This window comes from Porcincola intestinalis, from assembly GCF_009696445.1.
Lineage (GTDB): Bacteria > Bacillota > Clostridia > Lachnospirales > Lachnospiraceae > Porcincola > Porcincola intestinalis.
Genome location: NZ_VULZ01000006.1, coordinates 115,344 through 173,014, shown reverse-complemented (window position 1 = coordinate 173,014; position 57,671 = coordinate 115,344). Strand labels below are relative to the sequence as shown.

The window sequence follows — 57,671 nt, the reverse complement described above, 5'->3', positions numbered from 1 at the left end:
CACATTGTCCATGATGGACATCGTGCTGACGCAGCCGACCGTCATGCGGTCTTCGGGGATGTGGCTCATGCCGCTTCTCCGGATGTCGCTGATCCTTCTGCCGGAGATGCTCTTTCCATTCAGCAGAACATCGCCGCCGTCATATTTCTGCATGCCGGAGATGCAGTCGGAGAGATAGTTTTGTCCGTTGCCCTCAACGCCGGCGATTCCGAGGACTTCACCTTCTCTGATGGTGAAGGAGATATGGTCAAGCACAACCTTTCCTTCATCGGAGAGCTTCTCAAGATTTTTCACCTCGAGGACCGGCTTTCCGGGCTTCGGATCCGGTTTCTCAATTTTCAGAATGACATCTCTGCCAACCATCAGGCGGGAAAGCTTGCGTTCATCAAGCTCAGAGATGGGATAGGAGCCATTGCAGTAGCCGTGACGCAGGATCGTGACGTTGTCGCACAGCTCCATGACTTCCTCCAGCTTATGGGATATGAAGATGACAGAATGCCCGCTCTTTTTCAGAAGCTTCAGCTGCTCGAACAGCTCCTTCGTCTCCTGCGGAGTCAGGACCGCCGTCGGCTCATCGAGTATCAGGACCTTCGCGCCTCTTGCAAGCGCCTTGAGAATCTCAACCTTCTGCATCAGGCCGACGGAGAGCTCGCTGACAGTTGCGGTGGCATCGAGGCCAAACTGATACTTGTCTGAAAGCTGCTGCGTCATCTTCACGCAGGCTTCGTTATCCACAAGCCCGTGCTTTCTGGGCTCGATTCCGAGCGTCACATTCTGGGCGACCGTCATCGACGGCACGAGCATAAAGTGCTGGTGCACCATACCGACGCCCTTTGCGATTGCATCAAGGGGAGAGGTGATTTTAACCTGCTTTCCCTCAACATAAATTCTGCCCTCCTGCGGCTGCTCCATACCGAACAGCACTTTCATGAGGGTTGTCTTGCCGGCACCATTCTCACCGACAAGCGCGTGGATCTCTCCCTCCTGGACAGAGAAAGTGATTCCTTTATTTGCCACGAAGCCATTGGGATAGATCTTCGTGATATTTTCCATTTTCAGGGCTTCCATGCAAATCTCCTCATCTGAGACAGCCTCAAAAGACGGCTTGCCTGAGCCTACCTGATCTGATGTGAAATGGGCGGGAGATGGAGCGCCATCGTCCCGCCCTGATACGCTTGATCTGTTGTTTATCTACTGTGTTCTGACTGCGACTGCTGTGTTATGGATTGACAGAGTCGATCAGAGACTGATACTCGTCATCGGAAGCAAAGTCGAAGTAGGACTTCGGTGTGATGCTGCCGTCCGCGATGCCTGCCTCAGCCTTCTTGACTGCGTCCTTGATATCCTGCGGAACAACCTTCTCATAGTAGTCATTGTCCGCGATGCCGACAGCGCCTTCCTTGACGCCCATCGCCTCAAGTGTCCCCCACTTCGCGTCGTCGATGTTCTTGAATACATTGACCAGCATGGTGCCGACTTCCTTTGTGACAGATGTCGCGATGACATTCGCGTAGTCCGGGTTATCCTTCTCAAATGCCTTGTACTGGTCGGAGTCTACACCGAGGGTCCAGATGTCGCCGACTTCATTTGCCGCCTCGAAGGCACCGGTTCCTGCGCCGCCTGCGATCGGGAAGAAGACATCAACACCCTTTGCAGAGTTCTGGGTTTCGCACAGCTCCTTCATCTTTGCGGAGTTGGACCAGTCGCCGACCCATGCGGTCGAGACCTTGATATCCGGGTTCTGCGCCTGTGCGCCATCGATGTATCCGGTGATGAAATCCTTGATGACCGGGTTCTCGACACCGCCGACAGCACCGATCGCACCCGTCTTGGAGAGGCCGGCTGCAACGATTCCGCCCAGGTAGGAGGACTCATTCTGCTTGAAGTAGATGTAAAGCATATTGTCCGCCGCAACCTCGGAATCGGAGTTGATATCGAAGAGGATGAACTTGGTATCCGGGTACTGATCCGCGATCGCCTCGACATTGTCCTGATAGGTGGAGGAGACAACCATGTAGTCGCATCCGTCTTCCAGAGCATTCTGGATCAGCTGGTCGTAGGTGGAGGCATCCTCACCGGTCTCGATGGTATTGACATCGTAGCCCGCTGCACGGAGGACATTCATGCCGACCTCGCCGGAGTCATTGAAGGACATGTCGCCGAGCCCTGTGCAGACATATGCGACTTTTCCGGAACCTGTAAAGTCAGCCGTTGCCTCTGTCGAAGATTCTGTGGATGCCTCGGTCTCGCCGGCGAAGGCAGCCGCTGCGGAAGTGACCGCAAGCGTTCCTCCGAGAACCGCTGCTAACCATACTTTGTTTGCTTTTCTCATATCCGTTCCTCCTTTATATATGAGACGAAACTGTGTGCGCCGCCTGTCAGGCGGGACAGTACATGATGGGACGCCGCCTCTTCTTAGAAAGAAGCGGTACAGCTTGTATAAGTCACAGCCGGCAGGAGCGTCCATGCGGAATGTTCACGCCGGCACGGCTTATCAGTGGGACCGGGGCTCATACAGATACGGCTGTTCTCAGCGCGACCTTCATCATATCCCGGAAGCTTGTCTGTCTGTCCTGGGCGGACATCGATTCACCGGTCACCATGGAGTCGGAAACGGTGAACATCGCCAGGGCATTCGCATGTCCCTCTGCAGCATTGCAGTAGAGGGCATAGCTTTCCATCTCGCTGGCCAGAACACCCATCTCCGCCATCGCCTTCCACGGATCATTCTTCCGATAAAAGACATCGGTGGAATTGACCAGACCGACCTGATACCGGATCTTTTCCTTATCCGCAACCTCGACGGCCCGCCTCAGAAGCGGGAAAGATGCCACCGCGCAGAACTGAGTCGGCAGGTTGAAATGCGCGCCATAGTTGCTGTCCGTGCAGGCCCCCTCCGCCATCACGATGTCGCCGAGCTTCAGGTCCGGCTGCATCGCGCCGCAGGAGCCGATCCGGATGAGGTTCTTCACACCGTAGAAATGAATCAGCTCGTAGGTGTAGATTCCGATCGACGGGATGCCCATCCCGGTTGCCATGACGGAAACCTTTTTCCCTTCGAATGTGCCGGTATAGCCCAGAATATTGCGCACAGCGTTGAACTGAACCGGGCTCTCCAGAAAATGATCTGCGATGTACTTTGCTCGAAGCGGATCACCCGGGAGCAGAATCGACTCGGCGATATCACCTGGTGCAGCACTATTGTGGGGAGTAGACATACGATCATGCCTCCTTTGTGAATGTTATTGGTAAAGTTGTTTAAATTATAGCATACTTATAAACAGAATCAACCATACAGAAAGGATGCACGAATAAAAATATGTCAGAATCACACAAATTACATGTAAAAGAGAAGTCTGATCAGGACAGCAGGACGTAGACAAGTAGAACGGCAGCGGTGTAGACCGCGCAGGGCAGAAGGTTTTTCCGGATGATCGCTCCTTCTTTCCCGGTCACGCCAGCTGTGGAGGAGACAGCCACAACATTGTGGATGCAGATCATATTCCCAATCGCTCCGCCGGCCATCTGAAGACCAAGGATCGAGGATGCTGAAAGCTTCAGGGCCAGCGCTGTTTCATACTGAAGCGGTCCGAACAGAATGCCGGAAACTGTGCAGGAGCCGGAAACGAATGCTCCGAAAACGCCAAGCGCCGGAGAAAGCACCGGGAATGCCGTTCCGAACAGATGTACAAGAGCGAGTGAGATCAGCGTCAGCATTCCGGGAAGCCCTGCCGCGTTGTCCGAGGATCCGGTCATAATCTGAACCATCGACATCCCGCAGACAAGCGGCACCGCAATTTTCAAAAGCTGTCTTCCGGTACCCGAGAAGATGCGGTCAGTGGCAGACCTTCTCAGTTTTCTCCGACAGGCGAAGATTGTCCCCAGGGCTGTTGCAAGGAACGGAAGGATGCCAGGGTTATAGAGAGGTGCGAACCGATAGTCCAGATCTGCGTTTCCGCCAACATGGCGTATTGTAAAAGCGAAGGAGGAAAGCAGCTTCCGAAGACCGAAGGTCGGAATCCGCGTCAGGAGGAGGACAGCGCCAATCACCATGTACGGCAGCCAGGCGAGAAAGGCCTTCCGGATGGTCAGGCGCTCTGTTCTCTGAAGGCCTGGCTGGCCGGTCAGGTGCCCTGCTCTCTGCAGGCCTTGCTGGCTGGAACGTGTACTGCGAAAACTTGAGGCCGGTTTTGAGGCAGGCTCGCTTTCTTCGAACGTCCACACATACAGAGGCGTCAGAAACTGTCTGCGGGCAGCCAGGGCTGCGGCTGCCATTCCGAACGCCCCGGCTGCAATCGAGCAGAATTCAGGTCCGGCAAACCAGCCGAGTAGCATGTAGGGAATGATAAACACAAGTCCGGAAAAGACGCAGAACGGAAGCATTTCCAGAATGGAGGCCAGCCTTCTGTGCATGGAGCAGGACAGCACAAGAACGACGACAACCATCACCGGGACCAGAATGCCGGCTATGCCGAGATAGAGCACGGTCTTCATCGTCGTCTGGCGTGTCATGAGCGCGACTGTGCCGCCACTTTGGCGCAGCTGCGTTTCCAGATTCGCCATCACACTGTTCATAGGGGTTCCCGCAGCGGCGAATGGGACAGGGGTGCTGTTGGATATGAGCGCGACCGAGCAGGCTGCAACAGGAGGAAACCCCAGGCCGACGAGAAGAGGCGCGGCAATTGCAGCCGGTGTGCCATAGCCGGCCGCTCCCTCGATGAAAGCGCCGAACAGATACCCGATGATCAGCGCCTGCACCCGTCTGTCCGGGCTGATCCGCTGAAAGACACTGGAGATGACGGTCATCAGGCCGGTTTCCCTGAGCACATTGAGCAGGAGGATTGCTCCGCCGATGATCAGCAGAAGATCAAGGGCCTTCAGTCCACCGTACAGGCTTGCGGAGGCGATACTGTCAATGTCCATCCTCCATAGAAAAAGAGCCGAAAAGACAGCCATCAGATAAGAAATCACAAGTGCCTTCCCGGATGAGAAATTGAAAAAGGCCATCAGGATCAGCGCGGTCAGAAACGGCGCTGACGCGGCCAGAATGTAGACGATCTGAGCTGTCTTCATATACTTCACCCTCCCCTGATCATATCAGAATGGATTACTGTGCAAATATCCACACATGTGGTATTATTCACGCGTAAGAGTGCTCTTTCAATGGCCAGAAATTCCGAAGGCGGGATTTATTCTACAGATTCAGGCAAACTGGGGAGAAGTGGACAGCATGATTCAGACGGACAGAAGAGTCAGAAAGACAAAGAAAGCCATCCAGGAGGCGTACTTCAAGCTTCTGGAGAAAAAGAGAACCGAGAAGATCACAGTCGCGGAGATCACGCGCGAGGCGGATATTGACCGGAAAACCTTTTACCTCCACTATACATCTGTCCAGGATCTGATTCGCGAGTTTACGGAGGCAAAGACGAAGGATATTCTGAAACGCCTGACGCTCAGGAGCTTTTTCTCGCTGAGATTTGACAGGCAGATATTCACGAGGGAAGCCGTCTCGCTCGTCTCCGAGAATCTTGATTTTCTGAAGATGGTGACCTGCAGCCCGGACCTTGATTTTTTCTGGAATACGGCGCAGGACACCGCGGTCGATGTCCTGACAGAAATCTATGCAAGACATTCCTCCCTTCCGGTGAGCGATCTCCGCATTCAGGTGCGGTTCTTTGTCGGCGGGGCGGGCGCCGCTTACCGAGACTGGATGCAGGGGAAGATTCCCTGCTCCCTGGAGGAGCTTTCAAACAGCGTGTCGAAGATCGCATTTACAGGCGTTCAGCATATTCTGCAGAATCCGCAGCCCGATCTCCCGTGTTGACCGTGGAAGGGCATCTGCGTTAAGATGGGCGGGATACAATGCATTCGGCGCCCCCTGCGCCGCTGCTGATTTCTTGTGCATCATGAAAGCCAGGTTCTGATATTATGAAACATCTGACTCCGAAAAATCTGATGCTTTGTCTGATGGGCTCACTCATCTACTGCATCGCGTTCAATACATTCATCGTCCCGGCTCATATGTATTCCAGTGGGTTTGTCGGGATCTCCCAGCTGGTGGCCGGCGGGCTTGCGTCTGTCTTCCATATCCGGATGAATCTGCAGCCGATTGTGTATTTCTGCCTGGATGTTCCGCTCTTTCTGATCGGGCTGAAGATCCTCGGGAAAGCCTCGATTGCGTTCACATTCCTGATTGTCCTTGTGGAAACGCTGTTCATGAATTTTATTCCGATTCCGGATCATATGGTACTTGACAACGTCTTTGCGATGGCGGTGGTCGGAGGGTGCCTGGAGGGGATCGGCACCTCGATCACCTTCCGGGGGTTCGGGTCCTCCGGCGGAACGGACCTGCTTGGGATGATGCTCACGGAAAAATACCGGAAGCTGTCGGTGGGCCGCGTCAATCTGGCTGTCAATGCCTGCGTCTATCTGTTTGCGGGTCTGCGGTATTCGCTTCAGACAGCCGTCTACAGCCTGGTGGCGGAGGCATTTGCCTCCATCATGATTGACCGGTATCACATGCAGAACAACCTTGTGACGGTCAACGTCATCTCGGAACACAATGAGGCCTTCATACAGTTCATCAATGTGAAGCTGGACCGCGGCGCTACGGTGATCGACGCGAAGGGCGCCTGGTCGGGGAAGCCCTGCAAGGTTGTCGTGGCGGTTCTCTCCGAATACGAGTTGGGGCTTCTTGAAAAGGAAGCGGAGACAATCGACCCGGCTGCGTTTATCTTCAGCAACCCCAGGACAAGTGTGTTTGGCGAGTTTGAAAAGCGCCTGTCCGCCTGAGACCAATGCAGTTCTTCCCTGTGAAGGACAAGGCAGCTCTATGAACAAAAAGATGTCACAGCATGTTTGCAGGCCTTCCCTGTGCAGGGCAGAAGGCCGGGGACTGTGAAAAAGAATTTGGGAGAAATGGATATGAGGATTGCAGTCAGAAAACTCAGGGAGGACGCTGTTCTTCCGGCGCGCGGTTCCGCGGAGGCTGCGGGGGCGGATCTTCGCGCCTGCATGGATGAGGAACGCATTGAGCTGGCGCCGGGCGAGACAAAGCTGATCGGGACAGGTCTTTCGATGGCCGTTCCGTCCGGTTATTTCGGCGGAATCTTTGCACGCTCCGGGCTCTCGGTGAAGGAAGGGCTGCGGCCGTCGAACTGTGTCGGCGTCGTTGATTCCGACTACAGGGGTGAGGTCAAGGTAGCCCTCTACAACGACTCGTCCCAGAGCCGGGTCATCGAGCGGGGAGAGCGCATCGCGCAGCTTCTGATTCTTCCGTATCTTGCGCCTGAATTTGAGGAAGCCGAGACGCTCGATGAGACAGGCCGCGGAGACGGCGGATTCGGCCACACCGGGAAGGCTTGAGAGATGAACCGGATCAATTACCAGAAGCAGCTGGACGCCCTGCTGAAGCACATTGAAGCAGACAATGAGGCCGGGAGAAAGCCGCCAAGGCTCTTTCTTCACAGCTGCTGCGCTCCGTGTTCAAGCTATGTCCTTGAATACCTGAGCGATTATTTTCAGATTACGGACTTCTTCTACAATCCGAATATCGAGCCGAAGGAAGAGTACCGCTTCCGGGAAGAAGAGCTGATGCGTCTCATTTCCGAGATGAAGCCGCGCTATCCGATTGATTTTCTTCCGGGCTGGTATGACCCCTCCATCTTTCACCGTGCGGTGAAGGGACTGGAGTCTCTCCCGGAGGGCGGAGAGCGGTGCTTCATCTGCTACAGACTCCGGATGGAGGAGGCAGCGAAGCTGGCGGCTGCGGGCGGCTACGATTATTTCACGACAACTCTTTCCATCTCTCCGCTGAAAAACGCGGAAAAGATCAACGAGATCGGGCAGGAACTGGAGGCTGAATACGGTGTCCGGCACCTGCCGTCCGACTTTAAAAAGAAAAATGGCTATCTGCGGTCTGTACAGCTGTCGCAGGAGCACCAGCTGTACAGGCAGGATTTCTGCGGCTGTGTGTATTCAAAAGCTCAGCGCGAGCGGGAAAAAAGACAGGCAGGCGTCTGAGAAAGGAGCATCTCAATGGCACAGCTTTGGGGCGGAAGATTCACAAAACAGCAGGATGATCTGGTAAAGAAGTTCAATGATTCCCTTCCATATGACAGAAGACTCTACCGGCAGGATATCCGGGGCAGCATCGTTCACGCCACGATGCTCGGAAAGCAGGGCATCCTGACAGACGACGAGATGAGGCAGATTGTGGACGGGCTCTCCGGCATTCTGGAGGACATCGAAAACGGAAGGCTCGCGTTCTCGGATGCTTATGAGGATATCCACAGCTTTGTGGAGGCAAACCTGATTGACCGGATCGGCGACGCCGGAAAGAAGCTGCACACAGGGCGTTCCCGGAACGACCAGGTCGCCCTGGATATGAAGATGTACATCCGGGACGAAATCGGGGAAATCAGCGGACTGCTCAGACATTTTCTGCAGACGCTGCTCTCCGTGATGGAGGCCAACAAGGAGACCTTCATGCCGGGATTCACGCATCTTCAGAAGGCGCAGCCGGTCACGCTTGCCCATCACATGGCCGCCTACTTTGAGATGTTCCGCCGTGACCGCGAGCGGCTTTCGGACATTCGGGAGCGGATGGATCTGTGTCCGCTTGGTTCCGGCGCACTGGCCGGAACAACCTACCCGCTTGACCGGAACTTCACGGCCAGAGAGCTTGGCTTTGACGGGCCCTGCCGGAACTCGATGGATGGCGTGTCTGACAGAGATTACCTGATCGAGTTCCTGGATGCGCTGGCGATCTGCCAGATGCACCTGTCCCGGTTCTCTGAGGAGATCATCATCTGGAACAGCAACGAGTACCGATTCGTGGAGCTGGATGACGCCTATTCCACGGGCTCGTCGATCATGCCGCAGAAAAAGAATCCGGATATCGCGGAGCTCGTCCGCGGAAAGACGGGCCGCGTATATGCAGCCCTCGTCTCTCTCCTGACAACTATGAAAGGCATCCCGCTGGCATATGACAAGGACATGCAGGAGGACAAGGAGCTGACCTTCGACGCGATTGATACGCTGAAGATCGAGATCCCGCTGTTCGACGACATGATCCGCACCTGTCAGTTCCGCCCGGATGTGATGGAAGCTTCCGCAAAGCATGGATTTACAAATGCAACGGATGCGGCAGACTATCTGGTGGAGAAGGGCGTGCCGTTCCGCGATGCGCACGGGATCATCGGCCGGATGGTCCTGTACTGCATCGATCATAAAAAGGCGCTGGACGACCTGTCACTGGAGGAATTCAGACAGTTCTCTGACCGGTTTGATACAGATATCTACGAGGCCATCAGTCTGAGAACCTGCGTGGAAAAACGCCTGACGGAGGGTGCGCCGTCTGCCCGCTCGATGGACAGGGAGATCGCTGCTTGCCGCGCGTATCTTTCGGGAGATGCGGACGACAGCCTGGAGGACTGACGGGCGGCCGCTGATTCCTTCGGCAGGCACGCTGCGGGGAGCATCCGCTCCTCAGCCTTGACAGCATGAACAATTCGGTTTAGAGTTTTAAAAACCGTTTGGAAGCAAAGATGATGCTGCCCGGAGGGCGGCGGAATGGAGATGAAGATGGAAAAACTCAGGGTTGGAATTCTCGGAGCGACCGGCATGGTCGGACAGCGCTTTGTAACGCTTCTTTCGGATCATCCGTATTTCCAGATCGAAGTCCTCGCGGCTTCTGCCAGAAGTGCAGGCAGGACATATGAGGAGGCAGTCGGCGGAAGATGGAAGATGGATACGCCGATGCCGGAGACTGTCCGGAACATGAAGGTCATGAATGTTTCGGATGTCGAGTCTGTCGCAGGACAGGTCGATATGGTCTTTTCGGCCGTCGATATGACGAAGGATGAGATCCGGAAGATCGAGGAGGCGTATGCGAAGACGGAAACACCTGTCGTCTCCAACAACAGCGCGCATCGCTGGACGCCGGATGTCCCGATGGTCATCCCGGAGATCAATCTCAGCCATTTTGATGTGATCCCCTTCCAGAGAAAACGGCTCGGAACCACGAGAGGCTTCATCGCCGTCAAGCCGAACTGTTCGATTCAGGCCTATGCGCCGGCTCTGGCTGCATGGAAGGAATATGAGCCCTATGAGGCTGTCATCACGACTTATCAGGCAATCTCCGGTGTCGGAAAAACCTTTAAAGACTGGCCGGAGATGGTCGGGAATATCATCCCTTACATCGGCGGCGAGGAGGAGAAGAGCGAGCGGGAGCCGCTGCGGATCCTCGGCAGGCTTGAGGATGGCGTCATCGTCCCGGCAAAGGAACCGGTTATCACCTGCCAGTGTGTCCGCGTGCCGGTTCTGAACGGTCACACGGCGGCTGTTTTCCTGAAGATGCGCAAGCATCCGTCGAAAGAGGAGCTGATCGATCGGCTCGTTCATTTTTCCGGCTATCCGCAGGAGCATCATCTTCCGTCTGCACCGAAGCAGTTTATCCAGTATCTGGAGGAGGACAACCGGCCGCAGGTAGCGCTGGATGTCGATTATGAGAAAGGGATGGGTGTCTCGATCGGCAGGCTGAGAGAGGATACCGTCTATGACTGGAAGTTCATCGGCCTGGCGCACAATACCCTGAGGGGAGCTGCCGGCGGCGCTGTGCTTTGTGCAGAGACGCTTGTCTCGCTCGGCTACATCGCCCGCAAGTAATAGATCAGAGAAGATCAGACAAAGCATATTTCAGAACCAACGCAGAAAGCCGGGGAACCTGAGGTCTTGCCCGGCGCCGCTCCCGCGGCAGGAGCCGGTGGGAGGAGTGCGGTCATTCTATGGGAAAATATCTGTTTATCGCTGAAAAGCCAAGCGTCGCGCAGCAGTTTGCCGCGACGCTTGGGGAATCTATGTCCAAAGGCGATGGCTACCAGGAATCCGAGCATCTTGTCGTGACCTGGTGCCTCGGCCATCTGGTCACAATGAGTTATCCGGAGGTCTACGACCAGAAGTATAAGAAGTGGAGCCTGGATACCCTTCCTTTTATTCCGAGCACATACAAATACGAAGTCATCGGCTCTGCCAGAAAGCAGTTTGCTGTCGTCAAAAAGCTGCTCAACCGTCCGGATGTGGAGCGGATCTATGTCTGCACCGACTCCGGACGTGAGGGAGAGTATATTTACCGCCTTGTCCGCCAGATGGCAGACGTGAAGGGCAAGGATGAGCGCCGTGTCTGGATCGACTCGCAGACGGAGGAGGAGATTCGGCGCGGAATCCATGAGGCAAAGCCGCTCAGCGCCTATGACAATCTGGCGTCCTCCGCCTACCTGCGCGCACAGGAAGATTATCTGATGGGAATTAATTTTTCGCGCGCGCTGACGCTTCGGTACGGGCGCTCAATGGCCTCCTACCTCGGTGAAAAATACTGCGTGGTTTCTGTCGGGCGGGTGATGACCTGTGTCCTCGGCATGGTAGTGAAGCGGGAGCGGGAGATCCGCTCCTTTCAGGAAACGCCCTTCTACCGCATATTCCTGCTGACTGAAAAAAACGGATGTTCATTCTCCGCCGAGTGGCGGGCCGTCAAGGGATCCAGGTACGAGAACTCCCCGCTTTTGTACGCACAGAATGGCTTCAAAAAACGGGAGGATGCGGAAGCTTTTGTCCGGGATCTTTCAAAAAACCTGCCCCTTCAGGCAGCAGTGGACAAGTGCGAGAAGAAAACGGAGAAGAAAAACCCGCCCCTTCTGTATAATCTGGCCGAGCTTCAGAATGACTGCAGCCGGATGTTCCACATCAGCCCGGATCAGACCCTGAATTATGTTCAGGATTTGTATGAGAAAAAGCTCGTCACCTATCCCAGAACCGATGCGCGCGTCCTCTCCACCGCGATCTCAAAGGAAATTGACCGCAACATCAAGGGACTTCTGAATTTTCAGCCGGCGGCTGCATACGCAAAGAAGGCCCTGGATGACGGAAAGTGGAGGACGATCGCCAAGACAAAATATGTCGACGACAAGCAGATTACCGATCACTATGCCCTGATTCCGACCGGACAGGGACTCGGGGCGCTGAAGAGCCTGAAGGGAACAGAATACGGTGTCTACTGCGCGATTGTCCGGCGCTTTCTCTCGATCTTCTATCCGCCGGCCATATACCGGAAGATCTCCCTGACGCTGGATGCGGAGGGTGAAAAGTTCTTCTCCTCTTATCGTGTACTGGAGGATGAAGGATATCTGGCCGTCATGAAGAAACAGAAAGATGCTCAGGGAGATCAGCCCGCCTCAGGGAACGAAGACGCAGCGGACAGGGAGGCTACCGTCCAGGAAGCTTCGGACAAGGAAGCTGCGGACCGGGCCCTTGGCGAAGTTCTTGAGAAGCTCCGGAAGGGAGAGAAGCTTCCGGTCAGAGAATATGAGATCCGGGAAGGAAAGACCTCGCCGCCAAAGCGGTACAATTCGGGATCGATGATCCTCGCGATGGAGAATGCCGGTCAGCTGATCGAGGATGAGGAGCTCCGCGAGCAGATCCGCTCAACCGGCATCGGGACAAGCGCGACGCGGGCTGAGATTCTGAAAAAGCTCGTGAACAACCGCTACATCGCGCTCAGCAGCAAAACACAGATTCTGACGCCGACGCTCCTCGGCGAGATGATCTACGATGTGGTTCGCTGTTCGATCCGGTCATTGCTTGATCCGGCGCTGACAGCCAGCTGGGAAAAGGGGCTGGGCTATGTAGCCGACGGGAAGGTTACCCCCGAGCAGTACACAGAGACGATGGATGGGTATGTGTCTAAGTGGACAAACTTTGTCAAAAGTGTTCACAATGAAACACAGATGGTTCCGATGTATAATGAGGCGGCCGCTTTCTACAAGGCAAGGACGGTCACAGGTCATGCAGGCGGCTCCGGGAAACGCAGGCCTTCCGGAAAAACAAAGGCAAAGGCTGCCGGAAGTCCGCCCGGCAAAGCTTCCGGGAGGGCTGCCGGGCAGTCAAACAGGAAATCTGATCAGGATGGAGGATAACAAGTATGGAACCGTGCAGGATTGAAGAACTCTATGATCTCAATGAGACCATTGCAAAGGACCTTTTTGAGGGGGCAGCTTATCCGTGGGAGGTTCTCCCGAAGATCAAGGATTTTATTCTCGAGCTTGGGAAAACGCTTGACCCGGAGGAGTATACACACAGGCAGTACGGAGAGGATGTCTGGATCCACAAGAGCGCCGTTGTCTTTGACAGCGCCTATATTCACGGACCTGCGATCATCTGCAGAGATGCGGAGATCCGCCAGTGTGCCTTCATCCGCGGCTGCGCGATCGTCGGCGAGAACGCGACGGTCGGCAATTCGACTGAGCTGAAGAATGTTGTACTGTTCAACCATGTGGAGGTTCCGCATTATAACTATGTAGGGGACTCCGTCCTCGGCTTCTATGCGCACATGGGAGCCGGCGCAATCACCTCCAATATCAAGGCAGACCGCAAAAATATCGTGATCCGGGACGGAGAGCATGAGTATGTGACGGGACTTCGCAAAATCGGAGCCCTTCTGGGGGATCATGTCGAGGTGGGCTGCAACACCGTCCTGAATCCGGGTACCGTGGTCGGCAGATATACGAACATCTATCCGGTGAACAATGTCAGAGGAGTGGTTCCGGCACACAGCATATACAAGGCAGCCGGAAATATCGTCAGGAAGATTGAAGCATGACAGAAAATTACGACGCAAGTTCCATACAGGTCATCGAAGGGCTGGAGGCAGTCCGCAGGAGGCCTGGCATGTATATCGGCAGTACCTCCCGCCGCGGACTGAATCATCTGGTCTACGAGATTGTCGACAACTCTGTCGATGAGCATCTGGCCGGGTACTGCACCCGAATCGATGTGACGCTGAACGCTGATGGCAGCTGCACGGTCGGCGATAACGGACGCGGGATTCCGGTCGGCATGCATCAGAAGGGAGTCTCGGCGGAGCGTGTTGTCTTTACGACGCTCCATGCCGGCGGCAAGTTCGACAGCGATGCCTACAAGACATCCGGCGGCCTTCATGGGGTCGGTTCCTCTGTTGTCAATGCTCTCTCGGAGTGGATGGATGTCCAGGTGAAGAGAGAAGGGAAGATTTTCCATGACCGGTACCGGAAGGGCAAGCCGGACCTTGAGCTTGAAAAAGGGCTTCTCCCGGTCATCGGGAAGACAAAGGAGACGGGAACGACCATCACCTTCCTGCCGGATCCGGAGATCTTCGAGCAGACCACAAGATTTTCCGCTACCGAGATCAAGAACAGACTCCACGAGACAACGTATCTGAATCCGGAGCTGACCATTGTGTTCCGTGATCAAAGGGACGGACGGGACGAGGAGCTGACCTTCCATGAACCGGAGGGGATTCTGGGCTTCATACGGGACCTGAACAAGAACAAGGAAGCCGTCTGCGAGCCCATCTATGTCAAGGGAATCAGCGACGGTATCCAGGTAGAGGTTGCGCTCCAGTATATCAACGAATTCCATGAGAATATTCTGGGTTTCTGCAACAACATCTTCAATTCAGAAGGCGGCACCCATCTGACCGGATTCAAGACCGCATTTACCACCGTCATGAACACCTACGCACGGGAGCTCGGAATCCTGAAGGAAAAGGATGCCAACTTCACCGGGGCAGACATCCGGAACGGCTGCACGGCCGTCATTTCCATCCGTCATCCGGATCCGAGCTTCGAGGGGCAGACGAAGACAAAGCTCGACAATGCCGATGCTGCCCGGGCTGTCGCGAAGGTCACCTCAGATGAATTTTCCAGGTACTTCGACAAGAATCTCAGCGCGCTCAGGGAAGTGCTTGGCTGCGCGGAGAAGGCGGCAAAGATCCGGAAAACCGAGGAAAAGGCCAAGACAAACCTTCTGACAAAGCAGAAGTATTCCTTTGATTCCAACGGAAAGCTGGCAAACTGCGAAAGCCGGGACGCCTCAAAGTGCGAGATTTTCATCGTCGAGGGAGATTCCGCAGGCGGCTCGGCCAAGACCGCCCGTGACCGGAATTTTCAGGCGATTCTGCCGATCCGCGGCAAGATCCTGAACGTGGAGAAGGCCTCGATCGACAAGGTGCTGGCGAATGAAGAGATCAAGACGATGATCAACTCGTTTGGCTGCGGGTTCTCAGAAGGCTACGGGAACGATTTTGACATCACAAAGCTGCGCTACGGCAAGATCATCATCATGGCAGATGCCGATGTCGACGGCGCGCATATCTGTACGCTTCTTCTGACCCTGTTCTACCGGTTCATGCCGGATCTGATCGGCGAGGGACATGTTTATATCGCGATGCCTCCGCTGTACAAGGCGATCCCGCAGAAGGGGAAGGAAGAGTACCTCTTTGATGATGAGGCGCTGGCGCGCTACAGGAAACATCATAAGTCCGGCTTCACGCTTCAGCGCTACAAGGGCCTTGGCGAGATGGATCCGGAACAGCTCTGGGAGACGACGCTGAATCCTGAGACGCGCACAATGCGGCGGGTCGAGATTGAGGACGGGCGGAGTGCCTCCGACATCACCGCGCTTCTCATGGGCAACGATGTTCCGCCGAGACGGGAATTCATCCATGAGCACGCCCGCGACGCGGCGCTCGATGTGTAAGCCTTCCGGCATGCACATGAAAAGCAGAAAAGGAACATAAAAACAGATGGCACAGGAAATCATTCAGACTGAATACAGCGAGATTATGCAGAAGTCCTACATCGATTACGCGATGAGCGTCATCGTGGCGAGGGCGCTTCCGGATGTCCGGGACGGGCTGAAACCGGTCCAGCGTCGGACGCTGTATGACATGTATGAACTCGGAACCCGGTACGACAAGCCTTACAGAAAGAGTGCGAGGATCGTCGGAGATACGATGGGTAAATTCCATCCGCATGGAGATTCATCCATCTACGGTGCGCTCGTCGTGATGGCGCAGGACTTCAAGATGGGGCTGCCGCTGGTGGACGGGCACGGAAACTTCGGATCGATCGAAGGAGACGGAGCCGCTGCCATGCGGTATACGGAAGCCCGCCTCCAGAAAATGACGCAGGAGGTCTTTCTCGCAGATCTCGACCGGAATGTCGTGGACTTTGTTCCGAACTTCGATGAGACGGAGAAGGAACCGGTCGTGCTGCCTGCGCGGATTCCGAATCTGCTCGTGAATGGCTCGGAGGGTATTGCCGTCGGCATGGCGACAAGCATTCCGCCTCACAACCTCGGTGAGGTCATCGACGCGACCATCGCCCTGATCCGGGATCAGAATCTTTCGGATGATAAGCTGATGGACATCGTGCAGGGGCCAGATTTTCCGACGGGCGGCATTGTCGTCAATCAGGATGAGCTGGCCGAAATCTACAGGACCGGAACCGGTAAGATCCGCATCCGCGGAAAGGTCGAGGTTGAAAAGATTCCGCGCACCGAGCGCCAGCGGCTCGTTGTGACGCAGATTCCGTACACAATGATCGGGATGGGAATCGGGAAGTTCCTCAATGACTGTGCGGCGCTCGCCGACAGCCGCCTTGGAAGCGAGATTGCCGATATTTCAAACCAGTCCTCCAAGGAAGGGATCCGGATCGTGCTGGACCTCCGCAAGGGAGCGGATCCGTCTTATATTGAGAAGCTTCTCTATAAAAAGACACGGCTGGAGGATACCTTCGGTGTCAATATGCTTGCGGTCGCGGACGGGCGCCCGGAGACGCTGTCCCTCCGCCGGATTCTGGAGGCGCACATCGATTTTCAGTTCGATATTGCGACGCGGAAATATACCAGCCTGCTGAAAAGCGAGGAGAAGAAGAAGGATATTCAGGAGGGCCTGATTCGTGCGGTCGATGTGATCGACCTGATTATCGAGATCCTCCGCGGCTCAAAGGACCGGAAGATGGCAAGGGACTGCCTTGTGACGGGAAATACAGAGGGAATCCGCTTCAAGACGGTAAAATCACAGAAGGCGGCTTCGAAGCTGCATTTTACAGAGACGCAGGCGGACGCAATCCTGGAAATGAAGCTCTACCGCCTGATCGGTCTCGAGCTGGACTCGCTCCAGGCGGACTATGACCAGACACTGAAGAATATCGCGGCCTACACCGACATTCTGAACAGCTATGACTCCATGGCCAATGTGATCATCTCGGAACTTCTGTCCTTCAAGAAGGCCTACGCCCGTCCGCGCAGGACGGTCATCACGAATGCCGGCGCGGTTGTGATCGAGGAGAAGAAGGCAGAGGCCTACCCGTGCGTCTTCCTGATGGACCGCTTCGGGTATGCCCGGACGGTGGACGAGCCCGTATATGAGAAAAACCGGGAAGCGGCGGATTCCGAGAACCGGATCGTCCTGCATACGATGAGCGATGCGAAGCTCTGTATCTACACGGACATCGGCCGGCAGCACATCCTCAAAGTCGAGGATGTTCCGCATGGCAAGTTCCGCGACAAGGGAACCCCGATCGACAACCTCTGCAACTATGATTCAAAGGATGAGCTCTACATCGATGTGATTCCGCTTTCCAACATTGTCAACATGCGGCTGATCTTCGTGACGGAGGGAGGATTTGTCAAGCAGGTGGAAGGCTCGGAATTTGACGTTGCCAAGAAGACGGTTGCGGCAACGAAGCTGGATGAAGGCGACCGGCTTCTGTCCGTCCATCTCGCTCATTTCCAGACGACGATGGTGCTCCACACTGCCAATCAGTATCTTCTGCGGATGAATGAGGATGATATCCCGCTGCAGAAGAAAAATGCGCGCGGTGTGCGCGGCATCCAGCTCGGGGAGGCTGACCGGGTTGAGAATGTCTGGTATCTGGAGGAGGGAGCGCCGACGGAGGCGGTGATCGAGGAGAAAACCGTCGCGCTGAACCGTCTGAAGATCTCCCAGCGGGGCGCAAAGGGCACAAAGCTCCGCAAATGAGCCGGTTTTTACATGAAATTGATGCCAAATGACTTGAAATCTATATCTTGTAGTGGTAGAGTACAGGGAGTATCAGATAACTGTCGACGAAGAACGGGTTAAAAACCCGTTCTTCTTTCGTGTAGAGGGGAAACATGAACAAGGCCGTTTATGAGGAAAAGACGGAGCAGCTCCTTCTCCCGATTACAGAGGCCGGAGGCTATGAGCTGGTCGATGTAGAGTTTGTGAAGGAAGGCGGCAGCTGGTATCTGCGCGGTTACATCGACAAGTCTGGCGGAGTGACGGTGGATGACTGCGAGCGTGTAAGCCGGTCACTGGAGGCTGAGCTGGACAGAGAGGATTTCATCGCAGAGCCCTATATCCTGGAGATTTCCTCTCCCGGACTCGGCAGACCGCTGAAAAAGGAAAAGGATTTTGTGAGAAACAAGGGGAAGGACGTCGAAATCAGACTGTTCCGTCCGCAGGAGCACGAGAAAAACTGGGAGGGAACCCTTTCAGACTGGGATGCACATACGATTACACTGCTGACGGATCAGGGGACAGCCTCTGAACGGGACGTTACTTTCAGCAGGGAGAATATTGCCCTGATCAGAGAAGCATTTGACTGGTAATCCGGGAGGTTAAGGGAAAAAACTATGAACGACGAATTATTCGATTCCTTGCAGTTACTTGAGAAGGAAAAGGGCATCAAGGCGGAAGTGCTGATGGATGCGATCAAATCCTCTCTGACAATCGCCTGCGAGAAGAACTTCAAACGGCAGGGACTGACGAATGTCTCTGTCCGGATGGACCCGGTCAAACGCACACTCGGTGTCTACCTTGACAAGACGGTCGTGGAAGATGTCGAGGATCCACTGACACAGATCTCTCTTGGCGACGCGCAGATGCGGAATGGAAAGTACCAGCTTGGAGATATTGTCCCGGAGGAAGTCAATTCCCGCGGGTTCAACCGCATCGCGGTCAAGAGCGCAAAGGACGTCATCATGCAGCAGGTGCGCGAGGCTGAGCGCATGAGCCTGTATGCGGATTACTTTGACAAGGAGAATAAGGTCATCACCGGAAAAGTTCAGCGCTATGTCGGTCGCAACGTGATCATCAATCTGGGCAAGGTCGATGCGATGCTGACGGAAAGTGAGATGATCCACGGGGAGACATTTTATCCGAATGAGCGGGTCAAGGTTTATATCGTTCGTGTAGAGAACGGAACCAAGGGACCGAGAATCGTGCTTTCCAGAAAGTCTCCGAACTTTGTGCGCGCACTCTTCGAGGAGGAGGTTGCGGAGGTCGCGGACGGAACGGTCGAGATCAAGGCGATTGCGCGCGAGGCTGGATCCCGCTCGAAGATGGCTGTCTGGTCCAATGTTGACAACGTGGATGCTGTCGGTGCCTGCGTCGGTCAGAACGGAAGCCGGGTGGCCGCCGTCGTCGACGAACTCGGCGGAGAGAAGATCGATATTGTCGCGTGGGATGAAAACCCGGCGTACTTTATCGAGAACGCCCTCAGCCCTGCGAAGGTTGTCACCGTTCTGGTTGACGAGGACGAGCGCTCCGCGAAGGTTGTCGTCCCGGATTACCAGCTTTCTCTTGCAATCGGCAAGGAAGGTCAGAATGCAAGACTGACCGCAAGACTGACCGGCTTCAAGATCGATATCAAGTCTGAGACGCAGGCAATCGAGTCCGGTGAGCTTGAGGAGTTCCAGAACGAGTACTATGACGATGAGAACGGAGACTATGCCGAGGAGGATGACGGCTCCTACGGCGAGGATTCAGACGATCTTTACAACGATGCGGCTTCTGCCGACGCGGCGGCGCTTTACAACGATGCGATGTACGACGATTCTGACTCGGCTGATGACCGTTCTTTCGGACAGGATATGCCGGCTGAGGACGAGACGCAGGATGAGAACGGTGTCGGTGACCCGGGGAACGGCGAGGCTTAAGTGACGGCTGCTGAAGACTCCGGCTGAAGGCCTTCGGCTGCAGGATACCGGGGAGACGATGATCGGATTCCGGAACAGGGGGAATATGGCACAGGTCAGAAAACAGCCGCTCCGTAAGTGTGCGGGATGCGGACTTATGAAAGAGAAAAAAGAGCTGGTTCGGATCGTAAAAACAGAAGCCGGCACAGTTCGGATCGATCAGACCGGAAGGCTGAACGGACGGGGCGTCTATCTCTGCCGGGATGCCGGATGTCTGCAGAAGGCGCGGAAAAGCCGGGCCCTTGAGCGGAGCCTGAAGTGTGCCGTCCCGCCTGATGTCTATGACGAAATCGGGAGGCAGATGGATGGCGGATAATGAAAAAAGGCTTTTATCCTATCTGGGTCTTGCGAAAAGAGCCGGAAAGGTTGTCTCCGGGGAATTTCAGACGGAGGAAGCCATCAGAAAAGGGAAAGCAGAGCTGGTGCTGGTTGCCGGTGACGCTTCTGACAATACAAAGAAAAAATTTCGGAATATGTGTGACTGGCATCATGCCCGGATGGTCGTCTGTTCCGACAGGGCGGCGCTGGGGCTGAGCATCGGCTGCAGTGACCGGGCATGTCTGGCGCTGACGGATACCGGTTTTGCGGCAGTCATCGAGAAAACCCTGGGGACAGGTGCCGACAGGGAGCGGAGGTATTGAATTGGGAAATATCAGAGTACATGAACTTGCAAAATCGCTTGGAGTGGAGACTTCAAAGGTTCTCTCGACACTGAAAGCCATGGGCGTGAAAGCAACGAACATGAGCGGGGTCGATGAGGAGACCTGCGCGAAGATCCGCAGAAAGCTTTCGCCTTCCGCTCAGCCTTCTTCAGACGGAGAGCAGAAGCCCGGGCAGGAATCCCGTCAGGAGGCCGCTCCGAAGAAGAAACGTATTGTCGCAGTCTTCCGGCCGCAGAATTCGAGAAGCGGCATGATGAAGGGAAGATCCGGTGCGGCGGACAGCCAGCGGGACCATGCTGCCCGGCCTCACAGAAAGCCTGAGCAGACGACGCCCGCTTCTGAGAAGGGGACCGGGAATGCGCAGCGCAGGTCGGTATCTCCCGTGCGCAGCGGGGCAGCAAAGCCGGCAGCCGGACGTGCCGGTGCCGTCAGAAAACCGGAGACGCCGAAGCCGAGGGTACATTTCCGCGGCGCGCTGACCGGATCGACAACAGCAGAGGATCTTCTGAAGGAAGGCGGAAGTTCCATCGCTGCCCAGCAGGCGCGGGCTCAGATGAAGGCGGACGAGCGTCCGCTCAGCGAATCTGCAACCAGAAAGCCTGAGGAGGAAGCGCGCATCGCGGCTCAGAAGGCACGCGAGGAAGCCGCTGCAAAGGCAGCGGAAGAGGCCGCTAGAAAGGCGGCTGAGGCAGAGGCCGTCCGTGCCGCTGCGGAGGCTGCAAGAAAAGCGGATGAGGAGCGGGCAAGAGCTGAAGCCGAAAAACAGAAGGCCGCAGAGCCTGTGCGCAGAGCCGGTCAGGGCAGCCGTGACGCCGGTGCCGGACAGGGCAGGAGTACAGCACAGCGTGCCCGGCAGGGACAGTCCTTTGGCAGTGACAGAAGGGATGCCTCCGGCAGGACTTCTGCCCGGCAGGGCTCCTCTTCCCAGCGCAGGGATGGATCGCCGGCAGCCGGACGGAGCGACAGAAGCTCGTCCAGACCGTCCGGACAGGGAACCGGATCAAGAGGCGGCTTTTCACAAAGAGGAGCAGCAGCGCCGGGATCTGGACGCTCTGATGCGCCGGGAAAGAGCTTCGGCGGCAGAAAAGGCACGGATAAGAAAGCCGCATTTGACAGCAAGAACAATGAGCGGCAGAGAAGTGCCCGCGGTAAGAACGATCGTGACAAGTCAAAGGACAAGTACAATCGCTTTGACCAGGATGACAGGGTTGTCACTTCCAGGAAGAAAAAGGATCCGAACCGCGCCGGCGCATTCCACAAGCCGGAGCCGGTTGCAGCCGTGCAGGAAGAACAGATCAAGACCATCACGCTGCCGGATGTTCTCACACTTCGCGATCTTGCCGACAAGATGAAGCTTCAGCCATCCGCACTGATCAAGAAGCTTTTCCTGCAGGGAAAAATGGTGACGCTGAACCAGGAGCTGACATACGAGGAAGCAGAGAATATCGCGATGGATTACGACATTCTGTGCGAGCATGAGGAGAAGAAGGATCTGATTGCCGAACTTCTGAAGGATACAGAGGATCCGGAAGATTCGCTTGTCTCCCGTCCGCCGGTTGTCTGCGTGATGGGACATGTCGATCACGGTAAAACGTCCCTTCTGGACGCGATCCGCAACACACATGTCACCGACCGCGAGGCGGGCGGCATCACCCAGCACATTGGTGCGTCTGTCATTGATTACAACGGGCGCAAGATCACCTTCCTCGACACGCCGGGACATGAAGCCTTCACGGCTATGCGTATGAGAGGCGCGAACTCTACCGATATCGCAGTCCTTGTCGTTGCCGCGGATGACGGTGTCATGCCGCAGACAATCGAGGCAATCAATCATGCGAAGGCGGCTGGCATCGAGATTATCGTGGCGATCAACAAGATTGACAAACCGAGTGCCAACATTGATCGCGTCAAGCAGGAGCTGACCGAGTACGGTCTGATCGCCGAGGACTGGGGCGGCAGCACGACCATGGTGCCGGTCTCCGCCAAGACGCATGAGGGAATTGACAACCTTCTGGAGATGATCCTCCTGACGGCAGATGTTCTTGAGCTCAAGGCGAATCCGAACCGCCGGGCACGAGGCCTCATCATCGAGGCAAAGCTTGACAAGGGAAGAGGACCTGTGGCATCCGTTCTTGTACAGAAGGGTGTTCTCCATGTCGGCGATCCGGTTGCGGCCGGATCCAGCTTCGGCAAAGTCAGAGGCATGGTGGATTCCAGAGGAAGAGAAATCAAGGAAGCAGGCCCCGGTTTTCCGGCAGAGATCATCGGATTCTCAAGTGTCCCGCAGGCAGGCGAGATCCTTGTCTCCCCGGAGACAGAGAAGGAGGCAAAGTCATTTGCAGAGACCTTCATCTCCGTGGAACGCGAGAAGATGCTCGCGGAGACAAAGTCCAGAATGTCGCTTGACGACCTCTTCAGCCAGATTCAGGAGGGCAGCCTGAAGGAGCTGAACCTGATTGTCAAGGCAGATGTTCAGGGTTCCGTCGAAGCCCTGAAGCAGAGCCTGCTGAAGCTGTCAAACGACGAGGTGGTCGTCAAGATTATTCATAGCGGTGTCGGTGCCATCAACGAGTCCGATGTCACGCTGGCCGGCGCATCGAATGCCATCATCATCGGCTTCAATGTCAGACCGGATGCGCTTGCAAAGTCGACTGCAGAGAGAGAGGGCGTCGAGGTCAAACTGTACAGAGTCATTTATGATGCGATCAATGATGTTGAGAACGCGATGAAGGGTATGCTCGAACCGGTTTACGAGGAGCAGGTGACAGGTCATGTCGAGGTTCGCCAGATCTTCAAAGCTTCAGGCATCGGCAATATTGCCGGATCGTATGTCCTGGACGGCATCGTGGAGCGTGGAAGCAAGGCCCGGATCACCCGGGAAGGCAAACAGATCTTCGATGGCGAGATTGCGTCCCTGAAGCGTTTCAAGGACGATGTCAAGTCTGTCAAGGCAGGATATGAGTGCGGTCTTGTCTTTGAGGATTTCAACGAAATCGCCGAGGGCGACCAGGTTGAGGTCTACAAGATGGTCGAGGTTCCGCGCGATAAGATTGAGGCAAAAAAGGCCGCTGATAAGAAGGCTGCCGTAAAGAAGCAGTCCTGAGCAGTCACGCGAAAGAACAGACAGAAAATGAGAAAAAACAGTATCAAGAATATCAGAATCAATGAAGAATACCGCCGTGAGATGCAGGCCATCATTCAGCGTGAGATCAAGGATCCGCGCGTGCACCCGATGACCAGCGTCACGGGGGTCGAGGTTGCTCCAGACTTGAAAACCTGCAAGGCTTATATATCCGTTCTTGGCGATGCGGATGCGCTGAAGGAGACCATCAAGGGACTCCGGGCAGCCGAAGGCTTCATCCGGCATGAGCTGGCACGGACAGTGAACCTGAGGAATACGCCTGAAATCCGATTCATTGCGGATGATTCCATTGCGTACGGTGTCAGCATGTCGAAAAAGATCGACGACGTCATCCGGCATGACGATGAAGCCCGTGAGATGACAGGGCGAGTATTTGAAGGCTTTGAGGATGAGACAGACAGTTTCGGCATCAGGACGGATAAAGACAACGGGGGAGGGGCAGATCTATGATCAATCTGGATGAGCAGCTGAAGAACGTACGCACGGCCGCCATTGCCGGGCATGTGCGTCCGGACGGAGATGCATTCGGGAGCTGCATGGGGATGTACCTGTTTCTCCGGACGTATTATCCGCAGATTGATGCCCATGTCTACCTGGAGGGCAATTTCTCAGACGCGTTCCGCTTCGTTGCGCATACAGATGAGATCATCACCAGTTATCCGGAGATCGAACCGGTTGACCTGTTCATATCGCTCGATGTCTCGGCTCCTGACAGGTTTGGAAGCGCTCTGCCGTATTTCAATGCGGCAAAGCGCACGCTTGTGATCGATCATCATATCAGCAATCCTCTTTTCGGAGCCGTCAATGAAGTTCAGCCGGATTCCAGCTCGACAAGTGAGCTGGTCACCCTCCTGATCGGCAAAGACCGCCTGACAAAGGAGATCGCCGAACCCCTGTATCTGGGGGTGATCAACGACTCCGGCGTCTTCCGCTATTCCTGCACAAGCAGCCGGACGATGGAAATTGCAGGCTGGCTGATGGATACCGGGATTGATTTTTCTAAAATATGCGATGTTGCCTTTTATCAGAAGACCTACGCACAGACGCATGTGATCGGAAAGGCGCTCAGCGAGAGCATGCTGATGCTGGACGGAAAGGTAATCTTTTCCGTCATCCACCAGAAGGAAATGGATTTCTATGGGGTCGGTCCCCAGGACCTATCGCCGATCTCGTCTATTTTGAGAGAGACGGAAGGCGTGGAGGTTGCCATCTTCCTCTACGAAAGCGGAATCCGGGAGTTCAAGGTCAGCATGCGTTCGAACGGAAAGGTTGACGTGGCAAAGATCGCCCTGTTCTTCCAGGGCGGCGGGCATGTCAATGCCGCCGGCTGCACGATGAACGGCGGTGTTCATGATGTCGTGAACAATATCGTCGCAAAGGTGGCGGAGCAGCTCCACATGCTTTCCGCCGGCACAGAGGAGACAGCATCCTGATGTGGAACGGACTTTTGAATGTCTACAAGGAAGCCGGCTATACGAGTAACGATGTTGTTGCCAGACTGCGCGGCATCCTGAGGCAGAAAAAGATCGGTCATACCGGGACACTGGATCCTGCTGCCGTCGGCGTTCTTCCGGTGCTCCTCGGAACAGCCTGCAGACTTTCTGAATATCTGACGGACCACGATAAAACCTATCGGGCTGTTCTCAGACTGGGGGTCACGACTGACACGCAGGACATGACCGGAACGGTTCTGAATGAAGCCGGTCAGGCGCAGCTTAAGGTACTGTCTGAGCACGAGATCGCTCAGGCTGCCCTTTTTTTCCAGGGCGGATACGATCAGGTGCCGCCGATGTATTCCGCCAAACAGATCGGCGGAAAAAGGCTGTATGACCTGGCCAGGGAAGGAAAGGTCGTCGAGCGAAAGCCGGTTCACGTTGAAATACCGAAGATTGAGATTGAAGAGATTTCTCTTCCTCTTGTGACCTTGAAGATTGACTGTTCCAAAGGCACTTACATCCGGACCCTGTGTGCGGATATTGGAGAACGGCTTGGCGTCGGCGGCGCGATGGAACATCTCGAGCGACTCCGCGTCGGCGGTTTCTTTATAGGCGACAGCCTTTCGCTAGGGCGAATCGAGGCACTTTCCAAATCCGGAGAGCTTGCCCCGTATGTCATTCCATGCGAGGAGATGTTTCTGGACTGTCTGAGGGTCCGGACAATTCCCGAGGCAGACCGGAAGCTTCTGAACGGCAATGAGCTGACGATGAGAGAGCTTGGCCTTCCGCCGCGCGGTGGCGGGGACATGATCCGCGTCTGTGATTCTGCCGGGACATTTTACGCCCTGTACAGACAGACGCCGTCAGCCGGAACCTATCGTCCCTACAGAATGCTCCGGCCGCCTGAAGAATGAGCGAAAATAGCATGTTGATTTATCACGGAATACATGAATTTCAAAGTGCATGTCTGTCAGGCGATATACTGCTGCATTCAAGTGCGGTTACGCTCGGCAAATTCGACGGGGTTCACAGAGGTCACCAGAAGCTTTTGTCAGAGGTGCTCCGCCGGCAGCAGGAAGGTCTTACCGGTATCATGTTTGCCATTGATTCAGGCGGGCAGCAGATTCTGACAGAGCAGGAGCGGGCGTCATATGTTGCATCGCTTGGAATGGATGTTCTGATTGAATGTCCGTTCTCAAAGGAACTGATGACGATGCAGGCGGAGGCTTTCATCGGCCGCGTGCTGAAGGAAATCCTGCATGCAGCTGTCCTGGTTGTCGGGTCGGATTTCCGCTTCGGATACGGCAGGGCCGGAAGCGCGCAGATGCTGCTGGACCGGCAGAAGCAGTACGGCTATCGCGCAGTCATCGAGACGAAGGAATGCTATCAGGGTAGAGAGATCAGCTCTACAAGGATCCGGTCGGCCCTGAAAGCGGGAGATATGGATCTCACAGAAGCGCTTCTGGGGCGGCCTTATCCGGTTTCCGGCAGGGTTGTTCATGGCAGACACCTCGGTTCGACGATCGGCTTCCCGACCGTCAACATCCTGCCGTCGGCGCGCAAGCTTCTCCCGCCTGATGGAGTCTATGCAACGGTCACGGAGCTTCAGGACGGAAGATGCGTCCCGGGCGTCACCAACATCGGCACGAATCCGACCATCTCGGATGGAAATGACCGCACGGTTGAAACCTACCTTCTGGACTTCTCAGAGGATCTGTACGGAACCGATCTTCAGACAAGATTCTACCACAGGATCCGGGGTGAAGAGGTGTTCTCCTCGCTCGAGGAGCTGACGGCGCAGATGAAGGAGGATGCCGGGAAGGGACTCCATTTCCTTTCAAGACGCGGCGTCCTTCCGAAAACTTGACGCGTCTTCATAATGATGTTACACTGCACAAGTGTGTTTTGAACCGGTACTCAGGATCCCGCCGCCTCCGGCGAATCCCGTGTATCTGGTGATACGACTGGATCAGCCGGACGTTTTCTGACGGGACGGTGTGATTCAGATGACTGTGCCGGGGACCCGGCACGCCTATTATTAGTCTCAGGAGGACTGACTCATGATTACGAAGGAAAAGAAGACAGAGCTGATCAACAAGTATGGCCGCAAGGAAGGTGACACCGGTTCGCCGGAGGTTCAGGTTGCAATCCTGACCGAGCGGATCGCTGAGCTCACTGAGCATCTGAAGGCCAATCCGAAGGATCACGCTTCCAGAAGAGGTCTGTTCAAGATGGTAGGACAGAGAAGAGGACTTCTTGCTTATCTTGCAAAGAAGGATATCAATGCTTACCGTGAACTGATCGCAAAGCTCGGAATCCGCAAGTAATGAGGCATCTGCAGAGCACCCTGGACTGGTTCCGGGGTGCTTTGTGTGTAATTGAAGACGCGATTTTCATCATGCCGAGGCAACTGCAAGACTGATCTGAGTGAAAGCATGCGTTCTGTGCTGAGTGGGATTATGCCCTGCTGTCTGATGGCAGACACGGCAGGTCATGCTTGCAGTTGATTCGGGGATGGGGTCGCATGTACAAAGGAGTTTCAAGATGAAAAAAGGCAGAAGGTATTCCATGGAACTGGCCGGCCGCACGCTCAGCGTCGATGTCGGCAGGGTCGCGGCCCAGGCGAATGGTGCTGCATTCATGCACTACGGCGACACGACGGTTCTCTCGACAGCAACAGCTTCCGACGCACCGAGAGAAGGCATCGATTTCTTCCCGCTCTCCGTGGAGTTTGAGGAGAAGGCTTACGCAGTCGGCAAGATTCCGGGTGGTTTCAACAAAAGAGAGGGCAAGGCGAGTGAGAACTCTGTTCTGACCGCGCGCGTCATTGACCGTCCGATGCGCCCGCTCTTCCCGAAGGATTTCCGCAACGATGTAACCCTGAATAACCTGGTCATGTCGGTCGATCCGGAGTGCCGTCCGGAGCTTGTCGCCATGCTCGGCAGCTCCATTGCGACCTGCATCTCCGATATTCCGTTCGACGGACCCTGTGCGATGACCCAGGTTGGCATGATCGACGGGGAGTTCATCATCAATCCGTCCCAGAAGCAGTGGGATGAGGGCGATCTGCAGCTGACAGTCGCATCCACCTCGACGAAGGTCATCATGATCGAGGCAGGCGCAAAGGAGATTCCGGAAGCCAGGATGATCGAGGCCATCTACAAGGCGCACGATGTCAATCAGGAAATCATTCGTTTCATCAATGAGATCGTTGCGGCTGAGGGCAAGCAGAAGTTCACCTATCAGAGCTATGCAGTCCCGGAGGAGGTCTTTGCTGCGCTCAAGGAGCTTGTTCCGCAGGAGGAGATGGAACAGGCTGTCTTCACAGACGAAAAGCAGCAGCGTGAGGCAAACATCGCTGTTCTGACAGACCGGGTGAAGGAAGCATGGGCAGAGAAGGAAGATTATCTTGCATACCTTGCGGACGCCATGTATCAGTATGAGAAGAAGACAGTCCGGAAGATGATTCTGAAGGATCACAAGAGACCGGACGGAAGAAAGATCGATCAGATCCGGCCGTTGTCAGCCGAGATTGACCTGATTCCCCGGGTTCATGGAAGTGCAATGTTCACCCGCGGACAGACGCAGATCTGTACCGTCACAACCCTTGCACCGCTCTCCGAAGTTCAGAAGATTGAGGGGCTAGATCCGAATATCACAGAGAAGCGGTATATTCACCAGTATAACTTCCCATCCTACTCTGTCGGTGAGACAAAGCCGTCCAGAGGCCCGGGACGCCGTGAGATCGGGCATGGCGCGCTCGCTGAGAGAGCGCTTCTGCCGGTGATTCCGTCCAAGGAAGATTTCCCGTACGCGATCCGATGCGTCTCCGAAACCTTCGAGTCGAACGGCTCCACCTCTCAGGCATCCATTTGTGCGTCTACGATGTCCCTGATGGCTGCTGGCGTTCCGATTAAGAAGCAGGTTGCCGGCATTTCCTGCGGACTTGTAACCGGAGATACCGATGATGATTACATCGTCCTGACCGATATTCAGGGACTTGAGGACTTCTTTGGGGATATGGACTTCAAGGTCGCAGGCACGCATGACGGCATCACGGCGATCCAGATGGATATCAAGATCCACGGTCTGACCCGTCCGATTGTTGAGGAAGCGATTGCGCGCACGAAGCAGGCAAGGGAGTATATCCTCAATGAGATTATGACTCCGTGCATCGCTGAGCCGAGACCGGAGGTCTCGAAGTACGCGCCGAAGATCGAGCAGATCCAGATTGATCCGAACAAGATCGGTGATGTTGTTGGTCAGCGCGGAAAGACCATCAATGAGATCATCGCCAGAACAGGCGCCAAGATCGATATCGATGATGACGGCAATGTATCTGTGTCGAGCGATGACAAGAATGCGATTGCGAGCGCCATCAATATGATCCGGATCATCACGACCGACTTCGAGGAGGGTCAGATCCTTCAGGGGACTGTTGTGTCGATCAAGGACTTCGGCGCATTCATCGAGTTCGCTCCCGGCAAGGAAGGCATGGTCCACATCTCCAAGATCGCAAAGCATAGAATCGACCATGTTGAGGATGTGCTGACGCTCGGTGACAAGGTGACGGTTGTCTGCCTCGGAAAAGACAAGATGGGCAGACTTTCCTTCTCCATGAAGGATGTCAAACAGGGACCTTATCAGTCTGCGTGACACAGTCTGAACTGCCTGGAAAGTTCCGAAAATCCTGGTGAAAACAGCACCGGCAATAAACATTGTAATAAACAGAAGAATGTGAATGTTCAGAACCCCCACCCGGCTTGAGAAAACCGGGCGGGGGCTTCTATATGTGAAGGTGACCATTCATCATCGAGTGAGGAGCACGAGATGACAGTGGAATGCCGCATCGGGCAGAAGAAAACGACATCCTGTTTGTTTTTTGGATACTTTTGATATATCCGTAATAATTAAAGCAATCAGCCGATATTCACAAAATCATTTCTTGATCTGCCCGATCTGCTGTATTATAATAACTGAAGTTTCATTTCAGGAGAAATGGACTGGTTGATTCATTGTCCAGGAGGAGGGTTTATCATGAAAAAGAGAACACTGGCCGCGCTCTCTGCGGTTCTCATGGCAGGCAGCTGTGTCGCTGCCCCTGCGGCTTTTGCCGGGGAGACAGAGGCCGCATCCGGAAAAACCTTTGAAGTCGGCATTGTCAAGTATGTCGACGACGCATCCCTCAATCAGATTGAGGCGAGCATTGAAAAGCAGCTCGATAAAAAATCTGCCGAGCTCGGCGTGACATTCCACTACACGGAGTATGACGGGCAGGCGGATTCCACGACACTGAACCAGTTTGCTTCAAAGCTTGTCGATGAGAAAGTGGACTGCATCGTTCCGATCGCGACACCGGCAGCCGTCATCATGCAGTCGGCGACTGAGGACACAGGGATTCCGGTTGTCTTCTCAGCTGTCACAGACCCTGAGACAGCCGGACTTGTCAAGAGCAATGACGCTCCGGGAGCGAATGTGACAGGAACCTCCGACGCTCTGGACACAGAGGCTGTCTTCAAGCTGATGCAGGCGGCAAACCCGAATCTGAAGAAGGTCGGCCTCCTCTACAACAAGTCTGAAGATGCCTCGAAGAAAGCAATCGAGGAGGCAAAGGCTTACTGTGACAAGAATGGTCTGGAGTATGTCGAGAAGACCGGCACAACAGCAGACGAGATCATTCAGGCGGCCCAGGCGCTGATCGGAGAGGGCGTTGAGGCGGCATTTACCCCGACCGACAACACTGTCATGACCGCGGAGCTTTCGATCTACGAAGACTTCATCGACGCGAAGATTCCGCAGTACTGCGGCGCTGACTCCTTTGCCCTGAATGGTGCGTTCTGCGGATACGGCGTCAACTACGCGGAGCTTGGCACGGAGACGGCAAACATGGTTTCAGACATTCTCGCCGGCGGCGCTGACCCAGCAACGACTCCTGTCCGGACACTGAACAACGGAATCGCGACCGTCAACACGGAGACCGCAGAGGCGATCGGCATCGACTACAGCATGTTCAAGGATATGTGTGAGAAGGTTGTCGAGACAAAGACTGCGAAGGAATTCTCCGACCAGACGGAGGCAGCGACAGAGGCAGAGAGCTGAAGCATCCCGCCCGGACGGAGGAGGCGGCTGCGGGCTGATGCCGCCTTATCCTTAACTTGCCAGATCGGTCTGTTTTCAGTACAATAGGCGTCGGGGACGCTTCCCCGGCACAACAACTCAAACAATCCATGATCCTGTGCGGGCTGTTCTGTGACCACTCACATGACAGCCCGCTTTTCTTTGTCTGAAGAGGTTTTTATATGCTGCAGTTTTTCACCGGTACTCAGTTCACGACTTCCATGGAGCTCGGGCTTCTCTACGGTCTGGTCGCCCTCGCGCTCTATATATCATTCGGCCTTCTGAAGATCGCCGATCTTTCAACGGACGGCTGCTTTACGCTCGGCTGTGCAGTCGGTGCCAGCATGACCGTCGCGGGACATCCGTTTCTGGCGCTCCCGGCAGCCATGGCGGCAGGTATCCTCTCCGGATATGTGACGGCTTTTCTTCAGACAAGACTGGGAGTGGAGTCCATCCTTGCCGGTATCATTGTCAATACCGGCCTTTATACCATCAACTTTCTGGCGATGGGATCCTCCTCAAACCTGAATATCTTCGGCTCAGACACGATTTTTTCACTCGCAAAGGGTGTCAGCTCTGCCGGATGGTACAGAAAGCTCTTCACGCTGATCATCCTTCTGTGCATCGTCCTTGTCATCTGCTTCATCCTGCACTGGTTTCTCAATACAACCCTCGGGCTTTCCATCCGGGCGACCGGTGACAATGAAAACATGGTCCGTGCCTCATCTGTCAACCCTGCGTTCACGATCACGGTCGGTCTGTGCATTTCCTCTGCCCTGACTGCCTTGTCCGGCGCTCTTCTTGCACAGTATCAGAAGTCCTGCGACATCAACTTCGGGACAGGACAAGTCACTATTGCCCTGGCTTCCCTGATGATCGGTGAGACACTCGTCCGGAGAGGTTCCATATTCAAACGGACAATCGGTGTCATTCTGGGGAGCTGCCTGTATCGTCTGATTGTTGCCATTGCGATGAAATTCAACATGCCGGCCGAATTTCTAAAGCTTGCCTCCGCTCTGATTGTGACGGCAGCCATCGTCATCCCGTACATCAAGGATAAGGCAGCCTTCTACAGGAGACGGATGAGCAGGGGGAATCTGGCCGGAAAATGACCGCCGCCAGAGGACATTACACGCAGACACGCTACATACAGACACGCTTCACGCAGACACCAGATTGCAGTGTAGCGTAAAGATAGGATGATTCATCATGGAATATATGCTTCAGATCGACCATGTTACAAAAACTTTCAATCCCGGGACAGTCAATGAGAAGACGGCTCTCAGAAATGTGAGCCTGAATCTGAAGAGAGGCGATTTCGCAACGATTGTCGGCAGCAACGGGGCAGGAAAGTCCACGCTGTTCAACGCCATCACCGGAGCGTTCTTCACAGACAGCGGACGGATCTACCTGGACGGAGAGGACATCACCTTCAAGAAGGAACACCTGCGTTCCCGGGACATCGGCCACCTGTTTCAGGATCCGCTGATGGGAACAGCGCCTCACATGACAATCGAGGAAAACATGTCTCTGGCGTACCTGAAGGCTTCCTACCACAGAAAGAGCCTGTTCTCCAGCATCACCAAAAAGGACAAGGCGTTCTTCCGCAGCAAGCTCTCACAGCTTCATATGGGGCTGGAGGACCGGATGGACAATCCGGTCGGTCTTCTGTCCGGCGGCCAGCGGCAGGCTCTGACGCTGGTTATGGCGACGATGGTCACCCCGAAGATTCTGCTGCTCGATGAGCATACGGCTGCCCTGGATCCGGCGACGGCCGAGAAGGTGCTGGATCTGACGAAGCGTGTTGTGGCGGAAAACCACCTCACCTGTCTGATGGTGACTCATAATATGCATCAGGCACTGGATGTCGGAAACCGGACGCTCATGATGTACAATGGCACCATCATCCTTGACAAGGAAGGAGAGGAGCGCTCCCACATGACAGTCGATGACCTGCTGGAACAGTTCAGCATCCAGGCAGGGAAGGAGCTGGACAATGACCGGATTCTGCTGTCCGGAAAGGTAGAAGGCTGAAAGAATGGAGAAATGCCGTGAATCAGAATAAGATCCGGAGGGCAAAGAACAGGACTGCAGCGCATCTTTTTCCTGCTGTCCTGTTTTTCTATGCTGTTTTTTTGATCTTCCCTGCTGCCACGTCAGCAGGAGACCGGCTGGCTTCATCCATCACAAAAGCCGCCGAAGATTTTGTGCAGATCACTGAGTCACAGACTGAACCGGACGTAGGCCATCCGGTTTCCGTCACAAAGAAGACATTTTCGGTCGCCGGTCTGGACCGCACATACCGGCTGCTGCTGGTCTCGGACCTTCACATCATCGTTCCGGGCGACCCGCAGGTTGATCCGGAATGCGCGGATGTCGCAGGCAGCCGGCTGAATGAGATGTTCCGGACTCCGTCGGGAGAGTCATCATTCCAGCTCTGGCAGACACTTCCCTCACAGCTGGACGGCATGAAGGCAGACATGATTCTGTTTGCGGGGGATATGGTTGACTTTGCCACGAAGGCAAGCACAGACAGCCTGAGGGCAGGCTTTGATTCCCTGAGAACGCCATGGATGTATGTTCGGGGCGACCATGACTACGCTGCATGGTACAGCAAGTCGTATGAGACGCAGAAGGATGCGATCGTGCTTCAGGCGAATACGGCTCCGCGCAAAAAGGTTATGCGTCAGAGAATCGGGAAACTGACCATCATCGGCTGGGACAACAACACGGCACAGATGACAAAGAAAGGCCTCCGCGACCTGGAAAAGTACCTTCAGGAAGCGAAGGATGAAAAAAGTCCGGTTCTTCTTCTCTGCCACGTCCCGCTGAGGGGAACAGTCACAGACAAGCTGGAGCAGGAATCTCTGCAGAAAAATGGCAGAGCGCTTCTGTGGGGAGACAGCGGCTGCTATTATCGCCCGGACGACACGACAAAGCAGGCACTGGATCTGATCCTGGACGCAGGCAGTCCGGTTGCCCTGGAAGCCTCCGGCCATCTGCACTTTCCATACAGCGGTCCGCTTACAGAAACCAGCACCATCATCACGGCGGATCCTGCCTTCCAGAACCAGATCGATGAGCTGGTCCTGGTTCCTGGAAATTCACAGTAAAGCCGGTTCAGATCAGTTTTTCGAGATCCTCATAGAATGAAGGGTAGGAGATGAGGACGCAGTCCGCATCTTCGATTGCGGTTGTTCCTTCGGCAGCAAGCGCGGCAACCGCCATGCTCATGGCCACGCGGTGATCCATAAAGGACCTGACCCTCGCGCCATGAAGGGACCCTGTGCCGCGGATGATCATTCCGTCTTCTTCCGGCGTTATATCAGCTCCCATTGCCTTCAGGTTCTCCGTCATAGCCGCAATGCGGTCTGATTCCTTGACCTTCAGCTCCGCGGCATCCCGGATGACGGTGGTTCCGTCTGCACAGGCTGCCATCACCGCAATCACAGGAATTTCGTCGATCAGTGTCGGAATCAGTGCGCCTTCGATCGTTGTGCCGTGCAGCGAAGCGCTTTTCACGAGCAGATCGGCAGCCTTCTCGCCGCCCCGGTCATATTCGCGTATCACCTCAATCTGCCCGCCCATGCCGCGCGCAACCTCAAGGATGCCCGCCCTGGTCGGATTGATGCCGACATTCTTCACCAGAATCTCCGAGCCGGGCACGATCAGCCCCGCCGCAATAAAATACGCGGCGGAAGAGATGTCGCCCGGGATGATGATATCCTGCCCTCTGAGGTGCGGCTCCGGGCAGACCTCTGCGCGCCAGGGTGTCATGCCGGCTGTGCGGCTTCTGGCTGCTGCCCGTGAACTTACCTCTGCCCCGAATCCTCTGAGCATCAGCTCTGTGTGATTGCGGGAAAGAGAAGGCTCTGTGACCGATGTCCTTCCCTCTGCATACAGGCCGGCCAGAAGGATGCAGGACTTGACCTGTGCGCTCGCGACAGGAGACAGGTAGTCGATTCCATGCAGATGTCCTCCGCTGATCGCAAGCGGCGTACAGTCGTTGCCCCGCAGGGATGTGACCTGTGCGCCCATCTCCGTCAGCGGGTTGATGATGCGTTTCATCGGTCTGGTCTGGATGGAGCTGTCCCCGTTAATCTGGCTTTGAAAGGTCTGTCCGGCCAGAGTCCCGGAGAGAATGCGCGTTGTCGTGCCGGAATTCCCCGTATCCAGTGTCTCTGACGGTGCCTGAAGCCCATGCAGCCCTTTCCCGTGCACAACAACGGTGTCCGCCCCGCGATCCTCCTCTATATCGATTCCGAGCTGTCGGAAGCATGAGATAGTCGACAGGCAGTCCGCGCTCATCAGGAAATGAGAGGCGCGCGTGTCTCCTTCTGCAAGCGCTCCAAGCATGATGGAGCGGTGGGAAATGGACTTGTCTCCCGGAACCTCTATTTCTCCGTGAAGGGCGCAAGCCCTCTCGATTTCTCTGATGCTCATATTCCATCCTCCTTGTCTGAGCCCGGCCATCCCATCGGACAGTTCAGCTCCCGATTCGGCCCTATCATCCTGCCTGCGGCGGTGAAAGCCGGCCTCAGAATGCTTACTCGTTCACCCATACAGTGTAGCGGTGGTGCCTGAGCAGCTCTGCGGCCTGGTGGCAGGCGTCTTCCTCATAGAACTCAATGGAAAGCGCGCCCTTCTCAAACTCACGGTTATGCACGATTCCGATGTTCTTGATCGAGATGGAATGAACGGCAAGAATGGTCGCGATGGTTGCGATGGCTCCGCTTTCATCGATCAGGTCGCAGTAGATCCGGTAGATCTTCTTGACCGGTCCGGAGGAAGAGAAGCTGAAAGAATCTCTGTAGTCCCGGGAGGACGCAAACATCTGATTGATGTAGGCGCCGTCACCGGTCACCATATGATCCCTTGCCTCCTCCATTTCCCGGATGAACTCGTCAAGGACCTTCGCGATATTGCCGGAATTGTCGACACAGATCTGCTCCCACATCTCGGGGGAGGAGGAGGCGATTCGTGTGATGTCCCGGAATCCGCCTGCAGCGATCATCTTCATATGCTCCTCCCGCCCGTCGAGCGTATGGACGGTGTTGACAAGTGAGGAGGCGATGACATGCGGAAGATGGCTGACCGCTGCCGTGATGTAGTCATGCTCCCGATAGTCCAGCACAAGCGGAAGTGCCTTCAGCGACTGAACAAGCTGATAATAGCGTTCTGTCCATTCTTCGGGAACACGCTTTCCCGGCGTCAGGATGTAGTATGCATTTTCAAACAGATGATCGTTGCCGCTCTCAAAGCCGGTTTTCTCGGAGCCGGTCATCGGATGACCGCCGATAAACTGATTGTCCAGCCCCAGCCGCTCGACTTCCTGATGAATGCCCGTCTTGACAGAGCCGACATCTGTGAGAATGGTCTTCTTTCCAAGAACGGTCCGGATCTCCGACAGCATGCGGATGTTTGTGATGACCGGCGCACACAGAAAAATATAGTCGCAGCCGCGAAACAGCTCGTCGGACGGCGATGTGCAGATCTCATCAAGCACCCCTGCCTCCCGCGCCTCCATGGAGGTTTTCTGTGTCCTTGTGTAGGCGCAGATTGTGCATGCCGGATCCAGTTTCTTCAGATTTCTTGCAAGCGACCCGCCAATCAGGCCCAGGCCGATAAAACCGTACTTCATCGCATTACCACTCCTGTCAGATGATTCTGTATCCCGCTCAGTATGCCATAAACAGGCGGAGGAATCAATCAAGTTGGACTTTCTGAAAGAGTCAGTTCTGGCGTATAATAGGCAGATAAAGATCGAATCTGCCAAGATCCGCATCCGGCAGCCGGCTGCATCAGGATCAGCTAAGATGGGGCATATCGATCTTTCGCGTCATGCGTGCTATGGAAAACAGACAGGGAGACGACGTATGAATACTCAGGAAAAATTTGAGCTTGTCTACAACAACTTCAAACTTCACTTTTACAGAGAAATCTTCCACAAGATCCAGGGGCGGGAGACATCCCTCACGACCGTGGAGACATTCTGTATGGAAGTCATCTATGCGCTTGGTCGCCCGACCATCAGCGAATTCGGCTCGTTCATCGGACTCTCGACCCCGAACACAGCCTATAAAATTGCGAATCTGGTCAAAAAAGGGTACCTGAAGAAGGTCCAATGTCCGGATGACAAGCGGGAATACCGGCTGGAGGTGACGCAGCGCTACATGGACTACTACAATATCAGCGCTTCCTATATGAACAACGTCATCGGCCATGTACAGGAAAAGATGACCCCTGAGGAGATCCACGGCTTTGACAGAAGCCTGGAGGTGATCTACGCCGAGCAGATGGAAGAGACGCCGCTTCCGGACGGACATCTGCCGGCCTCCCTATCGGATGAGTGAGCGTATTACAGATACATGATTCAGGATCCCTGCTGCAGGCTGGTCCCTCATAAGCTCTGGTGCATGGCACCGGAGCTTTTTTCATGTACTTTTTAAAATACGCGGATTGACAGACAGGATTGGGTGAATTATGATTAGCAACGTATTTAGATAAATTTATTTAGTTAAAGAGTTATTGCTACAGACATTTCTATGGAGGGTACCGTTATGACGCTGGATGGAGTGAAGGAAGTCATTGATGAGACGCTGAAATACAGCGGGGATGTGACGACGGATACGAAGCTGAAGGGCGATCTGATCATGGACTCCCTGGACGGTGTGGAGCTTGTCATGGCGCTTGAGGAGAAGTTCGGTGTCGAGATCCCGAACGAAGACATGGCAAACCTGGAGACGGTCGGCGATATTGTCACATATATCGACAAAAAGGCACAGAAGGGCTGAGAAGAAAACCGTGATGGAACTGGAACTGACAGATATCGAACGAATCATTGTCCTGTTTGAGCGTTCAGATCTTTCCGAGCTGGACCTGAAGAACAATGGGCAGCGGCTCCGGCTGAAGAAAGCGGGCGCCTCCGCAATCGGTCAGGAGGCGGCGTCGGGAGATTCCTCGAACCCCGCAGGCGAAGCTGAGGCGGCCTGTGCCGCAAAAACGAAGAATCACCTCCGTGACAGCGGCTGCATTGAAAAAGACGGCCGGTCGGATGTGCCTGCGGGTGGGATGACAGCTGCCGAGCTGAAGGCTCCGCTCACAGGCGTCTTTCATACAAAAAATCCGGATGGGGGACTGGTCTATGCCGAGCCTGGTAAAAAAGTGCAGAAGGGCGAGACCGTCGGACTGATGGAAGCCATGAAGATGATGAGCGAAATCAAAGCACCTGTTAGTGGGACAATTGTATCTGTCGAAGTCGGGGACGCTGATTTCTGCGAGTATGGAAAGGTTCTGATGTTGATTCAGCCAGATGAGGACATGTGATGTTCCGGAGAATTCTGATTGCAAACAGAGGCGAAATCGCCATGAGGCTGATCCGCTGCATGAAGGAAATGGGAATCGAAAGCGTCCTTGCGTATTCCGCGGAGGATGCCGATTCTCTTCCGGTTCAGATGGCAACGGAGTCGGTCTGCATCGGACCGGCCGCTGCATCGGCAAGCTACCTCAACCAGGCCGCCCTTGTGGAGGCCGCGAAGGCTGCTTCCTGTGACGCTGTTCATCCGGGGTACGGATTTCTGTCCGAGAATGCTGATTTCGCGGCGCTTGTCCGGGAAAACGGAATGGCCTTCATAGGTCCGGATCCTGAAACCATCCGTCTGATGGGGGACAAGGAAAAAGCCCGGGAGCTGATGAAGAAAAACGGTATTCCGACCGTTCCCGGATCTGACGGTCTGGTCGATACGGCGGATGAAGCCGTCCGGGTGGCAGATAGCCTTGGCTATCCGGTGCTGGTCAAGGCATCGGCCGGAGGCGGCGGCCGGGGAATGCGGCGTGCTTCCTGCCGGGACGAGGTCATGGCGGCATATCAGGATGCCCGCGCAGAGGCGCAGGCTGCCTTCGGCGACAGTTCTGTGTATCTTGAGAAGGAAATCGTTCGCCCGCACCATATCGAGTTTCAGATTCTTGCAGACCGGTATGGCGGCATCGTTCAGCTTGGTGAACGGGACTGCTCCATGCAGCGCCGCCGCCAGAAGATGATCGAGGAGGCCCCGGCGGGCTGTCTGACGCCAAGGCTGCGGGCAAAGATGGCCAAAGCTGCCATCACAGCAGCAAAGGCATCCGGATACGTCAGCGCCGGAACAGTCGAGTTTGTCGTTGATCAGCAGGGAAACTTCTACTTCATTGAAATGAACACCCGCATCCAGGTTGAGCACTGCGTGACGGAGATGGAGACGGGGATTGACCTTGTGCGGGAGCAGATCCGCATTGCAGCCGGAATGAAGCTTTCGGTCCGTCAGACGGACATACATCCGGCGGGACATACAATCGAGGTCCGGATCAATGCGGAGGACCCGCAGCAGGCATTTGCGCCGTCCCCGGGGACCATTTCGTTTGCACACTTTCCGGGCGGAGGCGGCGTGCGGATTGAGAGCGCCGTCTATAGCGGCTCACGTGTCAGCCCGTTCTATGATTCGATGATCGCGAAGCTGATTGTACACGCTCCCGGCCGCCAGGAGGCCATCCACAAGATGCGGGCGGCGCTCGAGGAACTGACGATCGAAGGCGTGCGCACAAATATCAACTATCTGTACCTGATGATGTTCCAGCGGGACTATCTGCTAGGTCAGTTTGATACCTCGTTCATCGAGGAGAACACAGAGAAAATTCTGAAGTGGGAGAAGGCATGCCGGAAGAAAGCGGGACTGACAGGCTGAATCGCAGGACAGTCCCGTCCACTATCTGAAAGGAGGCACGGCTTGTGGGAGAAAATCCGTTTGAAGGAAAGAGGGCCATCCTGCTCGCCTACAGAGAGCAGCGTGCCCGCGGCCGAAAATATGCGCACGTGGGGTTGAAACTCAGACGACTCATGGATCCGGAATCTTTCACAGAACTCTGGCAGGATCTTGAGACACAGGATCCGCTTCACTTTCCCGGATACCGGGAGAAGCTGACAGACAACCAGCAGCGGACGGGTGCCAGGGACGCTCTGATGTGCGTAAAGGGCACGATCGGCTCCTTCCACGTGGTCTGCTGCGAGCTTTCGGCATCCTTTCTGATGGGAAGCATGGGGAGCGTTGTCGGAGAGAAGATAGCGCGGGCAGCGAAAATGGCCGATCAGGACAAATGCCCGCTGATCATCATATCCGCAAGCGGCGGCGCCCGCATGCAGGAGGGCATGTATGCGCTTTTTCAAATGGAGAAGACCGCGGCCTCCATCCGGCGTTTCCAGAAGCATGGAGGCCTGTTCATATCGATTCTGACAGATCCGACGATGGGCGGAGTGAGTGCCAGCTTTGCAAGTCTCGGGGATGTGATTCTCGCGGAGCCGGATGCACTGATTGGCTTTGCCGGTCCCAGAGTCATCGCGCAGACCATTCACCAGAAGCTTCCGAAGGGTTTCCAGAAGGCGCAGTTCCAGCTGAACCATGGATTTGTCGACCGCATCGCAGAACCGGAGAAGATGCGGGATGAAGTCCTTCAGCTTCTCCGGTTCCATGCCAAAGAAGAAAAAGAACAGGCATCCGGTCAGCCGAAGGTGGTGAAAACTACGGGATGTGGAGCGAGCCATCGCAGACGGTTGTCTGCCTATGAGCGTGTCCGGCTTGTCCGCTCGGAGGACCGTCCGAAGATCACCGACTATATAGCTGCTCTTTTCACTGATTTCACGGAGCTTTGCGGTGACCGCTGCGGAACGGAGGATCCGGCCATTCTGTGCGGGCTTGCCTTCTTTGGCTCACAGCCGGTCACCGTGATCGGCCACCGGAAAGGGAAGAATCTCAGGGACAGCCTCCGATACAATTTCGGGATGCCAGGTCCGGGCGGATACCGGAAGGCGCTTCGCATGATGCGTGAGGCGGAGAAATTCGGCCGGCCTGTCATCACCTTCATCGATACGCCCGGTGCTTATCCCGGGAAGGAAGCCGAGGAGAACGGCATCAGCAGTGCGATTGCCGAGAATCTGGCCGCGATGGCGGAGCTGCGTGTGCCGATTCTCTCGATCGTCACGGGGGAGGGAAGCAGCGGCGGAGCACTCGGGATCGGGGCAGGAGACCGCATCCTGATGCTGGAGAATGCGGTCTATTCCGTCCTCTCCCCTGAAGGCTTTGCAAGCATCCTCTGGAAGGATTCCAAACGGGCGGCTGAGGCCAGCGAGATCATGCAGATAACGGCGCCGGAGCTACTTGAACGAGGCCTGATCGACGGCATCATCGAGGAGCCGGAGGGCGGCATCCAGAAGGATCCGGCTTCTTGCTACAGCCGGATGAAAGAGGCGATTGGAAGCTTTCTGTCTGACATGGAAAAAGCAGATGTCGATGAACTGACAGAGCGCAGGTACCAGAAGTACCGCTTATTTGAAGGCCCCCTTCGTCCGGCCTGCAGGGCTTCAGATGACGCTGTGATCAGACAAAAGAAGTCCTTTTCGTCCCTGCAGAAACAGGAGTCAGATATATGAGAGGATTCAGATTGATTGGAACAGGAATGGCGGTTCCGGGAATCCGATTTTCAAATGATGATTTTTCAGGCTGGCTTGACACATCAGATGCCTGGATCAGGCCCCGCACAGGAATCAAGGCCCGGTATTTCTGCCGTCAGCCGCAGGAACAGGTCCGCTGCGGGAAGGGAACAGAAGACGCTGAGGCGCAATCCGGTCCGGTGCCGGAGAGCGCGTACGGCCCGGATTGCACGGCGACCCTGGCTGCATCGGCGGGAGAGGAAGCGCTGAAGAATGCGGGCGTCTCTCCCAGTGACATTGGCCTGATCATCTGCGCAACCTCGACGCCGTCAGAGGCGATGCCATCGACCGCCTGCCTCGTGCAGAAACGCCTCGGCATTCCCTCCGGAACTGCGGCGCTCGATCTGAACGCGGCCTGCACAGGCTTCATCTATGCCATGTCCGTCGCCTTCAGTCTCCTGCAGGCAGGTGCGGCCTCTGGCAGAATGTACGCTCTTGTCATCGGAGCTGATGCGATGTCAGATATCCTGGACTTTCAGGATCGCAGCACCTGCGTCCTGTTTGGAGACGGGGCAGGGGCTGCTGTGATGAAGCTGGATGAAGAGAACCGCTATCCCTGTCATTTTCACCTGGGGGCAGAGGGAAACGACGAGGCACTTTTCTGCGAGAACGGAAAGCTCAGAATGGATGGCAAGGCGGTCTTTCGGTTTGCCGTCTCAAAAATCTTAGGGGAAATGGAACAGCTGAATCAGAAGTCCGGCATCAAGCCGGATGAAATCACACATATTCTCTGCCATCAGGCAAACAGCCGGATCCTGGACTATGTGAAAAGGGCCCGCCATCTCAGAGATGAGCAGCTGTTCATGGATCTTGACCGGTTCGGGAACACCGGAGCGGCAAGTGTTCCGATCGCTCTGGCTCATATGAAACAGCAGGGCAGGCTGAAGACCGGAGACTCACTGTTTCTTGTCGGTTTTGGCGGAGGCCTGACCTGGGGCAGCATGTATCTGAAGGTGTAAGCAGCTTCTGCTGCAGTGTTCGGCAGCCCCATGGCAGCAGGGGCTTTGACGCTGTCCGCTTAGCTGCCTGCAGGAGCTGTTTCGCATGCCGGATAGAAGGAGGTCTGCATGCAGTATCTGAATGAAATACTCGGAATCAAATATCCATTTATACAGGGCGGAATGGCGAATGTCGCGACCGGCGCCTTTGCAGCCGCCGTATCCAATGCCGGCGCGCTCGGGATCATCGGCTCCGGCGGTATGAACGCGGAGAAACTTGAGGAGCATATCCGGATCTGCAAGTCTCTGACGGACAAGCCTTTCGGCGTCAACCTCATGCTCATGAACCCGGACACCCCAAGAATGGCGAAGCTTGTTGCCGGAAGCGGCGTCAAGGTGGTGACGACCGGCGCGGGAAGTCCGCAGAAATATGTGAAGATGTGGAAGGAGGCAGGTATTCTGGTGATTCCGGTCTGCGCAAGCGTCCTTCTGGCACAGCAGCTTGTCCGGGCAGGTGCCGATATGATCATCGCCGAAGGGACAGAGAGCGGCGGACATGTCGGGGAGATGACAACCCTGACACTTGTCCCGCAGATGGTAGACGGAGTAGATGTCCCGGTTATCGCCGCCGGCGGAATTGCGGACGGCAGGCAGCTTGCTGCCGCCTGTGCCCTCGGCGCAGTCGGCGTTCAGATGGGAACCTGTCTGCTTGTAAGTGAGGAATGTCCGATTCATGAAAATTATAAAGACGCTCTTCTGAAGGCAAAGGACAATGGGACGTGCGTGACCGGACGGATCAGCGGTTCACCGACCAGGATTCTGAAAAACCGGATGGCAAGAGACTATATCCGGCTGGAAAAACAGGGGGCCGATCGGATGGAGCTGGAGAAGTACACCCTCGGATCGCTTCGGAAGGCTGTCTTTGACGGCAATGTCGATGAAGGTTCCCTGATGGCGGGCCAGGACTGCGGACAGCTGAAGGAAATCCGGCCGCTCGAAGAGATCTTCCGGTCTCTGGCAGAGGAGGCGTCGGTCGTCATAAGAAAGCAGCAGGAAACGCTCCGCTGCCTGGGAGGGTTCGAATCATGAAGCTGGCCTTTCTGTTTGCCGGCCAGGGCAGCCAGCGCGAGGGCATGGGCGCTGATCTGTATGAGACATATCCGGCATTCCGGAGAACCCTTGACCGGGCAGCTGATGTTTACCATGCAGAATACCCTGACAGAAGAGATCTCAGGGATCTGATGTTCAGAGTGCCTCTTGAAGAATTGTCACGGACGCAGAACACACAGCCTGCGCTTGCGGCCTACGCCGCCGGCGTATGTGCCGTGCTGGCTGAGGCAGGCATCACCCCTTCTTATCTGGCAGGGCTCTCGCTCGGCGAGTACAGTGCGCTCTATGCCTCCGGCATCCTGGATCTGGATACGCTGATCCGTCTGACCTCCTTCCGGGGCCGGGCGATGGAGCTGGCCGGGGCCGATCAGCAGACGAAAATGTGTGCCGTCATCGGTCCGGATTCTGACACAGTGCAGAAGCTCTGTGAGCGTGTGGGCGATGAGAAAATCGGAACGGTTGAAATATCAAATTACAATACGCCTGTCCAGAACGTGATTTCTGGGGATGCGGCGGCTGTCACACGTGCGGAGGAACTGGTACGCAGCGAAGGGCTGGGACGATGCATGGAGCTGAGAGTCTCCGGTGCGTTCCACACCCACTTCATGAAGCCGGCCGCCGAGGCCCTGTCTGAATATCTCTGGACGGTCAGCCTTCACCCGATGCGCATCCCGGTTGTCATGAATGTTACAGGAAAACCCCTGCAGCAGAACAGCCAGCTGAAGGAGATGATGACACGGCAGGTGACAAACGGTGTCCGGATGGCCCAGTCCATTCTTTATCTGGCTTCGGAAGGAGTCGACATCATCATCGAAATCGGTCCCGGCAGGGTCCTGTCCGGTTTTGTCAGAAAGACCGTCAGCGGGATTGCAACCATGACGATCGATCGTGCCGCAGACCTGGATGGTGTGCTGAAAACCTTTCAGCGTTCCTGAGGGAAAACCGTCGTCATTCCGTCTGCATGGCAAATCCGTGCACGAACAGGAAAACAGCGATGTCATTGAGAGGACAACCAGAACCATGGCGAATATTCATCCGGATGAAATGCCTGTCGAAGCCAGCCGTCTGAACGGTCTGACGTCTGCAGCCGGCAGACAGGAAGGCCAGCCCGGGTCCGCTGGCGGGCAGGAGCGTCAGCAGGGCAGCTTCGACAGGTCGGACGGTCTGACCTCTGCAACCGGCAGACAGGAAGGCCAGCCGGACAGCTTCGGCAGTCTGAGAGGCCAGACAGCTGTCGTCACAGGCGGCGGCCGGGGGATCGGAAGAGCCATCTGCCTTGAGCTTGCCAGGGCAGGCGCCCATGTCGTCATCGGGTACAGACACAACCGGCAGGAGGCGGAGGAGACGGCGGACGCCTGCCGCAGACTTGGCCCGGATGCAAGAATCGTGGAGGCGGATGTTTCAGACCCGGCTTCCTCAAAAAGACTGATTGATGAAGCCTTCAAGATTCATGGACGGCTGGATATTCTGGTCAACAACGCCGGGATCACGAAGGACACCCTTGCCCTCACAATGAAGATGGAGGACTTTGACCGTGTGCTGAAGGCCAATCTGTACGGGGCATTTTCCTGTTCTCAGGCAGCCGCGAAGTATATGCTGAGAGCCCGGTACGGCCGAATCATCAGCATCTCGAGCATCGTCGGCCTTCACGGCAATGCCGGGCAGACCAACTACGCTACGAGCAAGGCCGGTATCATCGGCATGACGAAATCGCTTGCAAAGGAGCTGGCCTCCCGGAGCATCACCGTCAATGCCGTCGCCCCGGGCATGATCGATACACAGATGACGGAGGCGATGTCCGGTATGGCACAGTCTGTCATGAAAGCCCAGATTCCGGCCGGACATGCCGGAAGGCCAGAGGATGTCGCCGCCGCCGTCCATTTTCTGGCCCTTCCGCAGGCAGGCTACATCACAGGACAGGTGCTCGGTGTGGACGGCGGTATGGGTGCATGAAGGAAGGATCGCATCTGACCGTATCTTCATTCGGACATTCACAAGCGCGGAGGCATTTGGAAACAGATCAGTCAGGTCAGTTCAGGAAGGAGAATCAGGATGAGCAGAAGGGTGGCTGTCACAGGGCTCGGAATTGTGTGTCCGATCGGAAATTCAACGGAGGATGTCATGAACAGTGTCCGGAATGGACGGTGCGGCATCGCCCCGATCACACGGTACGACACCTCTCATCAGAAGGTGAAGCTCGCCGGCGAGGTGAAAGACCTGAAGATCGATGCTTACATTGACCCGTCCGAGGCCAGAAAGATGGACCTTTACACGCAGTATGCACTGTGTGCAGCCATCCAGGCCGTCAGCGACAGCGGTCTTTCATTTGAGGAGGAAGACAAGCAGAGATGCGGCGTGATCCTTGGCACCGGAATTGGCGGGATCGAGACAATCGAACAGCAGCAGGTCCGCGGTGAGAAGCATGGCTTTGACAGGGTCAATCCCTTTTTTATCCCGAGAGCCATCAGCAATATGTCCGCCGGCCATGTTGCGCTGCGCTTCGGGCTCAGAGGAATCTGCGAGACAACCGTAAGTGCATGCGCAAGCTCCGCAAATGCCATCGGCGAAGCGTATCTCAAGGTGAAGGAAGGCCGTGTGGATATCTGCCTGACCGGAGGCTCGGAGGCTGCCGTCACACCGCTGAGCATCGGCGGGTTCACCTCCCTTCAGGCCCTCTCTCTTTCGCAGGATCCGGCCCGGGCTTCCATCCCGTTTGACAAGGAGCGCAATGGCTTTGTGATGGGAGAGGGCGGAGCCGTGCTTGTCCTTGAGGAATATGAGTATGCCAGAAGGAGAGGCGCACATATCTACGGCGAAATCACGGGCTATGGCGCAACCTGCGACGCCTACCACATCACTTCCCCGGATCCTGACGCAAAGGAAGCTGCAGCCTGCATCCGTCTGGCGATGGAGGAAGCAGGGCTTTCGCCGGAGGATGTCGACTACATCAACGCTCACGGGACCTCCACGCACCTGAACGATTCCTGTGAGACGAAGGCGATCCGGGCGGTCTTCGGCGATGCGGCAGACCATCTGAAGGTCAGCTCGACCAAGTCCATGACCGGACATATGCTTGGCGCAGCAGCAGCGGTTGAGGCTGTCATCACGTTGCTTGCGATGGAGGAAGGCTTTGTCCCGCCGACCATCGGCCTGAGAGTGCCGGATCCGGAATGCGACCTGGACTATGTTCCGGAAACAGGATATTCCTGCCCGATCCGCAATGCGCTGTCGGAATCATTTGGTTTTGGAGGACATAACGTCTGCCTGGCGTTCCGAAGGGAGGACAAGGTCTGAATCTGTCCCGCCGCAGCAGTCACATCACGGGCAGACTTATGGCAGATTATGAAGCAGACGTATTTACCAGCAGCAAGGAGGCCTTCCGATGCAGCTTGACATCAGACAGATTCAGCAGATTCTTCCACATCGTTATCCGTTTCTTATGATTGACAAGGTAGCGGACTGTCAGCCGGGGAAAAGTGCGGACGCCATCCGCTGCGTCAGCGTCAACGAGATGCAGTTCATGGGACATTTTCCGGCTTATCCGGTGATGCCGGGTGTCTTGATAATAGAGGCGATGGCGCAGACCGGGGCGCTCGCCCTCCTCACCATGCCGGAGAATGCCGGAAGGCTTGTCTTCTTCGGCGGCATAAAGAACGCCAGGTTCCGCCGGCAGGTTGTACCAGGAGATGTCCTCGAGATACACTGTGAGCTGACAAAGATGAGAGGCCCTGCCGGCTTCGGGACCGCCGTCGCAACGGTAAACGGCGAGCGGGCAGCGGAGGCGGAGCTTTCCTTTGTCGTGGGAGACGCCCCCGCGGTCTGACTGTTCAGTATCATCATCCGCCCGTCCGGTATCTGCTTCAGGCAGGCATGTTGCCGAAGAGAGAATGCGTTTTGCCTGTTCATTTCTTGTTCAATACTGTAAATATTGGATAGAAATGCTTGCAAATATCCATGTGCTTTAGTACAATGTGTTCATATGGGTTACATCCCACAATACGAGCACGGAGGAAAAACTTATGAATGTTTACACCACTGACAAAATACGCAACGTTGTTCTGTTAGGTCACGGTGGAGCAGGGAAGACAAGCCTTCTGGAAGCGATGGCATACCTGACCGGTATTACTTCCAGGCTCGGCTCTGTCGCGGACGGCACCACCCTGAGCGATTTTGATAAAGAAGAGCAGAACCGTAAGTTCTCAATCAATACCTCGATGGCTCCGATCATCTGGAATGACTGCAAGATCAATGTTCTTGATACCCCCGGGTATTTCGATTTCATCGGCGAGGTGGAGGAGGCTGTCGCTGCGGCCGACGCGGCGATCATCGTTGTCAACGGCAAGAATGGTGTCGAGGTCGGTACACAGAAGGCATGGGAACTCTGTGAAAAGTACCATCTTCCGCGGATGTTCTACGTTTCAAACATGGACTTTGACAACGCCTCGTACAGAAAGATCGTCGAGACGCTGACCGACCTTTACGGCAAGAAGATTGCCCCGATGTACCTTCCGATTCGTGAGAATGAGAAGTTTGTCGGCTATGTCAACGTCGTCAAGCAGCGCGCACGCCGCTACGTGGACAAGCAGAACAAGGTGGAGTGCGAGATCCCCGATTATCTGAAGGATTACCTCGCTAATTACCGTGACACGATGCTGGAGTCCGTCGCCGAGACGAGCGAAGCCTTCATGGACCGCTATTTCAACGGAGAAGAGTTCACAGAGGCGGAGATCGTGTCCGCCCTCAAGGCGAATGTCTCCACCTGTGACATGGTGCCTGTCACAATGGGCGCCAGCGTCAACCTCCAGGGCATCATGATTCTTCTTGATGATATCATCAGCTATTTCCCAAGCCCGAAGGAACGCCAGATCGCCGGAGTCAGCCTGAAATCGAATGAGATCTTCCAGGCGGACTATGACTTCTCGAAGGCGAAGAGTGCGTTTGTCTGGAAGACAATCGTCGATCCGTTCATCGGCAAGTATTCGATGATCAAGGTGGCCTCAGGATCGCTTCGTCCGGACGATATGCTGTTCGATACGGAGAATCAGAATGAATTCCGCGCCGGCAAGCTCTATGTGTTTGAGGGCAGCAAGCCGACCGAGGTATCCGAGCTGATGGCCGGGGACATCGGTGCACTCTCCAAGCTGGATGTTGACACACGTGACAGCATTTCCACCAAGGCGAACCCGGTCCAGTATGGTAAGTTCGAAATCTCAACTCCTTACACCTATAAGAAATATGTGGCAGTGACAAAGGGCGAGGAGGACAAGGCAGCGCAGGGGCTCTCGAAGCTCGCGCAGGAAGACCAGACGCTTCGTGTCGTCAACGATGCGGAGAACCATCAGACGCTTCTCTACGGGATCGGTGACCAGCAGCTTGAGGTTGCGGCCAGCAAGCTTCTGAACAAGTACAAGGTAAAAATCGCGCTTGAGAAGCCGGCGGTTGCGTACCGCGAGACGATCCGGAAGACATCTGATGTCGACAGCAAGTACAAGAAGCAGTCCGGCGGACATGGCCAGTATGGTCACGTCAAGATGAAGTTTGAACCGTCGGGGGATCTGGAGAAGCCTTATGTCTTTGAGCAGATTGTGGTCGGCGGATCCGTTCCGAAGAATTACTTCCCGGCAGTCGAGAAGGGAATTGCAGAGTCTGTCCTGAAGGGACCGATGGCCGGATACCCGGTTGTCGGGGTCAAGGCGGTCCTGTACGATGGCTCCTACCATCCGGTCGATTCATCCGAGCAGGCCTTCAAGACCGCAGCCAGCATGGCCTTCAAGAAGGGCTTCATGGAGGCAGGGCCGGTCCTGCTTGAACCGATTGCTTCCCTGAAGGTCACGGCACCTGACAAGTATACCGGCGACATCATGGGCGATCTCAACAAGAGACGCGGCCGCGTGCTTGGCATGAACCCTGATCACAAGGGGAACACGATCGTGGAGGCGGATGTCCCGCAGAGCGAGCTGTACGGCTACTGCACGACGCTTCGTTCCATCACTGGCGGAGCAGGAAGCTTCGAGTATACGTTCGCCCGCTATGAGCAGGCGCCTGCGGATGTTCAGGAGAAGGAGATCGAGGCAAGGGCCGAGGAAGCTACAAAGTAAATCTTGTAATTTAAAATTACCGTGTGTTATAATGCGAATGTTGATTTCCGCTTGCGTTTCGGGCACTGGACACTGTTTTGTAGATTCCACGACCGGGATCGCGTGGCAGTGGGAAGAGTGAATTCGTTCGTATAAGGAGGCATCATTATGAAGCATATTCAGACCCTCAGCACCAGATCTCTTCAGCAGTCTCTCAAGAAGGGCGGATGCGGCGAGTGCCAGACATCCTGCCAGTCTGCATGCAAGACCAGCTGCACGGTCGGCAACCAGACCTGCGAGCAGATGAAGAAGAACTGACGGGAGCGTCATTTCCATTCTAGTCTAGGCTGATTCAAGATGTATTATGACAGGCTGTCGCAGATAGGACCTGCGGCAGCCTGTTCTGTGATAACAGGGAAGAGGAGTATAAGCTTTTGGTTCATCAGTATCGCAACAACGGATATAACATTGCCCTGGATGTAGACAGCGGAAGCGTTCACATTCTGGACGATCTCAGCTATCAGCTGATTGCTGAACTTGAAAAAAACAGAGCGCTGACCGACGAGGAGCTGACCGGGATGTTCGGGGACAGATATGACCCTTCGGACATTCGGGAGGCACTCTCGGAGATTCACGGCCTTGAGTCGGCCGGTCAGCTCTTCACAGAAGATGTCTACAAGAACGCCGTCATCGATTTCAAAAACAGACCGACCGTCGTCAAGGCACTCTGTCTGAATATCGCGCACGATTGCAATCTTGCGTGCAGGTATTGTTTCGCAGAGGAAGGAGAATATCACGGAAGACGGGCGCTCATGAGCTATGAGGTCGGCTGTCAGGCGCTCGATTTTCTCGTCGCTCACTCCGGCAACAGACACAACCTGGAGGTTGACTTCTTCGGAGGCGAACCTCTTATGAACTGGGAGGTTGTCAAAAAGCTGGTCGCATATGGAAGGTCACTTGAAAAAAAGCATGACAAGCACTTCCGTTTTACCATCACGACAAACGGCGTTCTTCTGAACGACGAGGTCATGGAATTCTGCAACCGCGAGATGGACAATGTTGTCATGAGTCTGGACGGAAGGCAGGCTGTTCATGATCACATGCGTCCGTTCCGGAACGGCAAGGGCAGCTATGAGCTGGTCGTCCCGAAGTTCCAGAAGTTTGCGGCACAGAGAAAGGCACTCGGAAAACAGTATTACATCCGTGGAACCTACACACACTACAATCTCGATTTTGCCAGGGACGTCATTCATTTTGCGGATCTCGGATTCGATCAGCTCTCGATGGAGCCTGTTGTCGCCCCGGCTGATGCGGATTACGCCATCCGCCCGGAGGATATCCCGGTTCTGAAGGAGCAGTATGACCTCCTGGCCCGGGAGATGATCCGCCGTGAGAAGGAGGGAAGAGGGTTTACCTTCTTCCACTTTATGATTGACCTGACGGGCGGTCCGTGCGTCTACAAGCGCCTCTCCGGCTGCGGCTCCGGAACGGAATACCTTGGTGTCACGCCCTGGGGAGACCTGTACCCGTGTCACCAGTTTGTCGGGAATGAGCAGTTTCTCCTCGGCAACGTAAAAGACGGCATTGTCCGGACGGACATCGTTGACAGCTTCAAGTGCTGCAATGTCTATTCCAGAAAGGAATGCCGCACCTGCTTTGCGCGGTACTATTGCAGCGGCGGCTGCGCATCGAATTCATGGAATTTCCATGGCCGGATTGATGATGTATACGAGATCGGCTGCGAGCTGGAGAGAAAGCGGGTTGAATGTGCCATTATGATCAAGGCAGCCCTTGCGGGCAGTCCGGAATCATAAAGATAAAAAGCAAAGGAGTCATACCAATGAGCAAGAAGAAGGCAAGAATCATTCTGATCCTTCTGGCAGCTTCCCTGGTCCTTCTGCTCTACACTGCGTTTATCGGGTGGGGACCGACCGGGACAGGTGCCATGAAAAACATCAAGCTGGGTCTTGATCTGGAGGGCGGCGTGTCTGTCACTTATCAGGCAAAGGAAGACAACCCTTCAGCCGAGGACATGGCAGACACCGTGTACAAGCTCCAGAAGCGTGTCGACGCGATCTCGACCGAAGCGCATGTCTATCAGGAAGGATCGAACCGGATCAACATCGAGATTCCCGGTGTCTCCAACGCAGAGGAGATCCTCGCCCAGCTGGGAAAACCAGGCTCTCTGAAGTTTGAGCTTTCGGACGGAACCGAAATTCTGGACGGTTCTCATATTGAGTCTGCGGAAGCCGCTTCCACCAGAGACAACATGAATAACACCAAATACGTTGTCGAGGTTACCTTTGACAAGAAAGGTGCGAAGGCATTCAGCGATGCGACAACCAAGAATGTCGGGAAGCCGATTTCCATTGTCTACGATGGAGAGACGATCAGTTCCCCGGTTGTGCAGCAGGCCATCACAGACGGGAAGTGCGAAATTTCAGGCAACTTCACGCTGGATTCCGCCAAGGAGCTGGCCTCTTCCATCCGTATCGGCTCTCTTTCCCTGGAGCTGGAGGAAATCCGCTCGCAGGTTGTCGGCGCACAGCTCGGTCAGCAGGCTCTGAAGACCTCTCTGATCGGAGGCATCATCGGCGTCATCTGTGTCATGATCATCATGATCCTTGCCTACAAGGTTCCGGGCATTGTCGCTTCCTTCGCCCTTCTTCTCTACACAGCGCTGGATCTCGTTGCCATGAACGCCTTTGACATGACGCTGACGCTTCCGGGGATTGCAGGTGTCATCCTGTCAATCGGTATGGCAGTCGATGCAAACGTCATCATCTATGCCCGCATCCGCGAGGAGATTGCAAACGGCAACTCTGTCCGTTCTGCCATTGACACCGGATTCCGCAAGGCCCTGTCCGCTATCATCGACGGCAATGTCACCACACTGATCGCATGCCTGGTTCTTTACATCATGGGAACAGGCTCTGTGAAGGGCTTCGCCGAATCCCTGGCACTTGGTATTTTCCTGTCCATGTTTACAGCGCTTTTCGTGTCCAAGTGGATTGTCAAGTCCTTCTACGCGCTTGGCATGTCCGATCCGAAATACTTCGGAAAGATGATCGCGATCAAGCGGCTCAACATGGTCGGGCGCAGGAAGCTTTTCTTCACGGTCGCTCTGATCGCAATCCTGACCGGCCCTGTCGCCTGCATCGCAAACCATGCAGCAGGAAGAGGGGCTCTGAACTTCTCGATGGAGTTCCGCGGCGGCACCTCCACAGATGTGACGTTCAAGGATTCCTACGACATCAATGCCATCGATACAAAGATCAAGCCTGTCATTCAGAAGGTGATCGGGGAGGCAGAGGTGCAGGCACAGAAGGTTGCCGGCGGTAATGAAATCATCTTCAAGACCCGCACGCTGAGCAATGACGAACGCCAGAAGCTTTCCGACGCTCTCGACAAGGAATTCCCGATCGATACGTACAAGGACAACGCCGGTGAGCAGGCAAAGGCCATCAGCTTTGAAACAATATCCGGAACCGTTTCAAATGAGATGAGAAGAGATGCAATCGTTGCGGTCATCATCGCGGTCGTCTGCATGCTGATCTACATCTGGTTCCGTTTCTCGGATCTGCGCTTTGCCTCCTCGGCAATCATCGCCCTGATCCACGACGTGCTGGTCGTGTTTGCAAGCTATGCCATCACACGGATCTCGGTCGGCGGTACCTTCATCGCGGTTATGCTGACAATCGTCGGTTATTCGATCAACTCCACGATCGTCATCTTCGACCGTGTCCGCGAGAATCTGAAGAGCCGCGACAAGTATGAATCGCTTGAGGCTCTGGTAGATGACAGCATCACCTCCACTATGACGCGAAGCATCTACACCTCGCTGACAACATTTGTCACCGTCTTCTTCCTGTACATCGTCGGTGTGCCTTCGATCAAGGAATTCTCACTTCCGCTGATCGTCGGTATCATTGCCGGAATGTACTCCTCCGTGTGCCTGACCGGAGCGATGTGGTACACGATGCGGATCCGTAAGGACAAGAAGGACCAAGCAGCTGCGCAGTCCGCTGCAGCTGCAAAGGTAGCCGGCAAAATTACTGCGAGCAAGAAAAAGAAAAAGCATGTCCCACAGTCCTGAATCCTGACTGACAAATCATTTTCAGGCTGCCGGTAGACAGCTGGAATGAGCCTGCGGCTCCCCCGCGCTGCGCCATACGCACCGGGAGGCCGCAGGCCTTTTTTGACTTTGTTTTATCAGACGCAGAAAGGTGGATGACAGTGGAAAAATGGTTCGAAATCCGGAAATCCGGAGATTTCATCAAAATGGGAAAGCAATTCGGTATTGATCCGATGGCAGCAAGGGTCATGCGGAACCGTGGAATTGAGAGCGAAGCGGATGCCGGACGTTATCTGTACGGGTCGCTCCAGGATCTCGACAGTCCCGCCGGGCTGGATGGGATTGACAGGGCGTCGGACATCATCCTGGAGAAAATCCGGCAGCATAAACCGATCCGTGTCATCGGAGACTATGATATCGATGGTGTCTGCGCGACCTGCATCCTTGTGGAGGGGCTTTCAGCCCTCGGCGGCGATGTTTCCTATGATATTCCCGAGCGGCTTTCCGACGGCTATGGTCTCAATGTCCGCCTGGTGAAAGAGGCCATCCGGGATGGGATCGATACACTGATCACGGTCGATAACGGGATCTCTGCCTTGTCCCAGATTCAGCTTGCAAAGGACGCCGGCATGACGGTCATTGTGACAGACCATCATTCGCAGCCTTACCGGGAGGAGGACGGCGTCCGGCTCTGGCTGAAACCATCCGCAGATGTTGTCATCGATCCGAACCTGCACGACTGCAGATATCCGAACAAGGCACTCTGCGGCGCAGGGGTTGCGTGGAAGCTCCTCTATATGATGGAAGCCCGCCTCCAGACATCAAAAGGAGGCCTTCCATCTCCGGAAGGCTGTCCGCTGACAATGGAGCTTCTCCCGTTTGCTGCATTTGCGACGGTCGGAGATGTCATGGACCTGAAGGGAGAGAACCGGATTCTTGTCAAAACAGGGCTCCGTCTCCTGGAAAAATCGGATAATATCGGGATGAGAGCGCTCATATCAGCCTGCGGGCTCCAGGGTCGGGCTCTTTCGGCCTATCACATCGGCTTTGTACTGGGCCCCTGTATCAACGCCGGCGGAAGACTGGAGACAGCACACGAGGCAGTGGCACTTTTCCTATCCGGGGACGCGCAGAAGGCCCGCCTGCTCGCAGAGCATCTCTGCAGCCTCAACCAGGAGCGAAAGGAGCTGACCGACAGGGGAGTTGTACAGGCCATGGCGGAAGCAGAGAGTGAACCTCTTTCATCCGATAAGGTCCTCGTGATCTATCTGCCGGGGACACACGAATCCATCGCGGGCATCATCGCCGGGAAAGTGAGAGAGCGCAGTGGCAAGCCATGCTTTATTCTGACAGATGCCCAGGAAGAAGGCCTGTTAAAGGGAAGCGGCCGCTCGATTGCGGAATACTCGATGTATGATGAGCTGGTAGGTTGCGGCGATCTGCTCGAAAAATTCGGCGGTCACCCGATGGCGGCCGGTTTATCTCTCCGGGCAGAGAAGCTGGACGCTTTCCGCAGAAGGCTCAATGCAGCCTGCACACTGACAGAGGAGGATCTCGCGCGAAAAGTCATGCTGGACGCGAGACTTCCGCTTTCGTACATTTCCGAGGAACTTGTTGAAAGTCTGAAGCTTCTGGAGCCCTTTGGAAAAGGGAATGAGCGTCCTCTATTCGGGGAGCAGAACCTCTCTCTTCTTTCCTGCAGGGTGCTGGGAAAACGAAGAAATGTACTGAAGCTTGCGGTTGCATCCGGTACCCGGCGCATGAGCGCAGTCTGTTTCTGTGACGCGGACAGTCTGCTCCAAAGGCTCGCTGCAAAGGGCGGCGAGGATGAGGTGAAGAAGCTGATGGCAGGCCTTCCCAACAGTCTGCGTGTGACGGCTGCCTTCTATCCGGAGGTGAATGAATACCGCGGACACAGAGAGATTCAGATATGTATAACAAACATGAAATGATTACAGTGTCAATCGTCCGCCGCCACGCATGCCTGCATGCGAGTGGTGGCAGGACTTTATTTACACGCCCCACATGAGGCGCAGGCAACACGAGAATGCCGAATGTTCACGTCCGTTCACGTCTGTGAAAAATTTGACAATCAGTCCGCGAGAGAGTACGATAGAAAAGATACTGAGGGAGCTGACTGGTGTCTGAAAATCAGTTCGGCTTTTATCATGAGAAAGGAGAAAGACAGCACATATGGGTGAAATCACACAATACAGCTATTTCCCCGGATGTACGCTGAAGACCAAGGCCAGGGATCTTGACCGCTATGCCAGATCCTGTGCGGCGAAGCTCGGCGCAGAGCTTGTCGAGCCGGAGATGTGGCAGTGCTGCGGCGGTGTCTATCCGCTTGGCTCTGACGAGATCGGGAACAAGCTGTCCTCTGTGAGGGCGCTGAACGATGCCAAGGAACATGGCCTGGAGCTCGTAACCGTCTGTTCCGCCTGCTACCATGTCATCAAGCGGGTGAATGATGATATGGCCAATGTTCCGGATATCCAGACGCGTGCGAACAACTACGCGCAGTTCGATGAACCCTACAGGGGAGAGACGAAGGTTCTGCATTATCTGGAGCTCCTCCGCGACCGGATCGGTTTTGACAAGGTGAAGGAAGCGGTGACAAAGCCGCTGACCGGGAAGAAGATCGGAGCGTACTATGGCTGCCTTCTGCTTCGTCCGTCAAAGATCCTTCAGTTTGATGATCCGGAGAATCCTTCCATCATGGAAGACTTCATCAGCGCTGTCGGCGCGACACCGGTCCGTTACCAGATGCGGAATGAATGCTGCGGCGGCTACCGTTCGATGGAAAACCGTGCACTTTCCGACAAGCTCGTCGGCAAAATTTTCACAGACGCAAAGAACGCCGGCTGTGAGGAGCTGATCACCGCCTGTCCGCTCTGCTGGTACAACCTGAACCAGTACCAGGGGCCGGACAAACTCCCGGTCCGCTACATGACCGAGGTTCTCGCGGAGGCGCTTGACCTTCTGGAAGCGAAGCCGGATCCAGCTGAGCTTGACGGCGTTTCCTGTGCATGTATGCACGAAGCCGGAAAGGAGGCCTGAAGATGACTCCTGATGAAAGATTGATCAGAGACGAGATTCTCACAATCTCGGAAGTCGATGTGACAAAGTGCATGCATTGCGGCAAGTGCTCTGCTTCCTGCCCGGCCTACGATGTGATGGACATCAAGCCGCACCAGTTCCCGAGCTATATGGCTCACGGTGAGATCCGCGAGCTGATGAATTCCACAACGATCTGGGAATGCCTTGGGTGCTCCACCTGCATTGAGAGATGCCCGAGGAATGTCAAGCCGGGCAAGCTCATCGATGGTGTCCGCCAGGCTGTCATACGTCAGCGCGGCGGTTCCCACCTGTACCCGGAACAGATTCCGGCTATGGTCGACCCACAGATGCCGCAGCAGCTGCTCGTCAGCGTACTGCGCAGAGAGAGAAAGTAAGCGGAGGTGAAATCAGGTGCAAAGAATCGGTGTATTTGTCTGTCACTGCGGCACAAACATCGCCGCTACGGTTGATGTTTCCAAAGTCGCCGAGGCAGCCAAACATGAGCCGGGCGTGGTCTATGCCGTTGATTACACATATATGTGTTCCGAGAACGGTCAGAATCTGATCGCCCAGGCAATCAAGGATTACGGTCTTACCGCAATCGTGGTCTGCTCCTGCTCTCCGCGTATGCATGAGGCTACATTCCGTGCCGTTGCCGAGAAGGCCGGCATCAACCCGTTCATGGTAGAGATCGCCAACATC

At 55.4% G+C, this 57,671-nt stretch carries 50 protein-coding genes (2 of these 50 cut by a window edge); 44 read left to right on the top strand and 6 right to left on the bottom strand.

Going from position 1 to position 57,671, the window contains the following annotated elements:
* From FYJ35_RS07420 to FYJ35_RS07405, 4 genes are all read right to left on the bottom strand, one after another.
* Positions 1-1,068, bottom strand: partial view of an ABC transporter ATP-binding protein gene (locus FYJ35_RS07420; RefSeq protein WP_154525114.1) — the 5' portion only. 477 nt of this gene lie to the left of the window's left edge; only the first 1,068 of its 1,545 coding nucleotides appear in the window; its start codon is at positions 1,066-1,068; the stop codon falls past the left edge of the window.
* 151 nt (positions 1,069-1,219) lie between these two features.
* Entirely contained in the window at positions 1,220-2,332 is a 1,113-nt protein-coding gene (locus tag FYJ35_RS07415) for a BMP family ABC transporter substrate-binding protein (protein WP_205839758.1), read from the bottom strand.
* A 178-nt stretch (positions 2,333-2,510) separates the two neighbouring features.
* Complete coding sequence (gene deoD, locus FYJ35_RS07410) at positions 2,511-3,218, bottom strand: purine-nucleoside phosphorylase (RefSeq protein ID WP_154525110.1); 708 nt, start codon at positions 3,216-3,218, stop codon at positions 2,511-2,513.
* A gap of 142 nt (positions 3,219-3,360) precedes the next feature.
* Positions 3,361-5,073: an L-lactate permease gene (locus FYJ35_RS07405; RefSeq protein ID WP_154525108.1), complete on the bottom strand. Its 1,713-nt coding sequence runs from the start codon at positions 5,071-5,073 to the stop codon at positions 3,361-3,363.
* A 157-nt stretch (positions 5,074-5,230) separates the two neighbouring features.
* On the opposite strand from FYJ35_RS07405, the gene FYJ35_RS07400 reads away from it, so the two are divergent.
* The 25 genes from FYJ35_RS07400 (at position 5,231) to FYJ35_RS07280 (ending at position 34,306) form a co-directional block, all read left to right on the top strand.
* Positions 5,231-5,824, top strand: coding sequence for a TetR/AcrR family transcriptional regulator (locus FYJ35_RS07400; protein ID WP_154525106.1), 594 nt, complete (start codon positions 5,231-5,233; stop codon positions 5,822-5,824).
* A 104-nt stretch (positions 5,825-5,928) separates the two neighbouring features.
* Positions 5,929-6,792: a YitT family protein gene (locus FYJ35_RS07395; protein ID WP_154525104.1), complete on the top strand. Its 864-nt coding sequence runs from the start codon at positions 5,929-5,931 to the stop codon at positions 6,790-6,792.
* Between the two features lie 105 nt (positions 6,793-6,897).
* The gene (dut, locus tag FYJ35_RS07390; protein WP_330683414.1) at positions 6,898-7,365 is read left to right on the top strand and encodes a dUTP diphosphatase; all 468 of its coding nucleotides are present in this window, start codon (positions 6,898-6,900) and stop codon (positions 7,363-7,365) included.
* A 3-nt stretch (positions 7,366-7,368) separates the two neighbouring features.
* Positions 7,369-8,022: an epoxyqueuosine reductase QueH gene (locus tag FYJ35_RS07385; RefSeq protein ID WP_154525102.1), complete on the top strand. Its 654-nt coding sequence runs from the start codon at positions 7,369-7,371 to the stop codon at positions 8,020-8,022.
* Between the two features lie 15 nt (positions 8,023-8,037).
* Positions 8,038-9,438, top strand: coding sequence for an argininosuccinate lyase (gene argH, locus FYJ35_RS07380; RefSeq protein ID WP_154525100.1), 1,401 nt, complete (start codon positions 8,038-8,040; stop codon positions 9,436-9,438).
* 135 nt (positions 9,439-9,573) lie between these two features.
* Complete coding sequence (gene asd / locus FYJ35_RS07375; RefSeq protein WP_154525098.1) at positions 9,574-10,668, top strand: aspartate-semialdehyde dehydrogenase; 1,095 nt, start codon at positions 9,574-9,576, stop codon at positions 10,666-10,668.
* Positions 10,669-10,787: 119 nt separating this feature from the next.
* A complete protein-coding gene (locus tag FYJ35_RS07370; protein WP_154525096.1) occupies positions 10,788-12,971 on the top strand; it encodes a DNA topoisomerase in 2,184 nt (727 codons plus the stop codon).
* 5 nt (positions 12,972-12,976) lie between these two features.
* Entirely contained in the window at positions 12,977-13,654 is a 678-nt protein-coding gene (locus FYJ35_RS07365; protein WP_154525094.1) for an LbetaH domain-containing protein, read from the top strand.
* On the top strand, positions 13,651-15,570 hold the full coding sequence (locus FYJ35_RS07360; protein ID WP_154525092.1) for a DNA gyrase/topoisomerase IV subunit B: 1,920 nt from the start codon (positions 13,651-13,653) through the stop codon (positions 15,568-15,570). The genes FYJ35_RS07365 and FYJ35_RS07360 overlap by 4 nt, the downstream gene beginning before the upstream one ends.
* A gap of 46 nt (positions 15,571-15,616) precedes the next feature.
* Entirely contained in the window at positions 15,617-17,857 is a 2,241-nt protein-coding gene (locus tag FYJ35_RS07355) for a DNA gyrase/topoisomerase IV subunit A (RefSeq protein WP_154525090.1), read from the top strand.
* 134 nt (positions 17,858-17,991) lie between these two features.
* Positions 17,992-18,468: a ribosome maturation factor RimP gene (gene rimP, locus FYJ35_RS07350; protein ID WP_154525088.1), complete on the top strand. Its 477-nt coding sequence runs from the start codon at positions 17,992-17,994 to the stop codon at positions 18,466-18,468.
* A 24-nt stretch (positions 18,469-18,492) separates the two neighbouring features.
* Positions 18,493-19,797, top strand: coding sequence for a transcription termination factor NusA (nusA, locus tag FYJ35_RS07345; protein ID WP_154525086.1), 1,305 nt, complete (start codon positions 18,493-18,495; stop codon positions 19,795-19,797).
* Between the two features lie 58 nt (positions 19,798-19,855).
* The gene (gene rnpM, locus FYJ35_RS07340) at positions 19,856-20,152 is read left to right on the top strand and encodes an RNase P modulator RnpM (protein ID WP_328597059.1); all 297 of its coding nucleotides are present in this window, start codon (positions 19,856-19,858) and stop codon (positions 20,150-20,152) included.
* Positions 20,142-20,477, top strand: a complete 336-nt coding sequence (locus tag FYJ35_RS07335; RefSeq protein ID WP_154525082.1) for a L7Ae/L30e/S12e/Gadd45 family ribosomal protein — start codon at positions 20,142-20,144, stop codon at positions 20,475-20,477. Before rnpM ends, FYJ35_RS07335 begins: the two co-directional genes overlap by 11 nt.
* A 1-nt stretch (position 20,478) precedes the next feature.
* Complete coding sequence (gene infB, locus FYJ35_RS07330; protein WP_154525080.1) at positions 20,479-23,601, top strand: translation initiation factor IF-2; 3,123 nt, start codon at positions 20,479-20,481, stop codon at positions 23,599-23,601.
* A 27-nt stretch (positions 23,602-23,628) separates the two neighbouring features.
* Complete coding sequence (gene rbfA / locus FYJ35_RS07325) at positions 23,629-24,090, top strand: 30S ribosome-binding factor RbfA (protein WP_154525078.1); 462 nt, start codon at positions 23,629-23,631, stop codon at positions 24,088-24,090.
* The gene (locus FYJ35_RS07320) at positions 24,087-25,073 is read left to right on the top strand and encodes a DHH family phosphoesterase (RefSeq protein ID WP_154525076.1); all 987 of its coding nucleotides are present in this window, start codon (positions 24,087-24,089) and stop codon (positions 25,071-25,073) included. Before rbfA ends, FYJ35_RS07320 begins: the two co-directional genes overlap by 4 nt.
* Entirely contained in the window at positions 25,073-25,990 is a 918-nt protein-coding gene (gene truB / locus FYJ35_RS07315; protein WP_154525074.1) for a tRNA pseudouridine(55) synthase TruB, read from the top strand. The genes FYJ35_RS07320 and truB overlap by 1 nt, the downstream gene beginning before the upstream one ends.
* The gene (locus FYJ35_RS07310; RefSeq protein ID WP_154525072.1) at positions 25,987-26,943 is read left to right on the top strand and encodes a bifunctional riboflavin kinase/FAD synthetase; all 957 of its coding nucleotides are present in this window, start codon (positions 25,987-25,989) and stop codon (positions 26,941-26,943) included. Before truB ends, FYJ35_RS07310 begins: the two co-directional genes overlap by 4 nt.
* 193 nt (positions 26,944-27,136) lie before the next feature.
* Positions 27,137-27,403 (top strand): 30S ribosomal protein S15, encoded by a 267-nt coding sequence (rpsO, locus tag FYJ35_RS07305; RefSeq protein ID WP_154525070.1) that lies wholly within the window; start codon positions 27,137-27,139, stop codon positions 27,401-27,403.
* Between the two features lie 217 nt (positions 27,404-27,620).
* Positions 27,621-29,732, top strand: a complete 2,112-nt coding sequence (locus FYJ35_RS07300) for a polyribonucleotide nucleotidyltransferase (RefSeq protein ID WP_154525068.1) — start codon at positions 27,621-27,623, stop codon at positions 29,730-29,732.
* A 381-nt stretch (positions 29,733-30,113) separates the two neighbouring features.
* Complete coding sequence (locus tag FYJ35_RS07295; RefSeq protein WP_154525066.1) at positions 30,114-31,175, top strand: ABC transporter substrate-binding protein; 1,062 nt, start codon at positions 30,114-30,116, stop codon at positions 31,173-31,175.
* Positions 31,176-31,375: 200 nt separating this feature from the next.
* Positions 31,376-32,305 carry an ABC transporter permease gene (locus FYJ35_RS07290; protein ID WP_154525064.1) on the top strand — a complete coding sequence of 310 codons (930 nt, stop codon included), beginning with the start codon at positions 31,376-31,378 and terminating at the stop codon, positions 32,303-32,305.
* Positions 32,306-32,411: 106 nt separating this feature from the next.
* Positions 32,412-33,227: an ABC transporter ATP-binding protein gene (locus tag FYJ35_RS07285; RefSeq protein ID WP_154525157.1), complete on the top strand. Its 816-nt coding sequence runs from the start codon at positions 32,412-32,414 to the stop codon at positions 33,225-33,227.
* Between the two features lie 17 nt (positions 33,228-33,244).
* Positions 33,245-34,306, top strand: coding sequence for a metallophosphoesterase family protein (locus FYJ35_RS07280; protein WP_205839756.1), 1,062 nt, complete (start codon positions 33,245-33,247; stop codon positions 34,304-34,306).
* A 7-nt stretch (positions 34,307-34,313) separates the two neighbouring features.
* On the opposite strand, the gene aroA is transcribed toward FYJ35_RS07280, so the two are convergent.
* Together aroA and FYJ35_RS07270 are read right to left on the bottom strand one after the other, a co-directional pair.
* A complete protein-coding gene (aroA, locus tag FYJ35_RS07275) occupies positions 34,314-35,636 on the bottom strand; it encodes a 3-phosphoshikimate 1-carboxyvinyltransferase (RefSeq protein ID WP_154525060.1) in 1,323 nt (440 codons plus the stop codon).
* 103 nt (positions 35,637-35,739) lie between these two features.
* Complete coding sequence (locus FYJ35_RS07270; protein ID WP_154525058.1) at positions 35,740-36,834, bottom strand: prephenate dehydrogenase; 1,095 nt, start codon at positions 36,832-36,834, stop codon at positions 35,740-35,742.
* A 235-nt stretch (positions 36,835-37,069) separates the two neighbouring features.
* Between FYJ35_RS07270 and FYJ35_RS07265 the strand changes: the two genes are divergently transcribed.
* The 19 genes from FYJ35_RS07265 to FYJ35_RS07175 all read left to right on the top strand — a co-directional run.
* Positions 37,070-37,546, top strand: a complete 477-nt coding sequence (locus tag FYJ35_RS07265; protein ID WP_154525056.1) for a MarR family winged helix-turn-helix transcriptional regulator — start codon at positions 37,070-37,072, stop codon at positions 37,544-37,546.
* 207 nt (positions 37,547-37,753) lie between these two features.
* On the top strand, positions 37,754-37,987 hold the full coding sequence (gene acpP / locus FYJ35_RS07260) for an acyl carrier protein (protein ID WP_154525054.1): 234 nt from the start codon (positions 37,754-37,756) through the stop codon (positions 37,985-37,987).
* A 13-nt stretch (positions 37,988-38,000) separates the two neighbouring features.
* The gene (locus FYJ35_RS07255; RefSeq protein ID WP_154525052.1) at positions 38,001-38,519 is read left to right on the top strand and encodes an acetyl-CoA carboxylase biotin carboxyl carrier protein; all 519 of its coding nucleotides are present in this window, start codon (positions 38,001-38,003) and stop codon (positions 38,517-38,519) included.
* Entirely contained in the window at positions 38,519-39,910 is a 1,392-nt protein-coding gene (gene accC, locus FYJ35_RS07250) for an acetyl-CoA carboxylase biotin carboxylase subunit (protein ID WP_154525050.1), read from the top strand. The genes FYJ35_RS07255 and accC overlap by 1 nt, the downstream gene beginning before the upstream one ends.
* 44 nt (positions 39,911-39,954) lie before the next feature.
* Entirely contained in the window at positions 39,955-41,649 is a 1,695-nt protein-coding gene (locus FYJ35_RS07245; protein ID WP_328597058.1) for an acetyl-CoA carboxylase carboxyltransferase subunit alpha, read from the top strand.
* Positions 41,646-42,668, top strand: coding sequence for a beta-ketoacyl-ACP synthase III (locus FYJ35_RS07240; protein WP_154525048.1), 1,023 nt, complete (start codon positions 41,646-41,648; stop codon positions 42,666-42,668). The genes FYJ35_RS07245 and FYJ35_RS07240 overlap by 4 nt, the downstream gene beginning before the upstream one ends.
* Positions 42,669-42,776: 108 nt before the next feature.
* Entirely contained in the window at positions 42,777-43,736 is a 960-nt protein-coding gene (locus tag FYJ35_RS07235) for a nitronate monooxygenase (RefSeq protein ID WP_154525046.1), read from the top strand.
* Positions 43,733-44,692: an ACP S-malonyltransferase gene (fabD, locus tag FYJ35_RS07230; protein WP_154525044.1), complete on the top strand. Its 960-nt coding sequence runs from the start codon at positions 43,733-43,735 to the stop codon at positions 44,690-44,692. The genes FYJ35_RS07235 and fabD overlap by 4 nt, the downstream gene beginning before the upstream one ends.
* 85 nt (positions 44,693-44,777) lie before the next feature.
* Complete coding sequence (gene fabG / locus FYJ35_RS07225; RefSeq protein ID WP_331469179.1) at positions 44,778-45,710, top strand: 3-oxoacyl-[acyl-carrier-protein] reductase; 933 nt, start codon at positions 44,778-44,780, stop codon at positions 45,708-45,710.
* 99 nt (positions 45,711-45,809) lie between these two features.
* Entirely contained in the window at positions 45,810-47,051 is a 1,242-nt protein-coding gene (gene fabF, locus FYJ35_RS07220) for a beta-ketoacyl-ACP synthase II (protein ID WP_154525042.1), read from the top strand.
* A gap of 88 nt (positions 47,052-47,139) precedes the next feature.
* Complete coding sequence (fabZ, locus tag FYJ35_RS07215; protein WP_154525040.1) at positions 47,140-47,580, top strand: 3-hydroxyacyl-ACP dehydratase FabZ; 441 nt, start codon at positions 47,140-47,142, stop codon at positions 47,578-47,580.
* Positions 47,581-47,776: 196 nt separating this feature from the next.
* Positions 47,777-49,855, top strand: coding sequence for an elongation factor G (locus FYJ35_RS07210; RefSeq protein WP_154525038.1), 2,079 nt, complete (start codon positions 47,777-47,779; stop codon positions 49,853-49,855).
* 147 nt (positions 49,856-50,002) lie between these two features.
* Positions 50,003-50,152 carry a six-cysteine ranthipeptide SCIFF gene (gene scfA, locus FYJ35_RS07205; protein WP_154525036.1) on the top strand — a complete coding sequence of 50 codons (150 nt, stop codon included), beginning with the start codon at positions 50,003-50,005 and terminating at the stop codon, positions 50,150-50,152.
* 116 nt (positions 50,153-50,268) lie between these two features.
* Positions 50,269-51,648 carry a thioether cross-link-forming SCIFF peptide maturase gene (scfB, locus tag FYJ35_RS07200; protein ID WP_154525033.1) on the top strand — a complete coding sequence of 460 codons (1,380 nt, stop codon included), beginning with the start codon at positions 50,269-50,271 and terminating at the stop codon, positions 51,646-51,648.
* 26 nt (positions 51,649-51,674) lie between these two features.
* Positions 51,675-53,930, top strand: coding sequence for a protein translocase subunit SecD (secD, locus tag FYJ35_RS07195; RefSeq protein WP_154525031.1), 2,256 nt, complete (start codon positions 51,675-51,677; stop codon positions 53,928-53,930).
* A gap of 185 nt (positions 53,931-54,115) precedes the next feature.
* Positions 54,116-55,861 carry a single-stranded-DNA-specific exonuclease RecJ gene (recJ, locus tag FYJ35_RS07190; RefSeq protein ID WP_235906441.1) on the top strand — a complete coding sequence of 582 codons (1,746 nt, stop codon included), beginning with the start codon at positions 54,116-54,118 and terminating at the stop codon, positions 55,859-55,861.
* A 241-nt stretch (positions 55,862-56,102) separates the two neighbouring features.
* A complete protein-coding gene (locus tag FYJ35_RS07185) occupies positions 56,103-56,969 on the top strand; it encodes a CoB--CoM heterodisulfide reductase iron-sulfur subunit B family protein (protein WP_154525027.1) in 867 nt (288 codons plus the stop codon).
* 2 nt (positions 56,970-56,971) lie between these two features.
* On the top strand, positions 56,972-57,364 hold the full coding sequence (locus FYJ35_RS07180) for a 4Fe-4S dicluster domain-containing protein (protein WP_154525025.1): 393 nt from the start codon (positions 56,972-56,974) through the stop codon (positions 57,362-57,364).
* 16 nt (positions 57,365-57,380) lie between these two features.
* Positions 57,381-57,671 carry the 5' portion of a CoB--CoM heterodisulfide reductase iron-sulfur subunit A family protein gene (locus tag FYJ35_RS07175; protein WP_277066733.1) on the top strand. Its footprint extends 1,704 nt past the window's final position, so 291 of the gene's 1,995 nt are visible here — the first part of the coding sequence; its start codon is at positions 57,381-57,383; the stop codon falls past the right edge of the window.

Bases quoted from the DNA above. Each gene is read 5' to 3' on its own strand.
- rimP (WP_154525088.1), top strand. From the start codon at position 17,992: ATGAACAAGGCCGTTTATGAGGAAAAGACGGAGCAGCTCCTTCTCCCG.
- aroA (WP_154525060.1), bottom strand. From the start codon at position 35,636: ATGAGCATCAGAGAAATCGAGAGGGCTTGCGCCCTTCACGGAGAAATA.
- rpsO (WP_154525070.1), top strand. From the start codon at position 27,137: ATGATTACGAAGGAAAAGAAGACAGAGCTGATCAACAAGTATGGCCGC.
- FYJ35_RS07240 (WP_154525048.1), top strand. From the start codon at position 41,646: ATGAGAGGATTCAGATTGATTGGAACAGGAATGGCGGTTCCGGGAATC.
- rbfA (WP_154525078.1), top strand. From the start codon at position 23,629: ATGAGAAAAAACAGTATCAAGAATATCAGAATCAATGAAGAATACCGC.
- recJ (WP_235906441.1), top strand. From the start codon at position 54,116: ATGGGAAAGCAATTCGGTATTGATCCGATGGCAGCAAGGGTCATGCGG.
- asd (WP_154525098.1), top strand. From the start codon at position 9,574: ATGGAGATGAAGATGGAAAAACTCAGGGTTGGAATTCTCGGAGCGACC.
- FYJ35_RS07210 (WP_154525038.1), top strand. From the start codon at position 47,777: ATGAATGTTTACACCACTGACAAAATACGCAACGTTGTTCTGTTAGGT.
- FYJ35_RS07285 (WP_154525157.1), top strand. From the start codon at position 32,412: ATGCTTCAGATCGACCATGTTACAAAAACTTTCAATCCCGGGACAGTC.
- FYJ35_RS07255 (WP_154525052.1), top strand. From the start codon at position 38,001: ATGGAACTGGAACTGACAGATATCGAACGAATCATTGTCCTGTTTGAG.
- fabD (WP_154525044.1), top strand. From the start codon at position 43,733: ATGAAGCTGGCCTTTCTGTTTGCCGGCCAGGGCAGCCAGCGCGAGGGC.
- fabF (WP_154525042.1), top strand. From the start codon at position 45,810: ATGAGCAGAAGGGTGGCTGTCACAGGGCTCGGAATTGTGTGTCCGATC.
- secD (WP_154525031.1), top strand. From the start codon at position 51,675: ATGAGCAAGAAGAAGGCAAGAATCATTCTGATCCTTCTGGCAGCTTCC.
- fabG (WP_331469179.1), top strand. From the start codon at position 44,778: ATGGCGAATATTCATCCGGATGAAATGCCTGTCGAAGCCAGCCGTCTG.
- fabZ (WP_154525040.1), top strand. From the start codon at position 47,140: ATGCAGCTTGACATCAGACAGATTCAGCAGATTCTTCCACATCGTTAT.
- FYJ35_RS07355 (WP_154525090.1), top strand. From the start codon at position 15,617: ATGGCACAGGAAATCATTCAGACTGAATACAGCGAGATTATGCAGAAG.
- accC (WP_154525050.1), top strand. From the start codon at position 38,519: ATGTTCCGGAGAATTCTGATTGCAAACAGAGGCGAAATCGCCATGAGG.
- FYJ35_RS07395 (WP_154525104.1), top strand. From the start codon at position 5,929: ATGAAACATCTGACTCCGAAAAATCTGATGCTTTGTCTGATGGGCTCA.
- FYJ35_RS07365 (WP_154525094.1), top strand. From the start codon at position 12,977: ATGGAACCGTGCAGGATTGAAGAACTCTATGATCTCAATGAGACCATT.
- FYJ35_RS07290 (WP_154525064.1), top strand. From the start codon at position 31,376: ATGCTGCAGTTTTTCACCGGTACTCAGTTCACGACTTCCATGGAGCTC.
- FYJ35_RS07185 (WP_154525027.1), top strand. From the start codon at position 56,103: ATGGGTGAAATCACACAATACAGCTATTTCCCCGGATGTACGCTGAAG.
- argH (WP_154525100.1), top strand. From the start codon at position 8,038: ATGGCACAGCTTTGGGGCGGAAGATTCACAAAACAGCAGGATGATCTG.
- acpP (WP_154525054.1), top strand. From the start codon at position 37,754: ATGACGCTGGATGGAGTGAAGGAAGTCATTGATGAGACGCTGAAATAC.
- FYJ35_RS07270 (WP_154525058.1), bottom strand. From the start codon at position 36,834: ATGAAGTACGGTTTTATCGGCCTGGGCCTGATTGGCGGGTCGCTTGCA.
- truB (WP_154525074.1), top strand. From the start codon at position 25,073: ATGTGGAACGGACTTTTGAATGTCTACAAGGAAGCCGGCTATACGAGT.
- deoD (WP_154525110.1), bottom strand. From the start codon at position 3,218: ATGTCTACTCCCCACAATAGTGCTGCACCAGGTGATATCGCCGAGTCG.
- nusA (WP_154525086.1), top strand. From the start codon at position 18,493: ATGAACGACGAATTATTCGATTCCTTGCAGTTACTTGAGAAGGAAAAG.
- scfA (WP_154525036.1), top strand. From the start codon at position 50,003: ATGAAGCATATTCAGACCCTCAGCACCAGATCTCTTCAGCAGTCTCTC.
- FYJ35_RS07300 (WP_154525068.1), top strand. From the start codon at position 27,621: ATGAAAAAAGGCAGAAGGTATTCCATGGAACTGGCCGGCCGCACGCTC.
- FYJ35_RS07235 (WP_154525046.1), top strand. From the start codon at position 42,777: ATGCAGTATCTGAATGAAATACTCGGAATCAAATATCCATTTATACAG.
- FYJ35_RS07180 (WP_154525025.1), top strand. From the start codon at position 56,972: ATGACTCCTGATGAAAGATTGATCAGAGACGAGATTCTCACAATCTCG.
- FYJ35_RS07335 (WP_154525082.1), top strand. From the start codon at position 20,142: ATGGCGGATAATGAAAAAAGGCTTTTATCCTATCTGGGTCTTGCGAAA.
- FYJ35_RS07370 (WP_154525096.1), top strand. From the start codon at position 10,788: ATGGGAAAATATCTGTTTATCGCTGAAAAGCCAAGCGTCGCGCAGCAG.
- FYJ35_RS07415 (WP_205839758.1), bottom strand. From the start codon at position 2,332: ATGAGAAAAGCAAACAAAGTATGGTTAGCAGCGGTTCTCGGAGGAACG.
- FYJ35_RS07265 (WP_154525056.1), top strand. From the start codon at position 37,070: ATGAATACTCAGGAAAAATTTGAGCTTGTCTACAACAACTTCAAACTT.
- rnpM (WP_328597059.1), top strand. From the start codon at position 19,856: ATGATCGGATTCCGGAACAGGGGGAATATGGCACAGGTCAGAAAACAG.
- FYJ35_RS07385 (WP_154525102.1), top strand. From the start codon at position 7,369: ATGAACCGGATCAATTACCAGAAGCAGCTGGACGCCCTGCTGAAGCAC.
- FYJ35_RS07360 (WP_154525092.1), top strand. From the start codon at position 13,651: ATGACAGAAAATTACGACGCAAGTTCCATACAGGTCATCGAAGGGCTG.
- FYJ35_RS07400 (WP_154525106.1), top strand. From the start codon at position 5,231: ATGATTCAGACGGACAGAAGAGTCAGAAAGACAAAGAAAGCCATCCAG.
- FYJ35_RS07320 (WP_154525076.1), top strand. From the start codon at position 24,087: ATGATCAATCTGGATGAGCAGCTGAAGAACGTACGCACGGCCGCCATT.
- FYJ35_RS07295 (WP_154525066.1), top strand. From the start codon at position 30,114: ATGAAAAAGAGAACACTGGCCGCGCTCTCTGCGGTTCTCATGGCAGGC.
- FYJ35_RS07310 (WP_154525072.1), top strand. From the start codon at position 25,987: ATGAGCGAAAATAGCATGTTGATTTATCACGGAATACATGAATTTCAA.
- FYJ35_RS07405 (WP_154525108.1), bottom strand. From the start codon at position 5,073: ATGAAGACAGCTCAGATCGTCTACATTCTGGCCGCGTCAGCGCCGTTT.